At 72.5% G+C, this 54,882-nt stretch carries 55 protein-coding genes (2 of these 55 running past the window's edge); 23 read left to right on the plus strand and 32 right to left on the minus strand.

The genetic code is table 11. From position 1 onward, the window contains the following. A protein-coding gene (locus tag OOK31_RS19580; RefSeq protein WP_267088564.1) for a helix-turn-helix transcriptional regulator crosses the window boundary here: on the plus strand, nucleotides 1–800 show its 3' portion. Its footprint begins 763 nt before the window's first position; only the last 800 of its 1,563 coding nucleotides appear in the window; the start codon falls outside the window, past its left edge; the stop codon is at nucleotides 798–800. 903 nt (nucleotides 801–1,703) lie between these two features. On the opposite strand, the gene OOK31_RS19585 is transcribed toward OOK31_RS19580, so the two are convergent. Beyond that, nucleotides 1,704–2,063, minus strand: coding sequence for a hypothetical protein (locus OOK31_RS19585; RefSeq protein WP_267088565.1), 360 nt, complete (start codon nucleotides 2,061–2,063; stop codon nucleotides 1,704–1,706). Nucleotides 2,064–2,968: 905 nt separating this feature from the next. On the opposite strand from OOK31_RS19585, the gene OOK31_RS19590 reads away from it, so the two are divergent. After that, entirely contained in the window at nucleotides 2,969–3,310 is a 342-nt protein-coding gene (locus OOK31_RS19590) for a MerR family transcriptional regulator (protein ID WP_267088566.1), read from the plus strand. 146 nt (nucleotides 3,311–3,456) lie between these two features. On the opposite strand, the gene OOK31_RS19595 is transcribed toward OOK31_RS19590, so the two are convergent. From OOK31_RS19595 to OOK31_RS19620, 6 genes are all read right to left on the minus strand, one after another. Next, nucleotides 3,457–3,933 carry a cupin domain-containing protein gene (locus OOK31_RS19595; protein WP_267088567.1) on the minus strand — a complete coding sequence of 159 codons (477 nt, stop codon included), beginning with the start codon at nucleotides 3,931–3,933 and terminating at the stop codon, nucleotides 3,457–3,459. Between the two features lie 647 nt (nucleotides 3,934–4,580). Next, nucleotides 4,581–5,156, minus strand: coding sequence for a PIN domain-containing protein (locus OOK31_RS19600; protein ID WP_267088568.1), 576 nt, complete (start codon nucleotides 5,154–5,156; stop codon nucleotides 4,581–4,583). Between the two features lie 42 nt (nucleotides 5,157–5,198). After that, nucleotides 5,199–5,648 carry a helix-turn-helix domain-containing protein gene (locus OOK31_RS19605; RefSeq protein ID WP_267088569.1) on the minus strand — a complete coding sequence of 150 codons (450 nt, stop codon included), beginning with the start codon at nucleotides 5,646–5,648 and terminating at the stop codon, nucleotides 5,199–5,201. Between the two features lie 257 nt (nucleotides 5,649–5,905). After that, on the minus strand, nucleotides 5,906–7,111 hold the full coding sequence (locus OOK31_RS19610) for a cytochrome P450 (RefSeq protein ID WP_267088570.1): 1,206 nt from the start codon (nucleotides 7,109–7,111) through the stop codon (nucleotides 5,906–5,908). Beyond that, nucleotides 7,111–7,674: a cupin domain-containing protein gene (locus tag OOK31_RS19615; RefSeq protein WP_267088571.1), complete on the minus strand. Its 564-nt coding sequence runs from the start codon at nucleotides 7,672–7,674 to the stop codon at nucleotides 7,111–7,113. The genes OOK31_RS19610 and OOK31_RS19615 overlap by 1 nt, the downstream gene beginning before the upstream one ends. 427 nt (nucleotides 7,675–8,101) lie before the next feature. Next, nucleotides 8,102–8,953, minus strand: coding sequence for a helix-turn-helix transcriptional regulator (locus tag OOK31_RS19620; protein ID WP_267088572.1), 852 nt, complete (start codon nucleotides 8,951–8,953; stop codon nucleotides 8,102–8,104). 156 nt (nucleotides 8,954–9,109) lie between these two features. Here OOK31_RS19620 and OOK31_RS19625 point away from each other — a divergent pair, with 156 nt between their 5' ends. Both OOK31_RS19625 and OOK31_RS19630 read left to right on the plus strand, forming a co-directional pair. Then, on the plus strand, nucleotides 9,110–9,871 hold the full coding sequence (locus tag OOK31_RS19625) for an SDR family oxidoreductase (protein ID WP_267088573.1): 762 nt from the start codon (nucleotides 9,110–9,112) through the stop codon (nucleotides 9,869–9,871). Nucleotides 9,872–10,028: 157 nt separating this feature from the next. Next, nucleotides 10,029–10,568 (plus strand): hypothetical protein, encoded by a 540-nt coding sequence (locus tag OOK31_RS19630; RefSeq protein WP_267088574.1) that lies wholly within the window; start codon nucleotides 10,029–10,031, stop codon nucleotides 10,566–10,568. A 36-nt stretch (nucleotides 10,569–10,604) separates the two neighbouring features. On the opposite strand, the gene OOK31_RS19635 is transcribed toward OOK31_RS19630, so the two are convergent. After that, nucleotides 10,605–12,107, minus strand: a complete 1,503-nt coding sequence (locus tag OOK31_RS19635; RefSeq protein WP_267088575.1) for a BTAD domain-containing putative transcriptional regulator — start codon at nucleotides 12,105–12,107, stop codon at nucleotides 10,605–10,607. Nucleotides 12,108–12,301: 194 nt separating this feature from the next. Between OOK31_RS19635 and OOK31_RS19640 the strand changes: the two genes are divergently transcribed. From OOK31_RS19640 to OOK31_RS19655, 4 genes are all read left to right on the plus strand, one after another. Next, nucleotides 12,302–15,271, plus strand: a complete 2,970-nt coding sequence (locus OOK31_RS19640) for a BTAD domain-containing putative transcriptional regulator (RefSeq protein ID WP_267088576.1) — start codon at nucleotides 12,302–12,304, stop codon at nucleotides 15,269–15,271. A gap of 113 nt (nucleotides 15,272–15,384) precedes the next feature. Then, nucleotides 15,385–16,323, plus strand: a complete 939-nt coding sequence (locus tag OOK31_RS19645) for a CAP domain-containing protein (RefSeq protein ID WP_267088577.1) — start codon at nucleotides 15,385–15,387, stop codon at nucleotides 16,321–16,323. A gap of 69 nt (nucleotides 16,324–16,392) precedes the next feature. Beyond that, nucleotides 16,393–17,265 carry a peptidoglycan-binding protein gene (locus OOK31_RS19650; protein ID WP_267088578.1) on the plus strand — a complete coding sequence of 291 codons (873 nt, stop codon included), beginning with the start codon at nucleotides 16,393–16,395 and terminating at the stop codon, nucleotides 17,263–17,265. A gap of 694 nt (nucleotides 17,266–17,959) precedes the next feature. Continuing rightward, entirely contained in the window at nucleotides 17,960–19,747 is a 1,788-nt protein-coding gene (locus OOK31_RS19655) for an ice-binding family protein (RefSeq protein ID WP_267088579.1), read from the plus strand. Between the two features lie 234 nt (nucleotides 19,748–19,981). On the opposite strand, the gene OOK31_RS19660 is transcribed toward OOK31_RS19655, so the two are convergent. Further along, a complete protein-coding gene (locus OOK31_RS19660; RefSeq protein ID WP_267088580.1) occupies nucleotides 19,982–20,914 on the minus strand; it encodes a helix-turn-helix transcriptional regulator in 933 nt (310 codons plus the stop codon). 436 nt (nucleotides 20,915–21,350) lie between these two features. Between OOK31_RS19660 and OOK31_RS19665 the strand changes: the two genes are divergently transcribed. Beyond that, complete coding sequence (locus OOK31_RS19665; protein ID WP_267088581.1) at nucleotides 21,351–21,551, plus strand: hypothetical protein; 201 nt, start codon at nucleotides 21,351–21,353, stop codon at nucleotides 21,549–21,551. Nucleotides 21,552–21,600: 49 nt separating this feature from the next. Here OOK31_RS19665 and OOK31_RS19670 read toward each other — a convergent pair whose 3' ends face one another. Continuing rightward, nucleotides 21,601–22,110 carry a DUF5994 family protein gene (locus OOK31_RS19670; RefSeq protein ID WP_267088582.1) on the minus strand — a complete coding sequence of 170 codons (510 nt, stop codon included), beginning with the start codon at nucleotides 22,108–22,110 and terminating at the stop codon, nucleotides 21,601–21,603. Between the two features lie 281 nt (nucleotides 22,111–22,391). On the opposite strand from OOK31_RS19670, the gene OOK31_RS19675 reads away from it, so the two are divergent. The 3 genes from OOK31_RS19675 to OOK31_RS19685 all read left to right on the plus strand — a co-directional run bounded on the left by OOK31_RS19675 (nucleotide 22,392) and on the right by OOK31_RS19685 (nucleotide 23,615). After that, entirely contained in the window at nucleotides 22,392–22,967 is a 576-nt protein-coding gene (locus tag OOK31_RS19675; RefSeq protein ID WP_267088583.1) for a DUF5994 family protein, read from the plus strand. A gap of 5 nt (nucleotides 22,968–22,972) precedes the next feature. After that, on the plus strand, nucleotides 22,973–23,161 hold the full coding sequence (locus OOK31_RS19680) for a hypothetical protein (RefSeq protein ID WP_267088584.1): 189 nt from the start codon (nucleotides 22,973–22,975) through the stop codon (nucleotides 23,159–23,161). 181 nt (nucleotides 23,162–23,342) lie between these two features. Further along, nucleotides 23,343–23,615 (plus strand): hypothetical protein, encoded by a 273-nt coding sequence (locus tag OOK31_RS19685; protein WP_267088585.1) that lies wholly within the window; start codon nucleotides 23,343–23,345, stop codon nucleotides 23,613–23,615. Nucleotides 23,616–23,647: 32 nt separating this feature from the next. On the opposite strand, the gene OOK31_RS19690 is transcribed toward OOK31_RS19685, so the two are convergent. The 4 genes from OOK31_RS19690 to OOK31_RS19705 form a co-directional block, all read right to left on the minus strand. Continuing rightward, the gene (locus tag OOK31_RS19690) at nucleotides 23,648–24,322 is read right to left on the minus strand and encodes a response regulator transcription factor (protein WP_267088586.1); all 675 of its coding nucleotides are present in this window, start codon (nucleotides 24,320–24,322) and stop codon (nucleotides 23,648–23,650) included. Then, a complete protein-coding gene (locus OOK31_RS19695; RefSeq protein WP_267088587.1) occupies nucleotides 24,319–25,500 on the minus strand; it encodes a sensor histidine kinase in 1,182 nt (393 codons plus the stop codon). Before OOK31_RS19695 ends, OOK31_RS19690 begins: the two co-directional genes overlap by 4 nt. Nucleotides 25,501–25,516: 16 nt before the next feature. After that, nucleotides 25,517–27,673: an MMPL family transporter gene (locus OOK31_RS19700; protein WP_267088588.1), complete on the minus strand. Its 2,157-nt coding sequence runs from the start codon at nucleotides 27,671–27,673 to the stop codon at nucleotides 25,517–25,519. A 174-nt stretch (nucleotides 27,674–27,847) separates the two neighbouring features. Next, on the minus strand, nucleotides 27,848–29,224 hold the full coding sequence (locus OOK31_RS19705) for an NAD(P)-binding domain-containing protein (protein WP_267088589.1): 1,377 nt from the start codon (nucleotides 29,222–29,224) through the stop codon (nucleotides 27,848–27,850). Nucleotides 29,225–29,339: 115 nt separating this feature from the next. On the opposite strand from OOK31_RS19705, the gene OOK31_RS19710 reads away from it, so the two are divergent. After that, nucleotides 29,340–29,711, plus strand: coding sequence for a helix-turn-helix transcriptional regulator (locus tag OOK31_RS19710; RefSeq protein WP_267088590.1), 372 nt, complete (start codon nucleotides 29,340–29,342; stop codon nucleotides 29,709–29,711). Nucleotides 29,712–29,751: 40 nt separating this feature from the next. On the opposite strand, the gene OOK31_RS19715 is transcribed toward OOK31_RS19710, so the two are convergent. Further along, complete coding sequence (locus OOK31_RS19715) at nucleotides 29,752–30,501, minus strand: aquaporin (RefSeq protein ID WP_267088591.1); 750 nt, start codon at nucleotides 30,499–30,501, stop codon at nucleotides 29,752–29,754. A gap of 35 nt (nucleotides 30,502–30,536) precedes the next feature. Beyond that, entirely contained in the window at nucleotides 30,537–30,848 is a 312-nt protein-coding gene (locus tag OOK31_RS19720) for a helix-turn-helix transcriptional regulator (protein WP_267088592.1), read from the minus strand. Between the two features lie 103 nt (nucleotides 30,849–30,951). Here OOK31_RS19720 and OOK31_RS19725 point away from each other — a divergent pair, with 103 nt between their 5' ends. Continuing rightward, nucleotides 30,952–31,365, plus strand: a complete 414-nt coding sequence (locus OOK31_RS19725) for an arsenate reductase ArsC (RefSeq protein WP_267088593.1) — start codon at nucleotides 30,952–30,954, stop codon at nucleotides 31,363–31,365. A gap of 75 nt (nucleotides 31,366–31,440) precedes the next feature. On the opposite strand, the gene OOK31_RS19730 is transcribed toward OOK31_RS19725, so the two are convergent. Together OOK31_RS19730 and OOK31_RS19735 are read right to left on the minus strand one after the other, a co-directional pair. After that, nucleotides 31,441–32,811, minus strand: a complete 1,371-nt coding sequence (locus OOK31_RS19730) for an FAD-binding oxidoreductase (protein WP_267088594.1) — start codon at nucleotides 32,809–32,811, stop codon at nucleotides 31,441–31,443. A 152-nt stretch (nucleotides 32,812–32,963) separates the two neighbouring features. Beyond that, nucleotides 32,964–34,355, minus strand: a complete 1,392-nt coding sequence (locus OOK31_RS19735) for a PLP-dependent aminotransferase family protein (RefSeq protein WP_267088595.1) — start codon at nucleotides 34,353–34,355, stop codon at nucleotides 32,964–32,966. 61 nt (nucleotides 34,356–34,416) lie between these two features. On the opposite strand from OOK31_RS19735, the gene OOK31_RS19740 reads away from it, so the two are divergent. Beyond that, nucleotides 34,417–35,076: a YitT family protein gene (locus OOK31_RS19740; protein WP_267088596.1), complete on the plus strand. Its 660-nt coding sequence runs from the start codon at nucleotides 34,417–34,419 to the stop codon at nucleotides 35,074–35,076. 99 nt (nucleotides 35,077–35,175) lie between these two features. Here the strand turns inward: OOK31_RS19740 and OOK31_RS19745 are convergent, their stop codons facing one another. The 3 genes from OOK31_RS19745 to OOK31_RS19755 are packed head-to-tail and all read right to left on the minus strand — an operon-like array spanning nucleotide 35,176 to nucleotide 36,666. Continuing rightward, a complete protein-coding gene (locus OOK31_RS19745; protein WP_267088597.1) occupies nucleotides 35,176–35,805 on the minus strand; it encodes a glyoxalase in 630 nt (209 codons plus the stop codon). 5 nt (nucleotides 35,806–35,810) lie between these two features. Beyond that, the gene (locus tag OOK31_RS19750; RefSeq protein ID WP_267088598.1) at nucleotides 35,811–36,227 is read right to left on the minus strand and encodes a helix-turn-helix transcriptional regulator; all 417 of its coding nucleotides are present in this window, start codon (nucleotides 36,225–36,227) and stop codon (nucleotides 35,811–35,813) included. 28 nt (nucleotides 36,228–36,255) lie between these two features. Continuing rightward, nucleotides 36,256–36,666, minus strand: a complete 411-nt coding sequence (locus tag OOK31_RS19755; protein ID WP_267088599.1) for a VOC family protein — start codon at nucleotides 36,664–36,666, stop codon at nucleotides 36,256–36,258. Between the two features lie 294 nt (nucleotides 36,667–36,960). On the opposite strand from OOK31_RS19755, the gene OOK31_RS19760 reads away from it, so the two are divergent. Beyond that, nucleotides 36,961–38,151 (plus strand): hypothetical protein, encoded by a 1,191-nt coding sequence (locus OOK31_RS19760; protein WP_267088600.1) that lies wholly within the window; start codon nucleotides 36,961–36,963, stop codon nucleotides 38,149–38,151. Here the strand turns inward: OOK31_RS19760 and OOK31_RS19765 are convergent. Further along, complete coding sequence (locus OOK31_RS19765) at nucleotides 38,148–38,996, minus strand: YhjD/YihY/BrkB family envelope integrity protein (RefSeq protein WP_267088601.1); 849 nt, start codon at nucleotides 38,994–38,996, stop codon at nucleotides 38,148–38,150. The two genes, OOK31_RS19760 and OOK31_RS19765, sit on opposite strands and share 4 nt — an antisense overlap. A 162-nt stretch (nucleotides 38,997–39,158) precedes the next feature. Here OOK31_RS19765 and OOK31_RS19770 point away from each other — a divergent pair, with 162 nt between their 5' ends. Together OOK31_RS19770 and OOK31_RS19775 are read left to right on the plus strand one after the other, a co-directional pair. Further along, a complete protein-coding gene (locus OOK31_RS19770) occupies nucleotides 39,159–39,311 on the plus strand; it encodes a hypothetical protein (RefSeq protein WP_267088602.1) in 153 nt (50 codons plus the stop codon). 137 nt (nucleotides 39,312–39,448) lie between these two features. Next, nucleotides 39,449–40,360 carry a sigma-70 family RNA polymerase sigma factor gene (locus OOK31_RS19775; RefSeq protein ID WP_267088603.1) on the plus strand — a complete coding sequence of 304 codons (912 nt, stop codon included), beginning with the start codon at nucleotides 39,449–39,451 and terminating at the stop codon, nucleotides 40,358–40,360. Nucleotides 40,361–40,372: 12 nt separating this feature from the next. Here OOK31_RS19775 and OOK31_RS19780 read toward each other — a convergent pair whose 3' ends face one another. The 4 genes from OOK31_RS19780 to OOK31_RS19795 all read right to left on the minus strand — a co-directional run bounded on the left by OOK31_RS19780 (nucleotide 40,373) and on the right by OOK31_RS19795 (nucleotide 43,016). Further along, nucleotides 40,373–40,900, minus strand: a complete 528-nt coding sequence (locus OOK31_RS19780; RefSeq protein ID WP_267088604.1) for a hypothetical protein — start codon at nucleotides 40,898–40,900, stop codon at nucleotides 40,373–40,375. Continuing rightward, entirely contained in the window at nucleotides 40,897–41,451 is a 555-nt protein-coding gene (locus OOK31_RS19785) for an RNA polymerase sigma factor (protein WP_267088605.1), read from the minus strand. The genes OOK31_RS19780 and OOK31_RS19785 overlap by 4 nt, the downstream gene beginning before the upstream one ends. A 162-nt stretch (nucleotides 41,452–41,613) precedes the next feature. Beyond that, on the minus strand, nucleotides 41,614–42,006 hold the full coding sequence (locus tag OOK31_RS19790) for a molybdopterin-binding protein (RefSeq protein WP_267088606.1): 393 nt from the start codon (nucleotides 42,004–42,006) through the stop codon (nucleotides 41,614–41,616). 23 nt (nucleotides 42,007–42,029) lie between these two features. Continuing rightward, nucleotides 42,030–43,016, minus strand: a complete 987-nt coding sequence (locus tag OOK31_RS19795) for a helix-turn-helix transcriptional regulator (RefSeq protein ID WP_267088607.1) — start codon at nucleotides 43,014–43,016, stop codon at nucleotides 42,030–42,032. 103 nt (nucleotides 43,017–43,119) lie between these two features. Here OOK31_RS19795 and OOK31_RS19800 point away from each other — a divergent pair, with 103 nt between their 5' ends. Next, nucleotides 43,120–44,313, plus strand: a complete 1,194-nt coding sequence (locus OOK31_RS19800; RefSeq protein ID WP_267088608.1) for an MFS transporter — start codon at nucleotides 43,120–43,122, stop codon at nucleotides 44,311–44,313. Nucleotides 44,314–44,460: 147 nt separating this feature from the next. On the opposite strand, the gene kdpC is transcribed toward OOK31_RS19800, so the two are convergent. From kdpC to OOK31_RS19825, 5 genes are all read right to left on the minus strand, one after another. Then, nucleotides 44,461–45,096 (minus strand): potassium-transporting ATPase subunit KdpC, encoded by a 636-nt coding sequence (gene kdpC, locus OOK31_RS19805; protein ID WP_267088609.1) that lies wholly within the window; start codon nucleotides 45,094–45,096, stop codon nucleotides 44,461–44,463. 23 nt (nucleotides 45,097–45,119) lie between these two features. Beyond that, nucleotides 45,120–47,225: a potassium-transporting ATPase subunit KdpB gene (gene kdpB / locus OOK31_RS19810; RefSeq protein WP_267088610.1), complete on the minus strand. Its 2,106-nt coding sequence runs from the start codon at nucleotides 47,223–47,225 to the stop codon at nucleotides 45,120–45,122. Beyond that, nucleotides 47,222–48,886: a potassium-transporting ATPase subunit KdpA gene (kdpA, locus tag OOK31_RS19815; protein ID WP_267088611.1), complete on the minus strand. Its 1,665-nt coding sequence runs from the start codon at nucleotides 48,884–48,886 to the stop codon at nucleotides 47,222–47,224. The genes kdpB and kdpA overlap by 4 nt, the downstream gene beginning before the upstream one ends. A 6-nt stretch (nucleotides 48,887–48,892) precedes the next feature. Further along, nucleotides 48,893–48,982, minus strand: coding sequence for a K(+)-transporting ATPase subunit F (kdpF, locus tag OOK31_RS19820; protein ID WP_267088612.1), 90 nt, complete (start codon nucleotides 48,980–48,982; stop codon nucleotides 48,893–48,895). A 144-nt stretch (nucleotides 48,983–49,126) separates the two neighbouring features. Further along, nucleotides 49,127–50,230, minus strand: coding sequence for a S9 family peptidase (locus tag OOK31_RS19825; RefSeq protein ID WP_267088613.1), 1,104 nt, complete (start codon nucleotides 50,228–50,230; stop codon nucleotides 49,127–49,129). A gap of 78 nt (nucleotides 50,231–50,308) precedes the next feature. On the opposite strand from OOK31_RS19825, the gene OOK31_RS19830 reads away from it, so the two are divergent. Further along, nucleotides 50,309–50,917 carry a GNAT family N-acetyltransferase gene (locus OOK31_RS19830; RefSeq protein ID WP_267088614.1) on the plus strand — a complete coding sequence of 203 codons (609 nt, stop codon included), beginning with the start codon at nucleotides 50,309–50,311 and terminating at the stop codon, nucleotides 50,915–50,917. Further along, nucleotides 50,914–51,747: a PaaX family transcriptional regulator C-terminal domain-containing protein gene (locus tag OOK31_RS19835; protein ID WP_267088615.1), complete on the plus strand. Its 834-nt coding sequence runs from the start codon at nucleotides 50,914–50,916 to the stop codon at nucleotides 51,745–51,747. Before OOK31_RS19830 ends, OOK31_RS19835 begins: the two co-directional genes overlap by 4 nt. On the opposite strand, the gene OOK31_RS19840 is transcribed toward OOK31_RS19835, so the two are convergent. Next, nucleotides 51,737–52,135, minus strand: coding sequence for an ATP-binding protein (locus tag OOK31_RS19840; RefSeq protein ID WP_267088616.1), 399 nt, complete (start codon nucleotides 52,133–52,135; stop codon nucleotides 51,737–51,739). The genes OOK31_RS19835 and OOK31_RS19840 overlap by 11 nt on opposite strands. A 296-nt stretch (nucleotides 52,136–52,431) precedes the next feature. On the opposite strand from OOK31_RS19840, the gene OOK31_RS19845 reads away from it, so the two are divergent. Further along, entirely contained in the window at nucleotides 52,432–53,805 is a 1,374-nt protein-coding gene (locus OOK31_RS19845) for an aspartate aminotransferase family protein (protein WP_267088617.1), read from the plus strand. Nucleotides 53,806–54,068: 263 nt separating this feature from the next. Beyond that, nucleotides 54,069–54,882, plus strand: the 5' portion of a protein-coding gene (gene pucL, locus OOK31_RS19850; protein ID WP_267088618.1) for a factor-independent urate hydroxylase. 104 nt of this gene lie beyond the right edge of the window; 814 of the gene's 918 nt are visible here — the first part of the coding sequence; the start codon lies at nucleotides 54,069–54,071; the stop codon falls past the right edge of the window.

Here is a 54,882-nt window from a genome sequence, read left to right on the forward strand (position 1 = left end):
AGCGGACGGCGGCGGGCCCGGCCTTGCCGTCCGGCGGGTCGTCGTCACCCACGCCCACAGCCGATCCCGCACCCGCGTCCAGCCCCGGACCGTCGTCCACTTCGGTAACGTCCGCGTCCACCCCGGCAACGTCCGCGCCCACCTCGCAGGCCACCGCCAAGGAGGGGGCCTCCCCCACCGCCGCCCCGTTCACGGTCAACGTCCTGCCCGACAACTGGGACAGCCCCTGCGACCAATGGTTCGCCCTGGACAAGGCACCCGGCACGGTCCCCCCGCCCCCCGCCGGGCAGGCGACCGAAGGGTGGGCCCGGGCCCTGCAGGCCGTCCCGGCGGGGCACCTGCGCATGCAGCTGACCGTCCAGGGCACCGAGGGCAAGGCCGCGGTCCTGCACGCGCTGTACGTCCATGTCGTGAGCGGCCGCAAGGCTCCCGGCTGGAACGCTTACACCATGGGCGCCGGCTGCGGCGGCGCTCTGGTGCCGGCGTCCTTCGCCGTGGACCTGGACGACGCCTCCCCGAGGGCCAGGTCCGTACCCGGCAAGGAGGGCGAACGGCCGACGGCCTCGACCGACTTCCCGTACAAGGTCTCCGCCACCGACCCCCAGGTGCTGAACATCGACGCCGCCACACTCGGTCAGGACGTCAGCTGGTACCTGGAGCTGGCCTGGAGCAGTGGCGACCGCAAGGGCACCACCCGCATCGACGACCACGGCCGCCCGTTCCGCACGGTCGCCCTGAACGCCGGCCACAGCTACTGGTACAACGCGAACAACAACGCCTGGCTGCCGTACACGGAATGAAAGACGCAGTGCACCCGGTCCGAAAAGCGGCCGCAGTCCGGACTCCTTCTTGGCTTGGTGCGCCACCGTGAAGGGCGTGCCCCTAGGGAACGTCAACAGCGGTCACATGCGTGACCCGAGGGGCTCCCCCAGAGGACCCAGCAGCGCTTGTTTACACAGGTCAGGTCCGGTACGAAGGCCCAGGTCAGCGACCTGGGCCTTCGTCGTTGTCCAGACCTCCCGACCCTCGCCGCGCCCTCCGCATGCTCCAAGTCGCGGCAGTTGACGGACGATGTCCGCTCAGGCGGCATCTACCCGCGCGCACGCCGGGCGACCAAAGCACACCATGAGGGACGACGGCGGAGTGCTCGGCGGTCTCGACCGCTCCGATGCCTGCGTCGGCGAGGACGACGAGTGGGCCTCGGGTGCCGAGCCGGTCCGAGAACCGCCCGGCAGCAACCGCTCCCAGCAGTTTGCCGAACGGAGAGGCCGATGGCCCGTGGGACACCGAGCCAGGCCACCAGGCCGAGGGCGAGGAGCGGTCCGAAGAGGGCGCCGAGGTTGTCCCTCACGCGCTCGAAGCCATAGGCCCGTCCGTACGCCTTGGCGGGGCCTTGCCACTCATGCCAGCGCATCGGACATGCCCTCTATCGCGCCCAAGGCTGCGGCCGGCCGTCGGCGGGTCTCCACGGGGAAGAGGGACAGGGCGCCGGTGATCTACGCGCTCCTCTTCGGCCAGGCAGAACTGCGGCAGCCCCAGCCCGCCGCCTGATCCCGCCCCACCCCGTTCCAGGACTTCCGCAATGCCTGACCGCAGGGGCGGGCGCGGCTGTCGGCACACCCCGTACAGGAGTGAGGGCCCGACCGGCTCGTCCCGGTCGGGCCCTCACCTCTGTGAGGGCGGGTTCTGGTCGTAGTGGCGGGTCAGTGGTCGGAATAGCTGAAGTCACCCACGGTCCAGGCGCTGACATCCTCGATCGAGACGCGGTACATCCCGCCCGTCTCCGGGATACCCACGGTTCCCTGCAAGATCCGCGCCACATGAAAGTGCAGATGCGTGGGCGGCCCCTCCATACGCGGCATGGCGGTGAACACGGCGGAGAACTCGCCCAGACGGGCGGAATCCGTCAGCACCTCCGACACCCGCTGCCTCCACACGGCTTCGGGAGCCAGCCGACCGGTGATGACAGCACCGCCGGTGACCACGGTCAGGGACATCTGGTTGCTCTGCCCGGACTCCACCAGGGCGGCGACGTTCACGAGCAGCTCGTCAGGCTTCGGCATAGAAGCCGACTCTATTCTTCGCCCCACCCCCCTGGCGGCCCGGCGCCTGCGATCCGCGCACGCAGCCCGCCGAGGCGCTGCGACGGCTGGAGGCGGTAGCACCTGTTGGCTGCCCAGCACGCGGATACGGGGTTGTGTTCGACCCCGATTACCTCCTCATCGAACACGCGAAAATCTATGATGGCCACAGTAGACATTCGTTTGCGGTGTGGTTATGGTTTCTCTCGTAGCCGAGATCGAGCAAGGCCCGGAGAGACGAACTGCCGGGCATCAGTACACGCAGTGCGCAGGGCGGTGCGGTGGTGGAGTTCCGAAGCCAGGGTTGTTGCAGGACGGCGACGGGACTGACGACCGGACCGGGCGGCCCGCAGTGATCAGGGGCTGCCACGAGCAGTACCGCAGTTAACGCAGTGGCAGTTCAGTAAGTGCAGTTCGCAGTACCAGCAGTGCAGTCAGTGAGCGGTACCTCGGTAAAGGCGTCGGCTGCGGGCGCGCGTACCGGGAAGTTCGGCAGTGGGGTTCTAAGCCAGAGCAGACGCAGGATGGGCGACGGGGCTGGCTGCCGGAGAGTGGCGCTACCGCAGGCCACTGAGCAGTTCGCATCAACAGCAGTACGTAGTCCCCCGTTTGGCAAGTGTCGGTCCAGAGGGAAGAACGGAGGAGTTGACCGCCATCAGGATCGCCCGGGTCGAAGGCTGAGCCCGGGTACCGCAGGACATCGATAGTGAGGTGGTCTCCGGTCAAGCAACCGCGATCCCCGCGCCCCCGGCCGAGTGCAGGTCAGGCCCGCGGAAACAGCAGGCCGACGCAGTACTAGGGTCGGCAGATGGTGTAGCAGTTCCTTCGGGGCCCTGGTGCCGTACGGCACCAGGGCCCCTCCACGCGTTCCACAGAGAGAGGTGCAAATGACAGCACACGACTCGTTCGACGATCGTCTCGACGACGACGACTACCCCGCGTACACCATGGGCCGGGCCGCAGCCATGCTCGGCACCACCCAGAGCTTCCTCCGCGCCATCGGAGAAGCCCGCCTCATCACCCCGCTCCGCTCAGAGGGCGGACACCGCCGTTACTCCCGTTACCAGCTGCGCATCGCCGCCCGCGCGCGAGAGCTCGTCGACCAGGGCACCCCCATCGAGGCTGCTTGTCGCATCGTCATCCTCGAAGACCAGCTCGCGGAAGCCCAGCGCATCAACGCCGAATACCGCCGCACCACCGAAACACCCCATCCACCAACCGCAGTGTGACGACTGCGCCTGCGAGCCAAGGATGCCGTGGGCCGGGGCGTTTCATAGCGGGAGCGACCGAGGCCGTGTGCCGTACCTCGGCCGCCGGACCCGGCCGAACGGCACACGCAGCCAATCTCAGAGTCGGTGGGCGAGGGAGGCGCGCGTCAGGCGTGCTCGTCCGATGGCTGCTGGGCAGGCTGGACCGACCAGCTTGGCGGCTCGTCGTTGCCCGAGTCCTCGTCGCGCTCCGCGTCGGCGGCTGTCGCATGGATCTTGCCCGAGGCGTGGTGGACCGGCGCGTATACGGCGTAGAGCTGCAAGGTCTCGTCACCGATGTTGGTGACGTTGTGCCAAGTGCCGGCGGGCACGAAGATTGCCCAGCCATCCTCGACCTCCCGGTCGAAGTCGAGCCGATCCTTCGTGCGGCCCATCTGGACGCGGCCCCGGCCTGCGTCGAGTCGGAGGAACTGGTCGGTCTCCGGGTGCGCCTCCAAGCCGATGTCCCCACCCACCGGGATCGACATGAGGGTCAACTGAAGGTACTTCCCAGACCAGGCGACCGCGCGATAGTTCGTGTTCTCGAGCGTCGCCTTCTCAAGGTCGAAGCTTTGAGGTTCCGGCCCGATGTCCTTGATGGTCACACTTCTCTCCCGGTCAACGAAGGCGGTACGCGGTCCCTAGGCTCGTGCGGCTTGCCGGCCAGGCGCCGACGCGACACCTCCATGATCGAGTGCCCCGTCCGCGGCACTCCAGCACGATCCGCGACCGCTGAGCCAGAGCCTGGACCGTTGTACGACGACGTGCCCAGCCCTCCAGCACAGCCCGCTGGGCATCGGCTAACGACAATGGCGGAATCTTCGGACCAGGACGACCTCTACCGACCTAACGCCGAACCTCAGACTCAGGTCACCGGTAGGGCTTGGTTGGATTCCGCGGCTGTCGACGCGCTCGGGGCGGGCGGACGGTTGCCGCGAAGAGTTGCGGGGGTGTCGGCCGCCGATCTGGGCCACCATCGTGGGGGGGGCGTGCCCCATCCGTGCCCTTCGGGGCGGTGAACAGCGGTCAGAACCGGTGCCCGGAGGCAGTCCGGGTGGAGGTCGTCGGGACAGGAAACGCCAGGTCAGGAGCCGTATGGGTCACCGCGCGCCATAGATTCCCATGCTTATGGCGCGGGTTCGATTCCCGTCATCCGCTCTTACAAGAAGGCCCATGTCAACGACCTGGGCCTCCTTCGTTGTCTAGACCTTTCTCGGCGTCGCGCACCACCTGCGCACCATCTGCGTCCGCATCACCTCGTGAAATGTCCGAGGTGATGCGTCAGGAGGTCAGCGAAGCGCGGCAGGCCGGCTTTCGCGAGTCGGGCGACAGCATCAGCGATCGTGACGGGCGGGTTGCGTTTCTCTCCGGCGAGCCTGATCACCGTCTGCGCCACCTCGTGCGGCAACTCACCGTACAGCCCGCACAGATAGGAATCCGGGTCGATCACCCGCACTCCCTGCTCGGCCAAGTCACCGGCAGGGAAGTCGGCGAGGTTCCACGTGATCAGGGCGTCCGCCCGTGCGGCCACCGCTGCCGCCGCATGGTGCCGATCGTCGGGGTCATTGCCCGGCATTTCATCCACAAGGTGCCCATAGGCCGCCGCCGGGATCTCACAGTCGGCGAAGAAGCGTCGAACGGCCTGGGTAACCGCGGCAGCCGACTCCGCCGAACGCCTTCCCTCCCGGACGATGACCCGCTCCCACTCCGCGAGCAGTCGTTCGGACCACACAATTTCGTGGACGGAGTCCTCCGTGAGGGCCAGCATCACGTCCATCACCGAGAACGGAAACAAGACGTTGGTGTCCACAAAGACCCGCGCCGCCACGCTCCTCCTCTTCCTCCTTCACAGCTGCCGGTGACACCCACGTCAATACGGCAGGTCGGAGCCCTCCAAAGCGTCAGCGATCTGACGCCGCCCCTCCCTGCGGCGCTCACGCTGCTGCTGGAACGCCAGCACGTCCGCAAGGCGGACCACGCGGTGACTGCTGCCGGGAAGGTTCGTCGAGGGGATGTCACCGGCGTCCAGCAAGCGGGCGACGAACGGCCGAGACAGGCCCAGAAGCTCAGCTGCCTCAGTAGGCGACAACTGCACCTCAGACGCCAGGACCGTCACCGCATGCCCGCGCGCCAGCTCACCGGCCGAGGCCAGAAGGACGCGGACCAGCTCCCTCGGCAGTGTCAGTTCACCGCCGTCCGGGGTGCGCACCAAGAGCTCGACCGAGTCCGGCGCCATCCGAGCAGCAGCAGCGAGCGCGCCCTGGTGCGAGGGGTTCGGTTCAACCTTCCCAGCACGGGCAAGAACGCTGGAACGAGCCATGACCGCCTCCAATCACTGACCCGGCGAGAATGCATCTGAAATAACTGTAACCTGACCCTCCGGCGTGGGCAACCGGTGAGAAGATGCGCCTCAGCCGCGCCCGCCGGAACGATCCGCCCCCGCCTTCTCGGGTCTACCGGGCCGCCGGTCCGGCGAAGCCCTCGAAGCGGACACGTAAACGGCGGCACGCCAAGCCGGCACCGCACGACCGGACGGTCCCGGTGGCCGGGGCCGGTGCTGACCGGTGGGCTGGGTGTTCACCAGGTGACCGGGAGTGCTACCGGACCTCGGATGAGTACGTCTTTTTGCCATGGCATGTGGCGGGGGTCGGTGGCCAGGCGCAGGTTGGGCAGGCGCGTGAGGAGGGTGGTCAGCAGGAGTTCGGCTTCCATGCGGGCCAGCAGTGGGGCCAGGCAGTGGTGGGGGCCGTGGCCGAAGGCCAGGTGGGGCGGCCCCTGGCGGTCGATGTCGATCCGGTGTGGCGCAGGGTAGTGCTGCTCGTCCCAGTTCGCTGCGACGTAGGAGACGTAGACGGCTTCGCCCCGGCGGATGAGGACGCCTTCCACTTCGAGGTCCTCGGTGGCGATGCGGGCCTGCCCCACGCCGTGCTTGTGGGGGATGTAGCGCAGCAGTTCCTCCACGGCCGCCGGTACGGCATCCGGGTCGGATCGAAGCCTGCTCATGAGGCTGTCATCGGTGAGCACGCAGTAGACCATGTTGGAGGTGTGGTTGCGTACTGCGTGCCAGCCGTTGAGCGCCATCAGCGTGACCAGAGCGAGGAGTTCTTCCTCCTCGATCCTGCCGCTGTCGACAGCGGCCTGGAGTCCGCTGATGAGGTCGTCCTGCGGCTGAAGCCGCCGTTGGCGTGCCAGTTCGAGGAAGAAGGCGCGGGCGTCTTCTTTGGCCTGCCGCGCGCGTTCGACTTCAGCTTCGTCCCTCGCCCGGGTCAGGACGGCGTCCGCCCATGTGCGCAGGCGCGGCCGCTCGGCTGCCGGCACCCCCAGCAGAGCTCCGATGACATGCAGGGGGAAGGGGGAGGTCACGTGCTGGACGAGGTCGGCTGGTGGTCCGGCCGCGACCATGGAGTCGATGTGGTTGTCGAGTACGCCTTGGACGTGGGGACGCAGTGCTGCCATCCCGGAGCGGTTGAACGCCGAGGAGACCACGGAGCGGACTCGGGTGTGCTCCGGCGGGTCGACGAAGCTCACCGCGCGGTCCAGCGGGATGAGGTACCTGTTCATGCTGGGGATCGGCCGGCCGACGATGTCGCGGCTGAAGCGGGGATCAGAGGTGACGAAGCGGACGGCGTCATAACCTGTCGCCAGCCAGCACTCGCCGGGAGCTCCGTGCGCCAGCCGGACCCGAATGACGGGTTCGGCCTGCAATGCCGCCCGGAGAAAGGGGTCGAAGTCGAGCGCAGCCAGGTCCGACACCTCGTACAAGGGCGCGGTTGCATCGTGCATCACTGGCTCCTGGGCGGCTGGTCGTGGCGCAACGGTGTGAGCTGCTCGATGTCGTAACGGCGGCGCAGCGCGGCGATGGCATCGTGGTCGACGGGCCCGTCGGCGGACAGGATCGTCAGCAGTTCCTCGAAGTAGCGTTCGTGGTCCGGAGGCGGGGACGACTGGAAGAACATCCGGGCCGGGGCGTCGGTGGGGTTGGCGAAGGCGTGCGGGCAGCCGGCCGGGACCAGGATGAGCGTGCCGGGCGTGGCACGCACCACCCGTTCGCCCTTCGACGACTGCCATTCCCGCCAGCCGTCAGCGCTGCGCACCTGCGGCTCGAAGGCGAGAACATCGAGTTCGCCCTCAAGTACGTAGAACAGTTCTTCGCTGCGTGCGTGCACGTGTGCGCCGACGTCGAAGCCGGGCGGTACGAGCACCTCGAAGCTCGACGCGACGGATGACTGTGCGCCGGTCACCTTGAAGGTCACATGCTGGGCGGCGGCGCGCAGCGTACGGCCTTCGCCGGGGGGCACGACCAGCCCGCTGCCCCGGGCCGTCGTGGTCGGGGGACAGACGGTCATCGGGTCTCCGTAAGGGTCTCGTCCAGAATCCGCGGCCCGCCGGCATGCACGATGTGAAAGTCGAGGTCTGAGGCATCCCATCCGTGCCCGTCGGCCGGGCTCCGCAGCGCGCAACTCGCCGTCCTCCAGCGCGCGCCGCGCGACCAGCGGTACACGGGCCTTCGCCTCGCCGGCCGACACAAGGTGTCCATACAGCACCCCATATCCTCCCCGGCACGAGTGCCTCAGTACCCCGTTCGAATCCTTAACGACCGCCATATGGCCAGGTCACCCATTCGTACCCGGCGGTCGCTCAAGCGGCCGAGGACGACGGCCCGGTCTGCTTCCACCCTGCGCAGGATGGGGCGGCGCGGTCCGAGCCGCCGGTTCTGCGGCCCCGGAGGGACTGTTGGACGGCCTGTCTTCGTTGTCCGGACCGGTTCACGCGTCATGGCGCTTCAGCCCGCTGCGTCCCGGCTGCCGTCCAGCTGGCCAGCAGGGCGAGGCGCTCAGCGGTCGCCGAGCCGGGTACGACGGTGTAGGCGACGAGCAGCTGGTCCGGGTCGCCGGGGAGGGCGAGGGTCTCGTAGCCGAACTCCAGCTCCCCGGCGAGGTCGTGCACCATCCGCTTCACGCCGTAGGTCTTCTCCTTGACCAGGTGGTCGGCCCACAGTCGCCGGAAGTCCTGGCTCTTCACCGAGAGTTCGCCGACCAGGGCGGACAGTGCCGGGTCGTCCGGATGGCGGCCCGCGTCCAGCCGCAGGTACGCCACCGTTTCGGCGGCGACCGCGGCCCAGTCCGGGTAGCGGACGGGCGCGCTGGGGTCGAGGAACACCTGACGGGCCTGGTTGCGCTCCGAGGACGGGATTCCGGAGAAGCCCGCGATGGCGTCGGCCAGCGCGTTCCACCCCAGCACGTCCATACGTCGGCCCAGAACGAAGGCCGGTGTGCCGGCCATGCCGTCCAGGAGCAGTTGCAGCCCCGGACGGACGCTCTGCCGGCCGCGGGACACGGCCCGGCGGGCGGCCCGCGCCGGGCGGATCAGGTCCCGCAGATGCGCCTGCTCGGTGTCGTCCAGTCGCAGCACCCTGCCGATGGCCTCCAGGACCCCCTCTGACACGTTCTGCCCGCGGCCCTGCTCGAGGCGGATGTAGTAGTCGACGCTCACCCCTGCGAGCTGCGCGACCTCCTCACGGCGCAGTCCCGGCACCCGGCGCCGTCCGTGCGAGGGCAGGCCCACCTCCTCGGGCCGGATGCGGGCGCGCCGCGACTGCAGGAAACCACCGAGGCTGTTGTCCATGCCCTCGAGCCTAGGCGGTTGCGTGAGGCCGAACCTGGTACTGGCAGACCCAGGAAAACCACTGCCCTGGCTGGCCCGCCCGGGCTGCCACACAGTCGGTCATGTCAGCGAGGCGGCCGTCCGCCACCCCGCCCACCGTGATCAGGAGTACCGACAATGAGCTACGCCACCCTCTCCGGCCGTACCGCGATCGTCACCGGAGCCGCCAGCGGCATGGGCGAGGCCATCGCACGGCTGCTCGCCGCCAACGGTGCCCGCGTGGCACTGCTGGCCCGCCGCGCGGACCGGCTCGGCGACCTCGCCGCCAAGATCGCGGCCGACGGGGGCGAGGCGCTCGCCGTCCCCGTGGACGTCACCGACCAGGCGTCGGTGGACGTCGCGACCGGAACGGTCCACGAGGTGTACGGGCCCGCCGACCTCGTCGTCAACGCGGCCGGCGTGATGCTGCCGAACCCGGTGGAAGACGGCCGCCTCGACGAGTGGACCCGCATGATCGACACCAACGTCACGGGCGTCCTGCGGATCGTCCGCGCGTTCACATCGGATCTGACCGCTGCGGCGGCCGCGGGCCGCGCCGCCGACCTGGTCAACATCTCCTCCATCGGCGCGCACCTGACCTTCCCCAACTACGCCGTCTACGGCGCCACCAAGGCCGCCCTGACGCACCTGTCCACCATGCTCCGCTCCGAGTTCGGGCCTCGCGACGTCCGCGTCACCAACATCGAACCCGGCCTGACCGGGACCGAACTCGGCCGGCACATGGACAATCCCGTGCTGTCGCAGGAGCTCCAGGGCATGTTCGAGGCGATCGGCGGGCTGTCCGCCGACGAGATCGCCGACGTCGTCGGCTTCGTCACCAGCCGTCCCCCGCACGTCAACCTGCGGCAGGTGATCGTCCTGCCGACCCGCCAGGCATGACCCTGCCCGGTCGGAGCCGCGTCGGCCGTCCGCTCAGGGCGCCGCCCGTTCAGCGTTTGTCTACCGGTTCCCGCCATGGTCATCATGCGAGGCGTTCGCACACGTACGCGAGCGCCGGCCCAAGCGCGAGAAAGGCTCACGGGGGATGACAGCAGCGATGTCGGTTTCGAAGGCGAAGACGAAGACGATGGCAGGGGCGAAGGCGAGGGCGGCACGGCGGATGGCCGGCGCCCTGGCGGCGGGTGTGGTGGCGCTCACCGGGACCCTGACGGGCGCGGGCAGCGCGCAGGCCGCGTACGACCCGGTGACCCACACCATGTGGAACGACGAACCGCTCTACCGGGGCTGGCACATCGACAACGGCGACAACACGCGGCTGATCATGCAGGACGACGGCAACCTGGTCGTCTACCGGTGGTTCAACGACCCCTCCAGGAAGGAGGTCCGGTGGGCGTCCAACACCGTCGGCTGCGGCGACAAGGCCGTCATGCAGTCCGACGGGAACCTCGTCGTGTACGGCGGTGACGGGCGACGGGTCTGCTATGCCCGCAACGAGTTCAAGGGCTCGTACGCGAACGGCTGCCTCTCGGTGTGGAAGGGCGGCATCGGCATCTACTTCACCAATGAGCCGTGCCCGCAGGTCGCCGCCCGGCAGGGCGATTTCACGATCACGCTCCGCAAGTCGGACGCCTACTGACAGCCTGCTGACGGCCTGCCCGCAGCCCGTCGGCGGCTACCGGCGGCCCGTTCGCGCCACCAGCCCCGCCACCGACCACTGCGGGCGCGCCGCGAGCCGGGTCGCCGCCGCCCGCAGGTGCAGGGGCAGGTGCCCGCAGAGCGCCGCCAGTTCGGCCACCGGACCGGGCTCCTCACGGACCCGGTCCGCCCCCGCGACCCGTGCGAGCAGTTCGTGCGCGTCGTCCGCCTCCAAGGGGCCGATGCGGATGTGCGCCGCGCCCGCGGGCAGGGCGTCCGGGGCCGCCCCGGTCAGTACGGCCGCGCAGCCGGCGGTGGCCGGCAGCAGCGGCTCGGGGACGGCCACCCCGTCCAGCAGCACCAGCACGCGCCGCCCCGCGAGGGTGGCGCGGAAACGCCGGGACAGTTCGTCGGTGTCCGCGGCTTCGGGCGGCCGTTCGCCGAGCGCCCTGAGGAACGCGGCGAGTACGGCACGCGCCTCGGCCGGCCCGGCCTCCTCGAGCGCTCCGCCGTCCCGCGGACCGTCCGCGCTGGCGTACAACTGGCCGTCCGGGTATGCGTCCTGGACCGCGTGGGCCAGGTGCACGGCGAACGCCGAGGTGCCGCTGCCCCGGGGGCCCGACAGGGCCAGGACCGGGGAGGTGCCCGGCTGCCGCAGCAGTCCTTCGGCCTCCCGCAACTCGGCGCCCCGGCCCACCCAGTCCGGAATGTCCGGCGGCAGCTGGCAGGGGCGTGCCGGGCGGCGCCGCCGCGCCGGGACCGTGGGGGCGGTCAGGGCGGGGTCGCCGTGCCGGATGCGGGTGTGCAGCTCCATCATCGCGGGGGCCGGTTCCAGCCCCAGTTCCCGGTCGAGCCGCTCCCGTAGCGCGTCGAAGGCCGCGAGCGCTTCGGCCGTCCGCCCGCCGCGGTGCAGGGCCAGCACGTACAGGCGCTGCACCTCCTCGTCGTGCGGGTTCCGCGCGGCCAGGGCGCCGAGTTCGGGCAGCAGCTCCGCATGCCGCCCCAGGGTGAGTTCGATGTCGAGCAGCGTCTTCGTGACCGCGTGCCGGCCCGCCGCGAGCCGGTGGCGGGCGCGCTCGGCGAGTACGCCGGGCACCCCGTCGAGCGCCGGTCCGCGCCACCGCCCGAGGGCCTCGCGGAGCAGTGCGCGGGCCCGTACCGGATCGTCGTGGCGCAGCGCGGCCGACTCCAGCACCGCGGCGTCGTAGTGGAAGAGATCGACGGAGCGGCGATCCACGTTCAGCCGGTAGCCGCCCGATTCGGCGACCAGCACCGCACCGCCCGAGTCCCCGTGCGCGGCCATGGCCCGGCGCAGCCGGTGGGTGTGGGTGCTCAGCTGGCCCACGGGGTTCTTCGGCCACTGGGAGTCGTCCTCGCCCCAGAGGCCGTCGATCAGTTGCGCGAGGGGAACGAGTTGCCCGGGGGCGAGCAGGAGCGCGGCGAGCACGGCTCGCTGCTGCGGGCGCCCGAGGTCGATCTCGCGGCCGTCGCGCCAGGCGCACAGTGGACCGAGCACGCTGAATTCGAGCCCCATCCCCATGCCGTCCCCGCATCCATGAGCTCGGTGCACAATTTGCGACAGATGATAGGTGACGGGGAGGGAGCGCCGCCTTCTCCGCGCACTGCCGTACCGCCGTCCGCAGACGGCAGCGCCCACGGGACGGGGATCCCGCGGGCCCACGGGAGTACGCGGCGGGGACGGGGGCGCGGAGCACGAGGACTGGGGGAAGGACCATGGGGGAAACCACGCTGCGATTCAGCCTGCTCGGGCCGTTGCGGGCCTGGTACGGGGACGACGAGGTCGATCTGGGCCGGCCCCAGCAGCGGGCCGTGCTGGCCGCGCTGCTGACGGCCTCGGGGCGTACGGTCGCCACCGCGGTCCTCGCGGAAGGGGTGTGGGGCGGCGCCCCGCCCTCCGAGCCGCGCAAGGCCGTACAGCTGCACGTGTCGCGGCTGCGGGCCGCCTTCAAGGCATGTGCCGGGGCGGAGCGCGCGGGAGAGCTGCTGGTCCGCGTGGGCGACGGCTACGCGCTCGCGGCGCCGGACGCCGAGGTGGACGTCGTGGTCTGGGACGGGCTGCTCGCCGAGGCCGAGCGGCTGCGCGACCAGGGCGCTCCGGCGGACGGGATACGGAAGGTGCTGCTGCGGGCGCACCGGCTGTGGGACGGGGAGCCGCTGGCCGGCCTCGCCGGGCCGCACGCGGAATCGGTACGGGCCCGGCTGCTGGGGCAGTGGCTCTCCGCCAAGGAGCTCCAGCTGGAGATGGACGTCGAGCTGGGCGACCGTACGGACCTGACGGCGGAGGCCGCCTCGCTCGCGCTGGAGCACCCGGGGCGGTCCCGGCTCACCGCTGTCCTCATGCGGGCCCTGTACCAGGCGGGGCGCAAGGCCGAAGCCCTCGCGGTGTACGAGGAGGCCCGCCGGTCGCTGCCGCCGGATGCGCGCGAAGCCGATGGCCAGGCCGGGCCGGCGGGTGGCGCGCGGCGCGCCGACGGGCCCGCCGCGCTGCACCTGCGGATCCTGCGCGAGGACCCCGCCCTCCTGTCCCTCTCCGCCGCCCGCGCGGAACCCCCCGCCTGGCGGGCACCGCATCAGCTGCCCGCCGGTCTCGCCGACTTCACCGGCCGGGAGTCCGCCGTCGAGATGCTGGTGGACCGCCTCGTGGGCGGCGTCGGACGCGCGGTGGTCGTCTCCGCGCTGGACGGCATGGGCGGCGTCGGCAAGACGACGCTGGCGGTGCACGTGGCCCGCCGGGTCCACGAGCGGTTCCCGGACGGTCAGCTCTTCGCGGACCTGCGCGGAGCCGACCGGACTCCCCTGGACCCCGGCCCGGCGCTCGCCGGATTCCTGGGCGCGCTGGGGGTCGCCGCGGCCGAGATCCCGCTGGACCTGGGAGAACGTTCCGCCCTGTACCGCTCGGCGCTCGCGGGCCGCAAGGTGCTCGTCGTACTCGACAACGCCGCCGACCCGGACCAGGTGAAACCCCTGCTGCCGGGCTCCGCGGGCTGCGCCGTCCTCATCACCAGCCGCACCCGCCTCACCGGTCTCTCCGGGGCCCACCAGATGCGGCTGGAGACCCTCCCCCCGGACGAGGCGCTGGAACTGTTCACCCGGATCGCGGGAGCCGACCGGGTGGCCGCCGAGCCCGGCCTCGCCGAGGAGATCGTGGCGGCCTGCGGGCTGCTGCCGCTCGCCGTCAGGATCGTCGCCTCCCGGCTCGCCGCGGACCCCGCACTCACCCTGGCGGCACTCGCCGAGGCGCTGCGCGACCAGCGCCGGCTGACCGAACTGGACGACGGGAAGCGCACGGTGGAGGCGACCTTCGCCCTCTCCTACCACCGGCTCGGCCCGGACCTCGCCCGCGCCTTCCGGCTGATGGCCCTGCCCGACGCCCCTGACATCTCACTGCCCTGCGCCGCGGCGCTCCTCGGCCGGTCCGAGGCGGACGCCGACGAGCTGCTCGAGGCACTCGTCGACCTGAACCTGCTGCACTCCCCGCAGTTCGAGCGGTACGGCTTCCACGACCTGGTGCGCGACTACGCCCGCGACCGGCTGGCCGCCGAGGAACCCGCCGCGCAGCGCACGGCGGCCGCCGACCGGCTGGTCGACTTCTGCCTGGCCACCGCGCGCAACGCCGATCTCGCCGCCCGCTCCGTCGACCCGGTCGAGCAGAGTCTCCTCGACGCACCGGTCGCGTCCCCGGGCCGCCCCGTGGCCGATTCGGCCCAGGCGGTGAGCTGGATGCGCGAACAGGCCGGCGTGCACGCCGCGGCCATCCACCTGAGCTGCGCCGATCCGGCGCTGCCGCTGGACCGCGCCGCCGAACTCGCCGACAAGATGGGGTCGGTGCTGTTCGAGCGGGCACAGACGGCGACCATCGCCGACCTGGCCGAGCACATCGCCCACCAGGCGGCGGCCCGGGGCGACAACGGCCCCGAGGCCCTCGCCCGCCACGTACGCGGCATCATGCTCTGGCACGTCAACCGGTACGAGGAGTCCGAGCGGGAGATCGGCCGGGCGGTCGCCCTGTGCGAGGGCGTCGACGACGGCCCGGTCGTACGCGTACGGGCCAAGGCGCTGCTCGCCCTGGGCAGCAACCTCCGCATCCGCGGCCGGTACGCCGAGGCCGCCGCGTACGCGGGCAGCGCGGCCGAGCTCTTCCGCCGGGTGGGAGCGGAGCGTGCGGAGGGCAGCGCCCTGGGGGAGTTCGCGTTCTGCTGCGCCCAGACAGGACGTGTGGAGGAGGGCAGGGCCGCGGCCGAGCGCGGCGCCCGCCTGATGGACGGGTCGGGCCCGGTGTCGGCCGCGACCGGACGCTACTACCTGGCCCGGGTGCTGCGGCTGTGCGGCGACCCGGAGGCGGCCCTGGCCCACGCGGTCCGCGCCCGGGAGGAGTTCGCGGGCCTTCAGGTGACGGTGTTCGAGGCGGCGGCGGGAGATCTGGTGGCCCGTATCCACGCCGAGGCGGGCCGCTGGCTGTCCGCCGCCGAAGCCGCCGAGGCGGTGCTGCCGCTCGCCGGACGCACCAGCGCGGCACTGGAGGCCGCGCTGCTGCGCACGCTCGGGACGGTGCACACCGGTCTCGGCAGGCCGCGACAGGCGCGCGCCTGCCTCGAGGACGCGCTGGCCGTCTACGAGCGGCTGGGTCTCGGGGACGACGCCGGGCAGACGCGGGCACTGCTGGACGCCCTTCCCCGGCCGTGACCACGGCCCCGGCCTCGGCCTCCACGGGCCTGCGCTACGCGCGTTGACCACCTGTCTACCGCGGTCCATGACCGTCGTTCCTGTCAGTCACCCAGACGAGAGGAACGATCCACATGCCTACGCTTCCGCAGAACGGTCAGGTATGGACGCTGCAGACCCCGCTCGACGCACCGGGGGGAAAGATCGTCGCTGACCTCCAGGGCAGCAACAGCGGGCGGGGGACCCGCATCCAGTCGTACCGCGACAACGGCACCAGGGCTCAGGGCTGGGTCTTCTGGGCCAAGGAGAACGGCAGCTGGCTGCTGGAGACCCAGATCACGCAGGGCACGCACGGCCCCGGCCGGGCGATGGTCATGGACTACAACTACTCCACCGGCCAGACCTGGCTGTACAACGAGCACGGCCAGCCCAACCAGCGCTGGTGCCTGGAAGTCGTCGACAACGACTGGCTGCGGATCAAGAGCGTCCGCACCGACGAAGGGGACGTCTACCTGACGGCGTCCCAGCAGGAGGCCGGTGCGCTCACGCTGTCCAGGCACGACGGCTCCAACCCGGGTCAGCTGTGGCGGCTGGTGCCGGCACGCGGGCTGGGCGGCGGCACCGCGGGCGGCGGACAGCAGCAGCCCCAGCCGCAGCCGCAGCCCCAGCAGGGCGGCGGGGCCGAGGACCGCGTCCTCCAGCTCACCAACGAGTACCGGCAGCGCAACGGCCGCAGCACCCTCGCCCTGCACCCGGCCCTGAACGCCGTCGCCCGGGGCAGCGCCGCCGAGCAGGCCCGGCGCAACACGCAGGGCCACTTCACGGTGGGCCAGTGGTTCGGCCAGGCCGCCGCGGGCGGCTACCGGGGCGCGGGCGGGATGTGGGAGAACGCGGGCGGCGCCCGGGTCGGCGGGAACGACTACTGGCCGACCCCCGAACGCATCGTCCAGGCATGGATCGACGAGCCCGGCCACCGGGACAACATGCTCCAGCCGGGCGCCACGCACCTGGGCGTGGGACGCGCCAACAGCGGCGACGGAACCACCTTCTGGTCCCAGATCCTCGCCAGCTGACGGCTCCCGCCCGCCCCCCACCTCATCACCCATGCCCGCACGCACGCACGTACGCAGGAGAACTCCTTCATGACCGGAACCGCAGCAGACCTGATCCGCGCCGCCCGGGGCGAGATCGGATACCAGGAAGGCAACGACGACGGCGACTGGAACAACATCCAGAAGTTTTCACCCGCCGTACCCGACCTGGAATGGTCCCAGGGCCAGGCGTGGTGCGCCACGTTCGTGGCCTGGTGCGCCCGGGAATCGGGCAACGAATCCCTGTTCCCGGTCTCCGCGTCCTGCGCCGAGGGCGTGTCCTGGTTCGCGGAGCGCGACCGGTTCACCGAGTACCCGGTGATCGGCGGCCAGGTCTTCTTCGGCTCCGGCGGCGGCAGCCACACCGGCATCTGCATCGCCTACACCGGCTCCACGATCACCACCATCGAGGGCAACACCAACGACGACGGGAGCGCGGAGGGCGACGGCGTCTACCTCAAGACCCGCGACCGCACGTCGAACCGCGTCTACGGCTACGGCATCCCCGACTTCCCCGAGGGCGTCGTCCTGGCCGACCCCGCGTGGAAGGGACGCCCCGGGGCGGTGTACTTCGCCGAGGAGGCCTCGGAGTCGGACCTGTCCGCCGGCCCGACCACGCCCTCGTCCCCGCACGAGAGCGCCCGCGACGACAGCGGTGACGGCGGTGATGACGGCGGCTACGAGCCCTTCCCCGGCGCCGAGTTCTTCCACCCGGGCCAGGACAGCCCCGTCGTCACCCGCATGGGAGAGCGCCTGGTCGCGGAGGGCTGCTCCGCCTACGCCGAGGGCCCCGGCCCCCAGTGGAGCGACGCGGACCGCGAATCGTTCCGCAACTGGCAGCACAAGCTCGGCGACACCGGCGCCGACGCGGACGGCATACCGGGCCCCAAGCAGTGGTCGGCCCTGAAGGTCCCCCGCGCCTGACCACTGCCGAAGACCCCGGCAACGTGCTGCGCGCAGGGCACGGAGAATCTGCTGGAGGCCGAGGGGCGGCTCTTCGCCGCCCCTCACGTGGCGGGGACCACACTGCAAGGGTTGGTGTGCGGGGCCGGTGGGAGCCGAACTGCCGGTACCGGCAGAGGTGGTGCGCCGCACAGTAGGTGCGCTGGTCCCGTTTCCCGAGCTCGTGGCGCAGGTTCGATTCCCGTCATCCGCTCTTCCAAGAAGGCCCAGGTCGCCGACCTGGGCCTTCTTCGTCGACGGCAGGCACCACCGAGCGAATTCGCATGCGCGTGCGAGATGTTTCTATCTTTCTGACCTTTTATCACCCATGCAGACTCATTTTTCTGATATCCGGCCTATTGCTCTGAAATATGCGTGAGTACTGCCGGGTAACGGCGTATCACTACCTCTGGCAGGGAGTCGCTCGGCGGCGCCGCCCAGGGTGAGCCTGCGCGAGGGATCGCAGGCACGGGCGACTCCGGCACTCCTTCAGGAGGACTCGGGCTCGAAGCAACAGAAAGGTCTTGCTATGGCATTGGATGCCATTCGGTCGGATCCACCGGACAGAACGCCTCAACGCACACTGCTCAAACGGGGAGCCGTCTTCCTGCTGCCCACCGCGCTCTTCGCGGCAGCCACGCTGATCCCGTACTCCGCTCACGCCGCGGAAGCCCCCGTGGGGCTGGGGACCGCCACCAACTACGCGGTTCTGGCCGGTTCGACGGTCACCAACACGAACACCCCCACCATCATCAACGGCGACCTGGGGCTCTATCCGGGCACATCGGTGACCGGCTTTCCGCCCGGCATCGTCAACGGAGTGCAGCGCATTGCCCCCGACGCCGCCGCCCTCCAGGCGAAGAACGACCTCGTCACCGCCTACAACGACGCGGCCGGCCGGGGACCGGGGACCGTGCTCGCTTCGGCCGAGATCGGCGGACTCACGCTGGCGCCCGGCGTCTACACGGCCCCGTCGACAGTGGGAATCACCGGGACGGTCACTCTCGACGGCCAGAACGACCCCGCATCCGTCTTCATCTTCCGGATCCCCTCGACCCTGATCACGGCTCCGGCGAGTGTCGTGGCCTTCATCAACGGCGCAAATGCCTGCAACGTGTTCTGGCAGGTGGGCAGCTCCGCCACCATCGACACGACCTCCCAGTTCAAGGGCAACATCCTGGCCTTGGAGTCCATCTCGGTGAACACCGGCGCCGTGATCGAGGGCCGCGCCCTGGCGCGGAACGGCGCGGTCACGCTGGACGACAACACCATTACGAGGGCAGCTTGCGCCGTTGGCCCGCCCGGACCTCCCGGACCTCCCGGACCGACGGGTTCGCCCGGCCCGACCGGCTCGCCTGGTCCGACCGGCTCGCCTGGTCCGACCGGCCCGACCGGCGCTCCTGGCCCTGACGGCAGCCCCGGCCCTGACGGCAGTCCCGGTCCGGTCGGCAGCCCCGGCCCGGTCGGCTCACCCGGCCCCGTCGGCAGTCCCGGCCCTGACGGCTCACCCGGACCCGTCGGCAGCCCCGGCCCTGACGGCAGCCCCGGTCCGGTCGGCAGCCCCGGCCCGGTCGGCTCACCCGGCCCCGTCGGCAGTCCCGGCCCTGACGGCTCACCCGGACCCGTCGGCAGCCCTGGCCCTGACGGCAGCCCCGGTCCGGTCGGCAGCCCTGGCCCGGTCGGCAGCCCCGGCCCTGACGGCAGCCCCGGTCCGGTCGGCAGCCCCGGTCCGGTCGGCAGCCCCGGCCCTGACGGCAGCCCCGGCCCTGACGGCAGCCCCGGCCCTGACGGCAGCCCTGGCCCGGTCGGCAGCCCCGGCCCCGTCGGCAGCCCCGGCCCCGTCGGCTCGCCCGGCGCCCCTGGCCCTGACGGCAGTCCCGGCCCGGCCGGCAGCCCCGGACCCGTCGGCTCACCCGGACCCGCAGGGCCCGCAGGACCGGCCGGACCCGCCGGACCCGCCGGACCGGCAGGACCCGCAGGACCCGCAGGACCCAAGGGGCCGCGCGGGGACAAGGGTGACCACGACGAGCACGGCCACGGTCACGACGACCACGACGAGGGCGGACCCGGCCACGGTCACGACGACGAGGACGACGGTGAGCACGGCCACGACGGGCCGGACGACGGCGGACCCGGACACGGCCACGACGGGCCGGACGACGGCGGACCCGGACACGGCCACGACGACCACGGCAAGCCTCCGTGGGCCGACTTCCTGCCCGGCAGCCTCAGCGATGCCCTGGGACCCCTGGGTGCCGGCCACACGGCCAAGAGCGTCAATTTCGCCCCCGTGAGCGCCGCCACCCGCCAGCAGCCGCAGGGAGTGTCGCCCGCACTCGCCTCGGACCACGCGAGCAGCGGGCCCGGCATCATGGCCGCCTCCGCAGCCGCGCTCGCATTCGTCGGAGGCTCGGTCCTCTTCACTTTGAAGAGAGTCCGGCGTACGGCGACTCGACAGGACTAGCCCATCGCGGCCGTGACCGCCCCACACCCCTGAGCCGGGGGGCGCCGGGGGCGGACTCGGTCAAGCACGAGGAACGCCCTACCGGCCGTTCGGCGGCCGAGCCCCTGGACGCGTCATTCCAGGGGCTCGGTGAGGGTCGGGGAACCTAGAGCCGGAGCCCGGAACAGCCCACAGGGGAAGGGGAGTTGGTGCTGCGGAATCGGGGGGCGGCCGGATTCTCCGACGGACTCGCCGTCAGGACATCGAGGGGCAGCGCGCCCGCACGCACTGAACCGCCTGCCCTGGCCGGCGGAGGCCGGGCCGGAATTCCGTACGGCCGTACGCCTTGACGGCTTCGCCGATGAAATGCCGCGCATGGTCCGGGCTCAGCGCCTGGGCCTGCAAGTGCGCATACATATTCCTGTAGAGCAGAACGTCGGAAGCTTTCTCCAGATAGAGGTCGCTGGTGAACCTTTCCAGATACACCACGCTCACATCGTTGGCATCGGCAAATTCGAGCAGCGCGAACTGTCCCGAGACACCCGGATGCGCACCCACATCGTGAGGGAGGACCTGCAGGGTGATGTGCGGCTGGGCGCCGAGGTGGATCAGATGGTCCAGCTGTTCGCGCATGACCTCGCGGCTGCCGACGACGCGCCACAGCGCCGATTCGTCCAGTACGGCCCATAAGCGCAGCGGATTGCGCGGGGCAGCCAGCCGGCTCTGGCGCCGCAGCCGCACCTGGAGGCGCGTGGCGGCTTGTTCGGCAGTGGCGTGAGGGATCGTTCCTGCGATAACCGCCCGGGCGTAGGCGGGAGTCTGCAGCAGGCCGGGGATCACCATGGACTCGTAGGAACGGATCGCGACCGCCTCGGCCTCCAGGCCGATGTAGGCGCCGTACGGGATGTCGCCGTAGGAGTTCCACCATCCCTGCTGACCCGATTCCCTGGCCAGCTGCATCAGGTGGTCGACGCGCCGCTGGTCCTGGACTCCGTACAGCCCGCAGAGATCTCGTACGTCGCGCGCCTTGACGAGGCGGCGGCCGTTCTCCAGCAGACTGATCTTGGGCTGGGAGATCAGCAGGCGTTCCGCCACCTGCTGCGTCGTCATTCCGCTGATCTCCCGGAGCCGGCGCAGCTCCGACCCCAGTCGGCGTCGGCTGACGGTGGGATTCACATTGACGCCCACGGGTCGCTTACCTCCACTCAAAAAGAACCTTGCACTGGCGAACAGATTGCCACGGCAGGGGGTGCCCGATCCGCCTTGACTCCGTGTCGTGCACGGCGATTCACGCCGGGCGGAGAAGGGTCGGGATTCACATCACCTTCACCCGCCTGACCATATTTTCCGGTTCAAATTAACAAGAATCCGAATACCGTCTCGAGGCGATCCGGATAATCGAAAATTACCCCGAATTGACCGCATTCCGGTGCAGATTTCTGCGTAATATGCCGGGTATCGGCCGGGTCGGGCGCACGGTCCACGCTGGACCAGACCCTTCCGGCTCCGGCACCGCCCCACGCCCTGAACCTCGCGGTCGACATGATGCAGAACGGCGCTGTGCGTGTCAGCGTGATTCGAGAGGAATCCCCACCCACCCCACGCATCAAGAGGAGTCTCCGTCATGGACGGTACGCGGGACAGGCGTCAGGAGCCGGGCAAGGGCCGCGAGGCGCAGGAACACCACCGCCCCGGAGACCCCGCACAGCCCCAGCCGGGCAAGCAGTCCCGTGAGAAGGGACAGCAGCCCGGCCGGAAGGAGCCCTCGCGCCGCCTCGAGGACGACCTGCTGCGCGAAGAGGACCTGCACGACGAGGGGCTCTGACCGGCGCACCAGCCGGCCACCCGGCCGCGCCGCAGCTGAGGATCCGGGGTCAGCCCGACGCGTCGGCGCCGCCGTCCTCGGGTTCGTGTGTGGTGGCGACGAGGATCTGGGCGGCCTGCGTGATGTTGTCGGCGCGGACGGCGCGGGCCATCGCTTCACGGGCGGCGTCGGCGGTGGTGTCCGGGGGAACCACCAGCAGCGCGAAGTGGTCGCTGTCGCCACGGGTGATGAGGACGGTGTCGTCGCCGACCGGGTCGGAGTCGAGGTGCACGACCCGGTCGTCGATGACCAGGCGGGGCGGGAGGTCGTTCCAGGCGGACGCGTCCACACCCACGCGGGTGATCGGGCCGAGATGCCCGGCCAGCACGCTGATCAGCGCGGGCAGCTCGGCCGCGATGTCGCGGGTGCGCGGCCACCACGCACCGTCCAGGAGCCCCTCCCGGGACCGCGTGGTCTCCAGCCGCAGCAGGGCCGTCCCGGGCCGGATCGCCTGGTGGATCTCACTCGGCAGGAGAAGTGGGGGCGTCCGGGGGGTGCGGGGGATGCCGGAGTCAGCCATGTGGGTTCGCCCGTCTACGGGGTGCGGCCGTGCTGCGTCGCAGGTCGGCACCGGTGCGTGCCGGTCGGGCGACGGGCTGGGCCTGTCGCCCTTTCACGGTACTCCCGCCGCCCGCTCCGCCGCCGTGGGGAAATACCTGGTCACACCGGTCAGAGACCGCCGAACAGGCGTACAGTGAAAGGACCGGAAGTACTTCGCACACCGGCTTTCACGCGGGTGTCGTTTCCGGCGATCGCCTAAAAACCGGGCTGCCGACGGGCAGTCCGGGGGCAGGTCCTCTCATGACCACGACCCTCGAACGGACCGCGCCCCGCGACCTCGCCGCAGAGCTTCCGGCACGCTTGTCCCTCACCCCGAAGACCACGCTCGCCGGCCAGCTGGACGGGGCCTGGTGGCCCTACTCCCGCGACCTCGAAGCCGAGCTCCCACCGCTGGCCGCCGCCCTTGAGGAACCCTGGGGCCGCGTCACCCGCGTCACCGTGAACCCCACCCGCTGGCCCGTCGTCCCGCACACGGTGCCCATGGGCGGGCGCCTGCTGCACGTGGGCTGGTTCACCGAACAGGACCCCGACAAGCTGATCCTGCTCTCCTACACCGTCGGCCGCTGGGACCTGCTGGTCATCCCGCCCGAGACCGACGCCGCGAGCGCGGCCCGGCTGATGGCCGCCGCCGCGATCCCGGGCAGCTCCCTCACCGCAGGCGTCCTCATGGCCAACGAAACCGTCATCGGGCGCGGCATGCGCGACGCCCGCCGCCGGGAAGCCACCTGGGAGAGCGAAGGCGGGGCCTGCATGTCCCCCTTCGGGAACCGGATGGACCGAAGCACCCTGCCGCTGCCCGGCGACGGCTGGAGGTGAGCTCCGTGGAGACCTTCATCCTCATCGCGGTGACCATCCTCGCGATCGGCATCGGAATGCGCCTGATCCACCTGCTGAACGCGCAGCACGACGCGCGCATCGAGGCCTACCACTTCAGCGACCCCCTGCCGAGACCTCCTGGCCTGCCGGACGACACCGGTCGTCGAGCCCACCACACGGATGCCGGCCGGTGAGGAACGGAACTTCCTCCGACCGGGGGCAGCGGTCGGGGCGCCACGGCGCCCCGGTCCGCCGGCTTCGCCCGGTCCTGGCCGGCCACCAGCAGGACCCCCGTAGACGCCGGCGCCCACTCCGACGAGATCTGAGAAGCCCCGACGGGCCCGGAGACCACCACTCACCCGAAAGGCCGCGGTCATGGCCACACTGCGCGAACGCAAGACCTACCGCGACCAGGTGCTCCGGGTCCTGTACGAAGCCGTCGAAGGCAACCGCCTCCTCGGCATCACCGGAGCGCAGCTGCGGCGCGACCTCCACGTGCCGGAACAGGACCTGGCCGCCGCCTGCACCTACCTGGCGGGCGAAGGCCTGATCACCGTCGACTGGGAACCGGGCAACACCCCCTCGATGGTCACCCTCACCCACGAGGGAATCCGCCGCATGGAGGCCGAGGAGGAACAGCACGGCTGAATCCCCCTGCGCACGTGAGGCGGGTCCGGCGTTCAGGCTCCGGGGACGACGAGGCCTGACTCGTACGCCAGGATCACGAGCTGCGCGCGGTCGCGTATCCCCAACTTGCCCATGATCCGGCTCACATGGGTCTTCGCCGTGAGGGGGCTCAGGGCCAGTGCGTCGGCGATCTCGGTGTTGTTGAGGCCCCGGGCCACGAGGGTGAGCACTTCCCGTTCCCGTGCGGAGAGCGGGTCGAGGGCGGCGGGGGCCGGGGTGGAGGTGGGGGTGCGCAGGACGCGGGCGATCAGTCGGGCCGTCGGGCCCGGGGAGAGGAGCGACTCGCCGCCGGCCACCGTACGGATGGCGGCCAGGAGTTCGGCCGGTCTGGTGTCCTTCACGAGGAAGCCGGAGGCCCCGGAGCGCAGCGCTTCGACGATGTTCTCGTCGGTGTCGTACGTCGTCAGGACCAGGACCTTCACCCCGGCCAGGTCTTCGGTGGAGGCGATGAGGCGGGTCGCCTCGATGCCGTCGGTGCCCGGCATCCGGATGTCCATGACGACCACGTCGGCCCGCTCGGAGTGGGCGAGTTCCACGGCTGCCCGCCCGTTGCCCGCCTGTCCGACGACTTCCATGTCCGGGGCCGAGTCGATGAGCATCGCGAAGGCCGCCCGGACGAGTGTCTGGTCGTCTGCGAGGAGGACGCGGATCAGGGGTGGTGTGGTCACGCGGATGCCTCCGGGGGGCGGGGTGGGAGCGGAAGGTTTGCCGCGACCTCGAAGCCGCCGCCCGAGCGGGGGCCCGTCCGCACGGTGCCGCCTACGCTGCGGGCCCGCTCGCCCATGCCGACGATGCCGAATCCCGCAGTGGTGGAGTCCGCGACAGGGCCTCGGCCGTCGTCGCTGACGGTGACCCGGAGGGTTCCGTCGGCCTCCGCCACCCGGACCCGGACGGTGGTGCCGGGGCCCGCGTGGCGGACCGCGTTGGTCAGCGACTCCTGGACGATCCGATAGGCGGCGGCCCCCACGGCCGCCGGGACGTGGACCCCGTCGGTGTCCAGGGTCAGTTCCGCTTCGGCCGCACGGACCAGATCGGGCAGCCCGGCGAGGTCCGGCAGCGGCCCGCGCTCGTCGGCGCGGAGCACGGTCAAGGTGGTACGGAGCTCCGCGCGCGCCTCGCGGCAGGTGTCGGCGATGGAGTCCAGCGCCTCGGCGACCGCCGCCCGGTCGAGCCGGTCCGGGTCGACGGCGAGGACGTGGGCGGCGACCGAGGTGCGGACACCGATCAGCGTGATGCTGTGGGCCAGCAGGTCGTGCAGGTCGCGGGCGATGCGCAGACGCTCCTCCGCGATCTTCCGGTCGGCGTCCTGTCCGGCCCGGGCGCGCTCCTCGGCCAGGTACCTGCGGTAGTTGCGGACGGCGACGCCGAGCACGAGGGCCGCCACCAGCCAGCCGGAGGTGCGCAGGACGTCCAGGACACGGTGGACGCCGTTGGACGACATGGCGGTCACCGCGAAGCCCACGACGCACACGCCGACCGTCACCGTCCGGCGGACGGTGCCGGTGACGGCCACGGTGTACAGGGCGATCAGTCCGGCCGGCAGGGGGGCGGCGTGGGCGTTGCCGAGCAGTTGGTACGGGGCGATGCAGGCGACGACCGCCATCAGCACCCCGACCGGGTGGCGCCGCCGCGCTGCCAGGAGCAGGGCGCAGCAGACGAGCAGCGTCCAGCCCAGCGCGTCCGGCCGCAGCGCGGTGTCGGCGTACGCCACCGCCGCGGAGAGCGCTGCGACACCGGCCGCGAGCACCGCGTCGTTGCGCGTCGGGTGCGCGGCCGCCAGGGGGTCCTGGTGCAGTGCGCGCAGTACGCGCTCGGCCCCGCTCCGCGGTTCGGTCACCTCTGCCACCCGGACATCGTCGCTCTCATCGCCGGTCGCCGACCAGTGCCAACTCCGGACCGGCGACGGGCGTCGGGGTGCCGGAAGGCCTGCCCGGCCACCACACCCTGCGGCCGAGCAGCACACTGGCGCTGGTCACCAGGTACGTGCGGACGAGGAAGGTGTCCAGGATCACCCCGACCGCGACGACCGTGCCCATCTCCACGAACATCACCAGCGGCAGCGAGGCGAGCACCGCGAAGGTCGCCGCCAGGACGATCCCGGCCGAGGCGATCACTGCGCCGGTGGTGCGGAGCGCGGTCAGCGCGGCTTGTGCCGGCTCGGCGCCGCCGCGGGTCTCCTCGCGGGTGCGGTGCATCAGGAAGATGCCGTAGTCGACGCCGAGGGCGACCAGGAAGACGAAGGTCAGCAGCGGCAGCCCCGGGTCGACGCCGCTGAAGCCGAACACCGGGCCGAAGACCAGGCCGCCGATGCCCAGCGCCGCGCCCCACACCAGCACGACGGCGGCGACCAGGAGCAGCGGGGCGACCAGGCTGCGCAGCAACAGGACGAGGACGAGCAGCACCGCGGCGAGGACGAGGGGGATGACGATCAGGCGGTCGTGGGAGTTGGTGGCGGCCAGGTCGAGTTGCCGGGCGCTCGCGCCGCCCACGTGCGCGCCGTCGAGTTCGGCCCGCAGCCGTCCGATGGCGGCGGTCTCCGCCGCGGACTCCGGGGCGGACTCGGCGGTGACGGCGATCTCGGTCCAGCCGCCGCCGCTGCGGCCCCGTTCGGCGCTCGCGACGCCTTCGACGGACCTGGCTGCGGCGAGGATCCGGTCGGCGGCCCCGGTGGGCGCCATGACCTCGATGGGCCGGCTGCTGCGGTCCGGGAAGGCCGTGGCCAGGGTTCCCATGGCGGCGATCGACTCGGGCTTGCTGGTGAAGCTGTCCTCCCGCTTGAGCGCCCCGGGCAGGTTGAGCACGCCGAGCGCCAGCGCGCCCAGCAGCACGACTCCTGTCACGAGGACGGCGACCGGCCGCCTGCCCGCCGAACTCCCCATCGCGGCGAAGACGTTCGGTCCGCGGCGCCGCTTGGGTTCGCTGCCGTACGCGGGGATCAGCGGCCAGAACACCCGCCGTCCGAGCAGCACCAGGACCGCCGGCAGCAGCGTCATCATCGCGATCAGCGCGCACAGCACGCCCACCGCTGCGACCGGGCCGAGGCCGCGGATGTTGTTGAGGTCGGCGGCGAGCAGACAGGCCAGCCCGGCCACGACGGTCCCGCAGGAGGCCAGCACGGCCGGCCCGCAACCGCGCAGCGCGGTGCGCATCGCGTCGTACGGATGCGGGGTGCGGCGCAGTTCGTCGCGGTAGCGGGCGACGAGCAGCAGTGCGTAGTCGGTGCCGGCGCCGAACACCAGGACCGTCATGATCCCGGCGCTCTGGCTGGTCACGGTGATGCCGAAGCCGGAGGCGAGACCGTACACGGCGGCCCGCGCGCAGACGGCCGCCGCCCCGACCACCAGCAGCGGCACCAGCCAGAGCACCGGGCTGCGGTAGGTGAGGATCAGGAGCAGGGCCACCACCAGCCCGGTCGCCAGCATCAGCGTCCCGTCGATGGAGCCGAACACCTCCTTGGCATCGGCTTCGACGGCGCCGTCGCCGCCGACCTGCACGGTCAGCCCGTCGGCGCCGCGCGCGTGGGCCCGTACGTCCTTCACGAAGGCCTTCTTCGCGGTGTCGTCCGTGCCGGGCGCGGCCGTGGACACCGCGTACATGAGGGTGGTGCCGTCCGCGGACGGAACGCCGGGTCCTCGGAGGGTCGCGCCGAAGTCCCGGGGATCCTTCGACGCGGCCAGCAGGGCGGGGGACTTGGCGGGCCCGGTGTCCGTGGTGCCCGCCGGGACCGTGACCGCCGCGATCTGCCGTCCGGCGGTGTCCCGGTCGGCGGCGGTCAGCCCGCCGTCGCGGTGGTAGACGAGCAGCACGCTGGTCACCTCACCGCCGGGCAGCTGCTCCTGGAGCCCGGCCACCTGCGTCGAGCCGGCGCCCGACGGCAGGTAGTCGGCCGTCCGGTCCCGCTGTACGTCCGCGAGCCCGCCCGCGAACGACCCGGCGACGGCGATCACGATCGCCCACAGTGCCAGTACGCCCCACGGAACCACCTTGCGGTGTCTGCCTGTTCGCGCTGTCTGCCCCATCTCGGGCCCCTCCGCATGGACTCGGCCCGGTGGCCCTGATGGCCTGCCCGGTCGCATCCAGCGTCCCGTCTCCTACGCACCGTTCCCTCGGGCCGGCGCAGGAGATCGCCCCTACTCCCCCGGGAGTCCCGGACCTGCCCGTACTCCCCCGGGAGTAACGCGGCGGGCCGGCGGTCAGCAGCCGCCCGACGGAGCGGGAGCACCGACGCCGATCCGCAGGGTGGCCGGTGCGGGGGTGGCGCAGCAGCCACCGGCCCCCTCCTCGGCGGCCTCGGGCTGGTCGAAGAGGCCGGCGCCGCCGCAGACGCCGGTTTCGGGGAGGACGAGTTCGACGCGTCCGGCGGCTTCGTGGTCGCCTGCCAGGGCGGCGGCGACGGAGCGGACCTGCTCGTAGCCGGTGAGGGCGAGGAAGGTGGGGGCGCGGCCGTAGGACTTCATGCCGACGAGGTAGACGTCCTGTTCGGGGTGGGAGAGTTCCTTCACGCCGTGGGGATAGACGGTGCCGCAGGAGTGGACGTTCGGGTCGATGAGCGGGGCGAGGGCGGCCGGGGCCTGGAGGCGCTCGTCGAGCGCGAGGCGCAGCTCGGAGACGAAGGAGAGGTCCGGGCGGAAGCCGGTGAGGACGATGACCTCGTCGACCGGGTCGAGGCGGCGGCCGTCGTCCGCGACGAGGACCAGGCGGTCGCCGTCACGTTCGACGGCGGTGGTGCGGAAGCCGGTGGCGGCGGTGGCGCGGCCGGCCTCGACGGCGGCCTTGGCGCGCAGGCCCAGGGCGCCGCGGGCGGGGAGCTGGTCGGCGGCGCCGCCGCCGAAGGTGTCGCCGCCGATCCCGCGCCGCAGGATCCACACGGCGTGGGTGGCGGGGGCCTCCTCGGCGAGGTCGGCGAGGAGGGCCAGGGCCGTGAAGGCGGAGGCTCCGGCGCCGACGACGGCGGTGCGCCTGCCCGCGTACCGGGCCCGTACGGCCGGGTCGGTGAGGTCGGGGACGCGGTAGGAGATCCGGTCCGCGGCGGTGCGCTCGCCGAGGGCGGGGAGGCCGTCGCCGCCGAGGGGGTTCGGTGTGGTCCAGGTGCCGGAGGCGTCGATCACGGCGCGGGCCGGGATCCGCTCCTCGCGTCCGTCCGTGCACAGGATGTGGACGGTGAAGGGCTGGGCCTCGCGGTCGGCGTCGACGACCCGGTCACGGCCGGTCCGGGAGACGCCGGTGACGCGGGCCCCGTAGCGGACGCGGTCGCCGAGGGCGTCGGCGAGCGGCTGGAGGTAGCGGTCGGCCCAGTCGCCGCCGGTGGGGTAGGTCGTGCCGTCGGGGCGGGCCCAGCCGGTGGGGGCGAGGAGCTTCTCGGCGGCGGGGTCCACGACCTCCGACCAGGTCGAGAAGAGCCGTACGTGGGACCACTCGCGCACCGCCGTCGCGGCGGCCGGTCCGGCTTCCAGGACGAGGGGCTCGATGTCCCGGCCGAGGAGCTGGGCGGCTGCCGCGAGGCCGATGGGGCCGGCGCCGATGACGACGACGGGCAGGGCGGCTCTGGTGGATGCGTGGGACGGGTTCACGACGGACTCCCCTGTTGATTCGACAGATGTCGATGTCCTGGTGGCTTCAGAATCCTCCTCGTATCGACGTTCGTCAACATAGACATCTGTCGAATTACCGGGGATGATGGACGGCATGTCGACCACGAAGGCGTTGCCCCTGCTGGAGCCGGACGCCGTCGCGCCCTGCTGCCCGCCGCTGTCGGAGCGCCCGCTGACGGCCGGGGAGGCCGAGCGGACGGCCGTCATGTTCAAGGCACTGGGCGATCCGGTGCGCCTGCGGCTCTTCTCCCTGGTGGCCTCGCACGAGGGCGGGGAAGCCTGCGTGTGCGACATCTCGGACGTGGGCGTCTCGCAGCCGACCGTCTCGCACCACCTGAAGAAGCTGAAGGACGCCGGCCTGCTCTCCTCCGAGCGGCGCGGGACCTGGGTGTACTACCGGGTGGAGCCCGCCGTGCTCGCCGCCATGGGCGCCCTCCTGACCCGGGCCGGCTCGGCCGGGGCCTGAGCCCCCGCGGTGAGCCTCCACGGCGGGCCGCCCGGGCGGCTCAGGCGGACGCGGGTGCCTCGGTGCGCGTGAAGACGACCGCCACCAGGGCCAGGCCCACGACCGCGCCGAGGGCCTGCACGGCGACGAAGCCCGGCACCGAGCCGGGCGCTATGCCGGCGAAGGTGTCGGTGAAGGCACGGCCGATCGTCACGGCCGGGTTGGCGAACGAGGTGGACGAGGTGAACCAGTAGGCGGCGCCGATGTACGAGGCGACCGCGACGGGCGCGAACCGGAGCCGGTCGGTGCGGGCCAGGCCGAAGATCAGCAGGACCAGTCCGGCGGTCGCGACCACCTCGCCGAGCAGCAGGTTCCCCGCCGAGCGGTCGTGCGTGGACCACTTGACCAGCGGTTCGCCGAACATCGCGTCGGCCAGGACCGCGCCCCCGATCGCCCCGGCCGTCTGCGCGGACACGTACGCCGCCACGTCACGCGCCGTGGGCCCGGACCCGGACCGGCGGGAGGTCCACCACTCGGCCGCCGTCACCACGGGGTTGAAGTGCGCTCCCGAGACGGGGCCGAGGAGCACGATCAGCACGCCGAGACCGAGGACGGTGGCGGTGGAGTTGGCCAGCAGCTGGAGCGCCACGTCCTGGGTGAGGGCGGTGGCCTGGATGCCGGAGCCGACCACGACCGCCACCAGTGCGGCCGTGCCCACGCATTCGGCCGCGGCGCGGGCCGCCAGCGGTGAGCGGGCGGGGACGGGGACGGGGGTGGGGACGGCGGTGGCCGCGGGGACGGTCGGGGACACGGAGGAGCTCCTGGAGGAGAGGGGCGGCGCGGGGGTCAGCAGGAACGCCTGCGGCCCGTCTCGGAGGTCTCGCGGGCGGCCTCGGCCAGGTCGGCGAACCGGCCGGCGAGGGATGCCATGACCTCCGGGCGCAGGCGGTAGTACGTGAACCGGCCGCACGGCTCGGTGTCCACGATCCCGGCCTCCCGCAGCACCTTGAGGTGGTTGGAGAGGTTGGTCTGCCGGGCCCCCGTCTCCGCCACGAGATGGGTGGTGCAGAGCGTCTCGTGGGCGAGCAGGTTCACGATCCGGAGCCTGAGCGGGTCCGACAGCACGTGGATCAGATCAGTGCCGGCTGACGTCATCATGGGCTGATACTTTCACATCAGCGGAGGCTGATACGACAGTCCAGCCGACGCCGCATCGCCCCGCTCCGCCCCGCCCCGCCCCTGCCGCGAGAAGAGACCCGCCGTGACCGACAAGCCGTCCGTCCTGTTCGTCTGCGTCCACAACGCCGGCCGCTCGCAGATGGCCGCCGCCTGGCTGACCCACCTCGCCGGCGACCGCGTCGAGGTCCGCTCCGCCGGCTCGGCCCCGGCCGGGTCGGTGAACCCGGCCGCGGTCGAGGCCATGCGCGAGGTCGGCATCGACATGTCCGCCGCGACCCCCCGCATCCTCACCGTCGACGCGGTGCGGGCCTCCGACGTGTGCATCACCATGGGCTGCGGCGACGCCTGCCCGGTCTTCCCGGGCAAGCGCTACCTCGACTGGAAGCTCGAGGACCCGGCCGGGCAGGGCGTCGAGGCCGTCCGCCCCATCCGTGACGAGATCAAGCGGCTCGTCGAGGGCTTGATCGCGGACATCGCGCCCGCGCCCTCCGCATAGGGCACACAACCGATCGTCCGGGCCGGGAGCGCCCGTGAGCCGGCCTGGCCCTCCTGGCCCTCCCGGCCCGGTCCGTCAGGGCTTGATGTTCTGGTTCAGGTGGAACAGGTTGCCCGGGTCGTACGCGCGCTTGATCTCGACGAGGCGGTCGTAGTTGGTCTTGTAGTTGGCCCTGATCCGGCTCTGGTCGTCGTCGGCCATGAAGTTGATGTACCCGCCCTCCTCCGAGTGCGGGGCGGTCGCCGCGTAGTAGTCGCGGACCCATGCGGTGTTGGCCTCGTTGGCGGCGGGGTCGGGCCACATTCCGGCGATGACGGTGGCGAACGAGGCGTCCCGGTAGGCGAAGGCCGTGGCGTCCGGTGCGACCCGGTGGCAGGCGCCGTTGATGGGGTAGATGTGCATCGTCGAGTTCACGGCCGGCAGCCGCGGCCCGTACTCCCGGTGCGCCGCGATCGCCGCGTCACTGAGCTCGGTCACGAAGTTGGCCTTCCAGTAGTGCTGGAGACCGGGCGGTACGAGTGCGTCGAAGGCGCTGTTCAGCGCGGGATAGGGCATGGGCCCGACGTGTTCGGCCACGACGGGCGCGAAGTCGCGGAACGCCTGGACGGCGCCCGGTCCCTCCTCCAGCGGCCCCGCCCAGCACGCCACGATCAGGACGAACGGGTCGCCGTGCCGGTCCTCCGGGATGAACGGCAGCGGCGGGGCCAGCTGGAAGGCCGGGAACCCGCCGAGTTGCTCCGGCGCGTCGGCGATGTACTCGCTGAAGGAGCGCAGGACGGTGGCGGCGTCGTCCAGTTCGAAGAGCATCGGCCCGCCGTAGATGTCCTTGACGGGGGCGAGCTTGAACTCGAAGGAGGTCACCGCGCCGAAGTTGCCGCCGCCGCCGCGCAGGGCCCAGAAGAGGTCGGCGTTCTCCTCCTCGCTCGCGACGAGCAGGCGGCCGTCCGCGGTCACCACATCGGCGGAGATCAGGTTGTCGCAGCTCAGGCCCAGTCCGCGGGCCAGATAGCCGATGCCGCCGCCGAGGGTGAGCCCGCCGACACCGGTGGTCGAGATGATGCCCCCGGTCGTGGCGAGACCGAAGGCGTGCGTGGCCGCGTTGAAGTCGCCCCAGGTCGCGCCGCCTTCGGCGCGGGCCGTCCGGCGCGCGGCGTCGACGCGCACGCCGCGCATCCCGGACAGGTCGGCGACGACGCCGCCGTCGCAGGTGCCGAAGCCGGGCACGCTGTGCCCGCCGCCCCGCACCGCCAGGTCGAGCCCGTTCTCGCGCGCGAAGCCGACCGCGGCCATGACGTCGCCCGCGTTCGCGCAGCGCACGACGGCGGCCGGCCGCCTGTCGATCATGGCGTTGTTGACCTTGCGTGCCTCGTCGTAGGCCTCGTCGTCCGGTGTGACGACCGCACCGCGGACACCTTCGCGCAACTGGTCGATCGAGAGCTTGCCCATGGTCATCGCTCCTCGGGCCCGCGCCCCACCGCGCGCCCTGCCGCTGAGCCCCCGCCCCTTTCACGCTACGCCGATGGCGCGAAGCCTCAACCGGAGACCGTCCGGGGGTCCGCCGGCGGTCTCCGGCGCGCACGGCGTCGACCGGCCGCCCCTCAGGCGACGGGCGCCGGGGTGTGGGTGCCGGTGGCGCCCCGGGTGAGGGCCCGGTGGGCCCGGGCGAGGCGGCGGACCGCCTCGGCCAGCCGGTCCGGCGGGAGGGTGTACGGGAGCCGGACGTGGCGTTCGAACGCGCCGCCGATCCCGAAGCGCGGTCCGGCCGCGATCGTCAGCCCGTGGTCCGGTGCGATCGCCGCGAGCCGTGAGCCGACGGGATCCGGGAAGCCCGCCCAGAGCGTGACGCCGCCGGCCGGGCAGGGTGCGTGGACCTCGGGCAGGTGCTCGGCGAGGGCGTCGCGCAAGGCCGCGCGCTGGACGCGCAGTTGCTCCAGGGCGTCGGGGTGTCCGGTGCGGTGCTCGTTCAGGAGGGCGGCCGTGGCCAGCTGTTCCACGACGGGCGTACCGAGGTCCGTGGCGGGGCGGGCCTGCGCGAGGCGGGCCAGCAGGGCGGGTTCGGCGCGGATCCAGCCGATGCGCAGGCCGCCCCAGATGCTCTTGGACACCGAGCCGACGCTGATGGCGGCCGGGACGTACGCGGCGAAGGGTTCGGGCCGCTCCCCGTCCAGGGCCAGGTCGGCCAGGGTCTCGTCGACGATCGTGGGGCAGGGCAGCCTGAGCCCGCGGCGGACCTCCGCGGGCATGAACATGCCGGTCGGGTTGTGGAAGTCCGGGATCAGGTACGCCAGTCGGGCCGTACGGGCCGCCGTCAGGAGCTGCTCCGCGTCCCAGCCGGACGGGCCCAGGGCGACGGGCAGGAGCCGGGCGCGGGCTTCGGTGAACACCCTGATCGCGTGCGGATAGGTGGGGTGGTCGATCAGCACCCGGTCGCGCGGCGACAGCAGCGTGCGCGCGAGGAGGCCGAGGGCGTGCTGCGCACCGCTGGTGATCATGATGTGGTCGGGGGCGGTGGGCAGTCCCCGGCGCCGGTACCAGCCGGCGACCGCTTCGCGCAGCTCGGCGGTCCCGTACCGGTCGTACCCGTGCCGCTCGAAGTGCCGGGGCAGCTGTTCGAGGGCGGTCGCGAAGGCGGCGTGGAGGATCTCGGAGGGTGCGGGGGGCGCGGCGAACGACAGGTCGATGTCCGCCGGGTCCTGGCCGGCCCCGCGCTCGGACGGCGTGTCGTGCGGGAGCCGTACGGTCGCCCTGGCGCGCGCCCTCGTGGCGAGGTAGCCGTGCTCGACGAGGGTGCGGTACGCGGCGCCGACCGTGGTCCGGCTGGTGCCGAGCGCGGTCGCCAGGTCGCGTTCGCCCGGCAGCTCCGCCCCGAGGCACAGGCGTCCGTCCAGGACCAGCAGCCGCAGCCGGTCGGAGAGCCGCCGGTGCCCGGGCCCGGGGCCCTCCTGCCAGTCCCCCACCATGCGGGCCACCGCGTGCGCGCTGATCTTCATCCGGCCAGGCTAGGCGATCTGGCTATGGAATCGGATGCCAGACGGCACCGAGGCTGGGGTCATGCCCCCTTCCGCTCCTGCCCCTGCTCCCGCCCCCGTCGCGCCGCCCCGTATGAACGCCGTCGCCCAGCTGCGGGCGGGCCGCACCACGCGTCGCCTCCTCCAGCTCCTCGTCGGCCTGGTGGGGTACGGCGCCGCCGTCATGACGCTCGTCGAGTCCGGTCTCGGTACGGCCAGTTGGAGCGTGCTCACGGACGGCACGGCCCGGTCCCTCGGCCTCTCCTTCGGCTGGGCCACCAACCTGATCTCGCTGCTGGTGCTCCTCGCCTGGATCCCCCTGCGCGAGCTGCCGGGGCTCGGCACGCTCCTCAACGTCGCGCTCGTGGGCTTCGCCGCGGACGCCACCGCCGCCCTGCTCCCCCGCCCCGAGGGGACGGTGGCCGCGGTCGGGTACCTCCTCGTCGGCCTCGTCGCGCTGGCCTTCTTCGACGCGCTCTACCTCGGCGCGCGGTTCGGGTCGGGGCCGCGCGACGGCATCATGACCGGGCTCGTCCGCCTCACGCGCCTGCCGGTCGCGGTGGTGCGTACGGGCATCGACGTGGCCGTCGCCGGGGCCGGCTGGCTGCTGGGCGGAACCCTCGGTGTGGGGACGGTGCTCGTCGCGCTGTGCACGGGGCCGCTCGTCGGCTGGTTCCTGCCGCGCCTGACGGTCCGAGTATGAGCAGCACCGGACCGAGGGCGGCCACCGTCACCCGGCCGCCGCGGCGACGGGTTCCGCGATGCGGGCCTCGACGGCCGGTCGGGCGTGGCTGTGCGGGGGTCAGAGCGCGGGTGCGGCGCTCTCCCAGGTGAAGCCGTCCGGGTCGGTGAAGGGGCCCGCGGGGCCCGTGAAGGCGATGCGGTGGGAGCCGGTGCCTTCGACGGGGAGGCCGACGTCCTTGGCGAGGGCGCGGCGCGGGTACAGCGCGAGCGTGACGGCGTCCGGCCCGGTGGCGAACTCGACGTACTTGCCGCCGAAGCTCTTCGCCACGGCGAGGCCCTGGCCGACGTAGAACTTCTTGCTGGCGGACACCTCGTCGGCGCCCAGCAGCAGCACCAGGTGGCCGATGGCGCGGGTGGCCGGGCCGGTGTCCTTCTTCGCCGACGTGGCGACCTTGAGGACCGTCCCGTCGGGGGCCTGGACGACGCCGCTGTAGCCCCAGAAGGACTTCTTGCCGGGCTTGAGCTCGGTGGCGCCGGCGGCGAGGGCGGCGTCGAGGAAGGCGTTGACGTCGGCCGGCTGGGCCACCGTGAGCGACAGCGCGAAACCGCGGAAGCCGGCCGTCGGCTCCTGCGAGGCCCGCAGCCGCACCCGGCCGCCCAGACCGAAGGCGGTGTAGAAGGATTCGGCGGCCTCGGTGTCGGCCACTTCGAGGGTCACGGAGGCGAGGGAAGCGAGGGAGGAGGTCATGTCCTTCACGCTAGTTCCGGGTCGGCCCCGGGTGCTTCTCGATTCCTGACCGTTCCCGCGAGCCGCCGGTAGTCGGCCGGCTCCATGCCGACGAGCGCGGTGAAACGGGCCCCGAAGATGCCCGGCGACGGGCAGCCGACGGCCCGGCGGACCTCGCCGACACCGAGGTCACCGGCCCGCAGCAGGGCCGTCGCGCGCTCGACGCGGCGGGCCGTCAGGTAGGCGTACGGCGAGGCGCCGTACGCGAGCCGGAACTCCCGGCTGAGCAGACCGGGCGCCATGCCCGCGTCCCGGGCGAGCGCCTCGACGTCCAGCGGCCGCGCGTGCTCGCGGTCGATGCGGTCCCGGACGCGGCGCAGCCGGGCGAGGTCCTTCAGGTGTTGCGCCGCCAGCAGTGCGCGCCTCCACGCGGGATGGCACATGGCAGGTCCCCCTTCGTGATCGGACGGTTCAGCGGAGTTCCTGGATGCGGACCAGGTTGCCGGCGGGGTCGCGGAAGGCGCAGTCACGGACGCCGTACGGCTGCTCGGTGGGCTCCTGGACCACCTCGGCGTCGGTGGCCTGCACCTTCTCGAAGGTGGCGTCGAGGTCCTTCGTGGCGAGCAGGATCCAGCCGTAGGTGCCCTTGGCCATCATCTCGGCGATGGTGCGGCGCTCGGCGTCGCTGATGCCCGGGTCGGCGGCCGGCGGCGCCAGCAGGATCGACGTGCCCGGCTGCCCGGCGGGGCCGACGGTGATCCAGCGCATCTTTCCCTGCCCGACGTCGCTGCGCACCTCGAAGCCGAGGGCGTCGCGGTAGAAGGCCAGGGAGGCCTCCGGGTCGTCGTGCGGGAGGGCGCTCGTGTGAATGGTGAGGTCCATGCCCGTCACGGTAACTCCGGTACCGCGTACGGCGCTTCTCCGATCCTGATCCGTCCGGACACCGCGCGCACCACCGCCCGGCGCGCCCCCGCGGCCGGGGCTCCGCGTCACACGGAAGGCGCAGCCGGACGGGCGGGGACGGGGACGGGCGGGTGGAATGGGGGAGCGGCCCTTCGCCTCGTTCGCCGCCGGGAGCAGCTCATGAGTGTGCCGTCCGGGCCGTCGCCCGAGCCGTCCGGTCCGTCGGGTTCTTCCGCGCGGGTCGCCCGGATCGCGCGCGGGAGCGTGTCGGCCGTGCTGATCACGCTCGCGTGCCTGCTCGTCCCCGTGTCGCTGCTCACCGTGTGGGTGCACGACATCGTGCTGGACACCCGCCGCTACGTGGCCACGGTGGCCCCGCTCGCCTCCGACCCGGCCGTCCAGGCGGCCGCCGTCGGGCGGATCGCGCAGGCCGCCGACGTACGGGTCGACGGGCCGCAGATCACCGCGGACCTCGCGAAGTGGCTGGAGGCCCAGGGGCTGCCGCCCCGGGTCGGTACGGCCGTCAAGGCGCTCGGGCCGCAGCTGGACGAGGCCGCCGACACGGCGGTGTCGAAGGTGGCGGCCCGCTTCGTCGAGGGCGAGCGCTTCGAGACGGTCTGGACCGGCGCCAACCGCGTGGCCCACGCCTCCGTGGTGCGGGCGCTCACCGGACACGGCCGGGGGCCGATCGAGGTGGAGGGCGGCACGGTCACCCTCGACATCGGCGCCGCCGTGGAGACGGTCAAGGAGGACCTCGTGAAGGCCGGGCTGGCCCCGGCCGAGAAGATCCCCGAGGTCAACAAGCAGATGGTGCTGTTCCACTCCGACGAGCTGGGGAAGATCCGGGGCGCGGTGCACCTCCTGGACGTCGCCGGGAACTGGCTGCCGGTGTTCACGGTGCTGCTCGCGGCGGCCGGGGTGCTGCTCGCCCGGCGGCGCCGCCGGGCCCTGGTGACGACGGCGCTCTGCGCGGCCGGCGCCTGTCTGCTCGTCGCGCTCGGGCTGGTGGTCGCCCGCCACTACTACCTCGACCACCTCCCCGCCCAGGTGCAGTCCCCGGCGGCCGCCGCGGCCGTCTTCGACACCCTGGTGCACTTCCTGCGGGTCAGCCTCCGTACCGCGCTGGTCCTCGGGGTGGTCGTCGCCCTCGGCGCGTACCTCTCGGGCGCCGGACGGCTGCCGCTCGCGCTGCGCGGGAAGGCCGAGAGCGGGGCCGACGCGGCCGCCCGCTGGGGCGCGGGCCACGGGGTGCACGCCGGGGGCACCGGCCGGTGGGTGGAGGAGCACCGGCGGTGGCTGACGACCGGTGCGCTGCTGCTCGTCGCGCTGGTGTTCGCGCTGTGGAACCACCCGACGGTGCTCACGGTGCTGCTGCTCGTCCTCATCCTGCTGGCGGTGCTCGCCGTACTGGCGCTGCTCGCGGCGGGCGGCCGGGCCGACCCGGGCGCCGACCGGCGTCCTTAGCCCTGCGGGTCGGGCGGGGTGCGCAGGTGGCGGGCCGGCCAGGGCTCGTGGGCCAGTACGTAGCCGACGCACACGGCCAGGGTGATGACGACGAACAGCATGATCAGCCAGGACAGGAAGACGAAGACGGAGCCGAGGCCGCCGAACTGCTGCAGGCTCCGGTTCAGGGCGATCGGCATGTAGATCCGCGACCCCAGCGACATCAGCTCCTGCCCCACCCCGGCCATGACCGCGCCGGGCAGCAGCGGCAGCCAGGGGATCCGTGCGCCGAGCAGCAGGTGCTGCGTCCACCACCACATCAGGGTGCCGCTGACCACGGAGAGCAGGATCCCGCCGACGGGGCCCGCGCCGAAGGCGTCCTGCACCGGCCCCTGGAAGAGCAGCGCGGCCAGCCACACGCCCAGCCAGGCGACCCACCGCCACGCCGCCAGCCGGGCCTTGGCCTTGGGCAGGTGCCAGGAGCGCTCGCACATCGTCTGGAGGGCGCGGCTGCACGCGGTCGCCGAGAGCAGGGTGACCACGACGCCCACCCACCCGGTGCCCGTCTTCACCTCGCTGTCGGTGGCGGCGTACACCGCGGTGACCTGCTCCAGCGCCGCGTCCTGCAGGCCCAGGGCGGTACGCAGGGAGGAGGCGAGCTGCTCCTGGAGCCAGTCGGGGGCCAGGGCGCCGACCACGAACAGCACGGGCACCGCCCCGAGGAAGGCCTGCGCGGCCAGCCGGGTCGCGCAGTCGAGGACCCGGACGGTCCGGAGCTGGTCCAGGACCCGCCCGAGCAGCGGGGTGTGCCGCCGCATCCAGCCGGGGACGGCGAACCGGAAGGGACCGGTCTCCGGTTCAGCCACGTCGGAACTCCTCGGGGGCGCGGTCGCCGGCGGCTGCCGCCGCCCTTCCACGAGAACAATGACGGAGTCGGGCAATGTCTGGCATTTCGCCACTCGGCCGGGGGCCTCCCGTGATTCCATCGCGGCGGGGAGCCGTCACCCGCAGGACCTGGAGGAGGCCCCGTGCCCAGACCGGCCGACGTTGCGCACAGCGCGGCCTTCCACCGGGACCTGGACATCGGCCGCTTCGCCGACGACACGGGCGCGGTACGGGTCGTCGTACCGGTGCCGGGGTGGGAGCGGTACGTCCGCACCGCCGGCGACGGCCAGGACTGACCGGGCGGCGGCGGCGTGTGCGGTGTGTGCGGCGGGTCGGCGGAACTTCCCCGCGGGCGGCGTTCGTTGACCGAGTGGCCGCGACCGCCTCCGCGCGGGGCGCGCCGGCGGATCACGACACACGGGGGATGTGCACGGTGGACGAGAAGGAACTGCTCGCGCTGAGGTTCGACGAGCACCGGCCCCATCTGCGGGCGGTGGGCTACCGGATGCTGGGCTCGCTCAGCGACGCGGAGGACGCCGTCCAGGAGGCCTGGCTCAAGCTGAACCGCTCCGACGTCACCGGCGTCGAGAACCTGGGCGGCTGGCTGACCACGGTCGTCGGGCGGGTCTGCCTGGACATGCTGCGCTCACGCACCACGCGGCGCGAGGAGCCCCTGGAGCCCGAGGTCCCGGGGCAGGACGGAGCGCCGGTACGGCTGCCCGACCCGCTGGTCAGCGGCCCCGACCGGATCGATCCCGAGCAGGAGGTGCTGCTGGCGGACTCGGTCGGGATCGCGCTGATGGTGGTGATGGAGTCCCTGTCGCCCGCCGAGCGGCTCTCCTTCGTCCTGCACGACCTGTTCGCCGTGCCCTTCGAGGCCATCGCCCCGCTCGTGGACAAGACCCCGGCCGCCACCAGACAGCTCGCCAGCCGGGCCCGGCGGCGGGTCCAGGGCGGGGCGCCCGCCCCCGACACGGACCTCGCCGGTCTGCGCCGGGTGGTCGACGCCTTCCTCGCCGCCTCGCGCGGCGGGGACTTCGAGGCCCTCGTCCGCGTCCTGGACCCCGCGGTCGTGGCCCGCTCCGACGGCGGCACCCTGCTGCCCGGGGTGCTGCGGCGCGGTGCGGCGGAGGTCGCCTCCCAGGCGATCACCTTCGCCCGGTTCGCGCAGGACGCCCGCCCGGTGCTGGTCAACGGCCTGCCCGGGGTGGTCGCGCTGGCCGGGGGCAGGCCGGTGTCGGTGATGGCGTTCACCGTCCGGGGCGGTGTGATCACCTCCCTGGACATCCTCACCGACCCCGAGCGGCTCGCGGCGCTGGACCTGGGCGGCGCCCTGGGCGGGTGAGGCGGGTCGGCGTCAGGGCCGCAGCTGGTCGGTGAACCGCTTGAGAGCCTTCGCGCCCAGGGGGTCGACCAGCGGGTGCAGGGCCCGGTCCAGGAGGCGCAGGCCGGGCAGCCGCAGCGCCCCGAAGAAGGCGAACCGGGTGCCGTCCCCCTCCGGGACGGCGGCCAGTCCGCCCAGCACGAACCGGCTCTGCATCAGGCACCAGCCCGGCCGCAGGGTGATGTCGAAGCGTGCCCGCATGCCCAGGGGGCTGCGGGCGCGCGCTTCGAGGCGCTCCCCATCGGCGGACGCGGAGGTCACCGTGAAGGCGCTGATGTCGCTGATGAGCAGCGGCATCTGCCGTTCCAGGTCCGAGGCCAGCTCCCAGACCCGCTCGAAGGGGTCGGGCAGCAGGTGTTCGGCGAAGCTCGAGCCCGGGGTGCTGCGGGCGACGACCCGCAGCTTGCGGACGGGGTCGAGCCCGGTCACGGCGGGCCAGGCGGCGGGCCCGGCGGGCCCGGCGGGCCCGGCGGGCCGGGGGGACGTATCGCGGTCGGTCATCGCTCCCACGCCTTTCGGAAGCTGCGGCGGGCCCGGAACAGGCGGGTCCGGACGGTGGGTTCGGGTACGCCGAGGAGGGCGCTGACGGAGTGCTCGTCCAGCCCTTCTAGGTCCCGCAGGACGAGCACGGCCCGGTGCGCCGGGGTGAGGCGTTCCAGTACGTCGCGCACGTCGGCGGCCAGCTGCGGGTCGCCGCGTCCGGGGACCTCGTCGAGCGGGTCCGCCACCGTGCGCGCCGCCGCGCGGGCGATCCGTACCGCCTCGCGTACGGCGATCACCCGCGCCCAGCCGAACAGGGCGGCTGGCTCCCGCAGTTGGCCGATGCTGCGGAAGATGACGATCAGCGCCTCCTGGGTGGCGTCCGGCCCGTCCTGGAGCGCGATGGGGCCGCACAGCCGCCCGACGTACGGGGTGAGGAGGTCCAGGAGTTCCTGGACGGCCATCCGGTCCCCGCGCTGGGCGGAGCGTACGAGCACGGCCAGGTCGGGGGCGGCGGTGCGGCCGGGGGCCGCCGTGGCCGTCACCACCGGCCCGTTCAACGGGGGTTCCATCATGTCCTCCTCGGCGCTCCGGGGCGGTGGCGGCGTCCCGGAGGGAAGGAGGGGGCGGACGGGCCGGACATTCCCGTGACCCGCGTCACATCACGCGCAGGGCGGGGTCCGCGCCAACATCTGTTGAACCGGGGCGAATTGAGGCTGGAGGGGCCAGAGCGACTACGTCCGGTCGACGAACACGCTGGTGGACTTGACTCGGGCGGTGGCCCGCATGCCGACCGCCAGGCCCAGTTCCTCCACGGCCTCCCGGGTCAGCAGGGACACCACCCGGTGCGGTCCGGCCTGGATCTCCACCTGGGCGCCGACACTGCCCAGCTTGATGGCGGTCACGATGCCCGGGAAGGCGTTGCGGGCCGAGGTGTACGGCGCGTCCTCGTCCTCGCCGCCCTCCTGCGCCACCTGGACGCAGAACGCCGCCAGGTCCGGCCCGTCGACGATCCTGCGGGTCCCCTCGCGGCGCGTCGGGAAGCGGCCGGCGTCAGCCCAGCGGCGGGCGGTGTCACTGCTGACGCCGAGCAGCCGGGCTGCCTGGCCGATCGTGTACGTCTCCATGCGGCGCAGCCTACGGCCCGTGCTCAGCCGGCCAGGAGCAGGGCGTCCGCCACGGCCGTACGGGCGTAGAGGACGGAGCGGCCGCTGCGGTGGGCGCTGACCAGGCCCGCGTTGCGCAGGGCCGTCAGGTGCTGGGAGACCCCGGCCGCCGAGAGGCCGCAGTGGCGGGCGAGCTGGGTGGTGGACGCGGGGGTGTCGAGCTCGGCCAGCAGCAGGGCGCGGGAGCGGCCCAGTACGGCGGCGACGGCCTCGGACGTCGAGGTCGTACGGGGTTCCCACAGGGTGCCGGTGCCGCGCGCCGGGTAGGCCAGCTGGGGCGGTTCGGGGACCACCGCGCGGGTCAGGACCTTGCGCCAGGCGAAGGCCGAGGGCACCAGCAGCAGCCCGGCGCCCGACTTGTCGCGGGTCGGCGTGCAGTGCTTGCGGACCAGGCGCAGGGTGCCGGCGTCCCACCGTACGGATTCGTGCAGCTCGTTGAGGACGTACGCGGAACCGTGCTCGGCCACCAGCCGGGCCCGGTGGAAGACGTCCGCCTCCAGCAGCTGGCGGATCCGGGCCCAGTAGGGTGCCAGCGCGATCTCCCAGTACGTCTCGATCTCCGCCGTGACCTTCTCCAGCGCCTCCTCGGGCTCCTCGTGGAGCAGCCGCAGCCGTGCGGAGCCGGAGCCGGCGCCCAGCTCGGCGATGTCCCTGCGGAGCTGTTCGGGGCGGGAGGCGCGGATGGCCGCCAGCTCGGCGGGGAGTTCGGGGAAGGGCCCGGCCGGGGTCGGGTTGAGGAAGTCCGCGAGGTAGCCGCGCGCCGGGATCAGCTCGTGCAGCCAGCCCCGGTGCAGGCCCGCGCGCAGCAGCCGGGGGCGGACCTGCCCGGCCCAACGGCGGTACGGGGAGGGCTCGGCGGGGTCCTTCAGCAGCCGGTAGCTGGTGACGACCTCCCACATCGGGGAGACCGCGAACCGGGTCTGCGCCAGGTCCGTCGCGGAGAAGATGAGCCCCGACTCGGGCTCCGGCATCGGCTGTTCCATCTCTGTGCCCCCGAGTCGCTCCGTGCTCCGTTGGATTCGGTCTGAGCTTAATCAGTTCGGGGCGGTGGGGGCAGGGGCGCAGTCTCCTCTCATGTTCTCCACCTTCCGCGGACTCCCGCACACCGTCTGGACCCTGTTCGCCGGAACGGTCGTCAACCGGCTCGGCCACCTGGTCACCCCGTTCCTGGTGTTCCTGCTGGCCGACCGGGGGATCAGCGCCGCCGAGACCCCGTACGTCCTCGGCGCGCTCGGCGCGGGCAACCTGATCGGTCCGGCCCTGGGCGGGGTGCTCGCCGACCGGATCGGGCGCCGGCCGACGATGCTGATCGGGCTGACCGGTGCGGCGGCGGCGCAGGGCGCGCTGTTCCTGGCGCCGGGGGCTCTGGCCATGGGGGCGGCGGCGCTGCTGCTGAGCGCCGCTTCGGCGACGGTCTCCCCGGCCGCGTTCGCGCTGATGGCCGACGCGGTCGAGGGCGAGCGCAGGCAGCGGGCGTACGCCCTGTTCCAGTGGGGCGTCAACATCGGCACGGCCGTCGCCGGGGTGCTCGGCGGCTTCCTCGCCGCGAACGGGTACTGGCTGCTCTTCGCGGTCGACGCCGGGTCCCTGCTGGCCTACGCCGCCGTGGTCGCGGTCCGGCTGCGCGAACCGGCCCGGGCCCCGCGCTCCGGGGCCGGGGCGAAGGGCGGCATCGGCTACGGGGTGGTGCTGCGGGACCGGCTGATGATGGCGCTGCTGCCGCTGTTCGGCATCCAGCTGTTCGTGTACTCGCTGACCGAGGTGGCCCTGCCGCTGTCCATGCGCGACAGCGGGCTCTCCCCCGCCGCGTACGGCGCGATGGCCGCCGTCAACGCGGTGCTGGTGGTGGCCCTCCAGCCGCTGCTGACGGCCCGTGTCGCGAAGCTGCCGCAGCTGCCGGTGCAGGCGGGCGGCAGCGCGCTGATCGCCGTCGGGGTGGCGGCGACCGGACTCGCCGACGGGCTGGTGGGCTACACGGTGTCGGTGGTGCTCTGGTCGCTCGGCGAGGTCGTCTGCGCGGGGATCTCGGCCTCGGTGGTCGCGAACCTCGCCCCGGCCGAGGCCCGGGGCCGCTACCAGGGCGCCTTCAGCTGGACCTGGGGCGTCGCCCGCTTCGTCGCCCTCACCCTGGGCGTGAGCCTCTACTCGGGCGTCGGCCCGGCGGCGCTGTGGTGGACGGCCCTGCTGGCCGGACTGCTCTGCTCGGCGGGCATCGTCACCCTGCGCCGGCGCGTCACCGCCCGCGTGGACCACGCCCTGGCGGCGTAAGCCGTCTAGCCCGCCCCACGAACCGCGGGCCGTAGGACGGGGAGCCACAGGGGAGCCCCCCGCCCCACGGCCCGTGCCCCCACTCTCCGGGGCCCCTGCCCGGAGGGCACGGGCCCCGGCGGCGTGGTCGTCGCCGGGGCCCTGTCGTCAGCGCCGCGTGAGGTCGCGCAGGGCCGTGTTGAGTTCGAGGACGTTGACGCGGGGTTCGCCCATGAAGCCCAGGGTGCGGCCCTCGGTGTGCGCGGCGATCAGGCGCTCCACCTCCGCCACGGTGAGGCCGTTGCGGGCGGCGACGCGGTGGGCCTGGAGGGCGGCGTACTCCGGGGAGATCGCCGGGTCCAGGCCGGAGCCGGAGGAGGTGACGGCGTCGGCGGGGACCTGCGCGGGCTGCGGGGTCCAGCCGGGGACGGTGTTGTCGGCCAGGACCTTGGCCTTGGCCTCCTCGACCGCCTTGACCAGGTCGGGGTTGTCGGCGGCCTTGTTGCTCGCGCCGGACAGCAGCAGCTCGTACTGCGTGTTGACGCTGTTCTTCCCGAGTCCGGCGGACGGCCGGGGCTGGAAGAAGCGCGGATCGTCCCCGTAGCTCTGGCCGATGAGCGCCGAGCCGACGACCTGTCCGCTGCCGTCCTTGACCTCGGAGCCGTTGGCCTGGGAGGGGAAGGCGGCCTGGGCGACGCCGGTGACGGCGAGCGGGTAGAGCACCCCGCACAGGACGGTCAGGACGAGCAGGGCCCGCAGGCCGGCCGCGAGCAGTCGCGCTGTGTTGCCTACAGAGTTGTTCATTGTCGTCTCAGCACGTTCCTAGTTCAGGCGAGCCCGGGGATGAGGGAGATGAGCAGGTCGATGAGTTTGATGCCGATGAACGGGGCGACGAGACCGCCGAGTCCGTACACGGCGAGGTTGCGGCGCAGCATCCTGTCGGCGCTGCTGGGCCGGTAGCGGACGCCCTTCAGGGCGAGCGGCACGAGCGCGATGATGACCAGCGCGTTGAAGATGACGGCGGAGAGGATGGCCGACTCCGGGGACGCCAGGCCCATGATGTTGAGCTTGTCGAGGCCCGGGTAGACCACCGCGAACATGGCCGGGATGATCGCGAAGTACTTCGCGACGTCGTTGGCGATGGAGAAGGTGGTCAGGGCTCCCCGGGTGATGAGGAGCTGCTTGCCGATCTCGACGATCTCGATGAGCTTCGTGGGGTTGGAGTCGAGGTCCACCATGTTCCCGGCCTCCTTGGCGGCCGAGGTTCCGGTGTTCATCGCGACGCCCACGTCGGCCTGGGCGAGGGCCGGGGCGTCGTTGGTGCCGTCGCCGGTCATGGCGACGAGCTTGCCGCCCGCCTGCTCCCGCTTGATGAGGGCCATCTTGTCCTCGGGGGTGGCCTCGGCGAGGAAGTCGTCGACGCCCGCCTCCTCGGCGATGGCCCTGGCCGTCAGCGGGTTGTCGCCCGTGATCATGACGGTCTTGATGCCCATGCGGCGCAGTTCGTCGAACCGCTCGCGCATGCCCTCCTTGACGACGTCCTTGAGGTGGATGACCCCGAGGAGGCGGGCGCCTTCGGCGTCCTCGACCGCGACGAGGAGCGGTGTACCGCCCGCCGAGGAGATCGCGTCGACCTTCGCGGCGGCGTCGGGGGCGAGGGCGCCGCCCTGCTCGCCGACCCATGCGGTGATCGCGGCCGCGGCGCCCTTGCGGACCTTGCGGCCGTCGGTGTCCACCCCGGACATGCGGGTCTGGGCGGTGAACGGGATCCAGTCGGCGCCCGTCAGCTCGCCCTGGTGGCGTTCGCGCAGCCCGTACTTCTCCTTCGCCAGGACGACGATCGACCGGCCCTCGGGGGTCTCGTCCGCGAGGGAGGACAGCTGGGCCGCGTCCGCGACCTCCGCCGCGAGGGCGCCGCCGACGGGAACGAACTCCGAGGCCTGGCGGTTGCCGAGGGTGATGGTGCCGGTCTTGTCGAGCAGCAGGGTGGAGACGTCACCGGCCGCTTCCACGGCGCGCCCGCTCATCGCGAGGACGTTGCGCTGGACGAGGCGGTCCATGCCGGCGATGCCGATCGCGGAGAGCAGGGCGCCGATGGTGGTGGGGATCAGGCAGACCAGCAGGGCGGTGAGGACGATCATCGACTGGCCGGCGCCGGCGTAGATCGCGAAGGGCTGGAGGGTGACGACCGCGAGCAGGAAGACGATGGTCAGCGAGGCGAGCAGGATGTTGAGCGCGATCTCGTTGGGCGTCTTCTGCCGGGCCGCGCCCTCGACCAGGCTGATCATGCGGTCGATGAAGGTCTCGCCGGGCTTCGTGGTGATCTTGATGACGATCCGGTCGGACAGCACCTTCGTACCGCCGGTGACGGCCGAGCGGTCGCCGCCGGACTCGCGGATGACCGGGGCGGATTCGCCCGTGATGGCGGACTCGTCCACGGACGCGACGCCTTCGACGACGTCACCGTCGCCCGGGATGATGTCGCCGGCCTCGCAGACGACCAGGTCGCCGATGCGCAGCAGCGTTCCCGGGACCCGCTCCTCCACGGAGCCGTCGAGGCGGCGGGCGACGGTGTCGGTCTTGGCCTTGCGCAGGGTGTCGGCCTGCGCCTTGCCCCGGCCCTCGGCGACGGCCTCCGCGAGGTTGGCGAAGATCGTGGTCAGCCACAGCCAGGCGGTGATCGCCCACCCGAACCAGTTGCCGGGCTCCGACAGCGCCAGCACCGTGGTCAGTACGGAGCCGGCCTCCACCACGAACATGACCGGGGACTTGACCATCACCCGGGGGTCGAGCTTGCGCACGGCGTCCGGGAAGGACTTCAGGAGCTGCTTGGGGTCGAAGAGCCCTCCGCCGACGCGGCCTCGGCCGCCCGGCTCCTGGTGGCCGGCCGGGGCGTCCTGGTGCGGTGCGCGGGTGGGGGTGACGGTGCTCATGAGGCGAGCCCTTCGGCGAGCGGTCCCAGCGCGAGGGCGGGGAAGTAGGTGAGGCCGGTGACGATGAGGATGGTGCCGACGAGCAGGCCCGTGTAGAGGGGCTTGTCGGTGCGCAGGGTGCCCGCCGTCTCGGGTACGGGCGTCTGTTCGGCGAGGGAGCCGGCCAGGGCGAGGACGAAGACCATGGGCAGGAAGCGGCCGAGCAGCATGGCGATGCCGATGGTGCTGTTGAACCACTGGGTGTCGGCGTTCAGGCCCGCGAAGGCGGAGCCGTTGTTGTTGGCGCCGGAGGTGTAGGCGTAGAGGATCTCGGAGAAGCCGTGCGCGCCGCCGTTGGCCATGGAGGTGACGGGGGTGGGCAGGGCCATCGCCGCCGCCGTGAACCCGAGGACCAGGGCGGGGGTGACGAGGATGTAGCAGGCCGCGAACTTGATCTCGCGGGTGCCGATCTTCTTGCCGAGGTATTCGGGGGTGCGGCCGACCATCAGGCCGGCCAGGAACACCGCGATGATCGCCATGACGAGCATGCCGTAGAGGCCGGAGCCGACGCCGCCGGGTGCGATCTCGCCGAGCTGCATGCCCAGCAGCTGGATGCCGCCGCCCAGACCCGTGTAGGAGGAGTGGAAGGAGTTGACGGCGCCGGTCGAGGTGAGGGTGGTGGCGACGGAGAAGATCGCGGAGGCGCCGATGCCGAAGCGGGTCTCCTTGCCCTCCATCGCGCCGCCGGCGGCCTGGAGGGCCGGGCCGTGGTGGGTGAACTCGGTCCACATCATCAGCGCGGTGAAGCCGAGCCAGATCGTGGCCATCGTCGCGAGGATCGCGTAGCCCTGCTTGACCGAGCCGACCATCCGGCCGAAGGTGCGGGTCAGCGAGAACGGGATGACCAGGATCAGGAAGATCTCGAAGAGGTTCGAGAAGGGCGTCGGGTTCTCGAAGGGGTGCGCGGAGTTGGCGTTGAAGTAGCCGCCGCCGTTGGTGCCGAGCTCCTTGATGACCTCCTGCGAGGCCACCGCCCCGCCGTTCCACTGCTGCGAGCCGCCGATGAACTGTCCGACCTCGTGGATCCCGGAGAAGTTCTGGATCGCGCCGCAGGCGACGAGGACGAGCGCGCCGATCACCGACAGCGGCAGCAGGATCCGGACGGTGCCGCGCACCATGTCGGCCCAGAAGTTGCCGAGTTCACCGGTGCGCGAGCGCGCGAAGCCCCGTACGAGGGCCACCGCGACGGCCATGCCGACCGCCGCCGAGAGGAAGTTCTGCACCGCGAGGCCGCCGGTCTGCACGACGTGGCCCATGGCCTGCTCGCCCGCGTACGACTGCCAGTTGGTGTTCGCGACGAACGACGCGGCCGTGTTGAAGGCCTGGTCCGGGTCGATCGCGGCGAAGCCGAGCGAGCCCGGCAGGATCCCCTGCGCCCGCTGCAGGGCGTACAGGAAGAGGACGCCCACCGCCGAGAAGGCGAGGACGGCCCGCAGGTAGGCGGGCCAGCGCATCTCGGCGGCCGGGTCCGCGCCGATCGCCTTGTAGATCCACCTCTCCGGCCGGTAGTGCCGTTCGGAGGAGTAGACGCGGGCCATGTACTCGCCCAGCGGGCGGTGGACGAGGGCCAGTGCCACGACGAGCGCGAGCAGCTGGAGCACCCCGGCGAGAACGGGAGTCATCGCGGCTCAGAACCTCTCCGGGTACACGAGGGCGACCACGAGATAGCCCAGCAGAGCGACGGCGACCAGCAGACCGACGATGTTCTCGACGCTCACAGCTTGGTCACCCCCTTGGCGACGAGGGCCACCAGCGCAAAGAGCGCGAGGGTGGTGGCGACGAAGGCCAGATCGGCCATCGTGAGCTCCTGGAGTTTCGGAGGCGTGATTCGGACACTTCCGAGTGGAACCCCTCCGCACTGGTCACACAGGTGTTCTTGACGGCCCCCATACGCCGCCCCGTACGCCTTTGACGGCTCCCTGACGCGGCGCCGTGGCCGGTCCTCGCTCCCGCTGCTGTTCCAGGAAGATCCGCTGGTCGGCGAGGAGGCCCGGTGGGAAGAGGGCGCGCGGGGCGAACAGCGCGGTGAGCGGCAGCCGCCAGGACGAGCGCTCGACCGGGGTGCGGACCAGGGAGTGGGTGGCGCCCGGGTAGCGGCGGACGGTGAGGGTGCCGGGCGCGAGCAGCCGGCGGTAGACGGCCTCGGTCTCGGCGCCGTCCACGTTGAGGTCGTCGGCCCCGCGGAGCAGCAGTACCGGGACCGGGGGCATCGCCCGCAGGTCGGCGCTCGCGTCGGCCGTGTGGTTGCGGCTGATGAACGTCCAGCGCGCGGCGTCGAGTTCCGGATCGGCGCCGGGGCTCGCGCGGTACTCCTCGTACGTCGCCCCGCGCCGCAGCAGCGCCAGGGTGGACTCCCGGGCGCGCAGGGCGGCCGCCGTGCGCTCGGGCCCGGCGCCCTCGGCGCGGAGCCCGGCGCGGAGGTTGTACTCGCCCTGGCGGTGCCAGTTGACGGCGGTGCCGACGGCGATGACGAAGCGCACCCCGGGCACCGTCGCGGCCACCTTGGGGAGCACCCAGCCGGCCTGGCTGGCGCCCCAGAGCCCGGTCCGGCCGCCGTCGACCTCGGGGCGGGTCCGGGCCCAGGCGAGGGCGTCGGCGGTCTCGCGGGCGCGGTCGTCCATGGTCTGGCCGAGCCAGTCGGCGGGTTTGTCGAGGGACAGGGAGGCGTAGCCGGCGCGGGCGAAAGCCTCCCAGTAGGGGCGGTAGAAGCCGTCGTGGGTGGCGTCGACGGGGCCGTCGCCGTGGACGAGGACGACGAGCGGGAAGGGCCCGGAGCCGGTGGCGGGGGTGGCCAGCACCCCGGGCAGCCGGTGTCCGGCGGCGGGCACGGTGACCCGCTGCTCGCGCAGGTCGTAGCTGTTCTGCCGGAGCACCACCCCGGTGAGGGCGGCGGCGAGGAGGACGGTGGCGGCGAGGAGCGGGAGCAGGACGGTACGGATTCGGTTCTTGCGCGGTGGTGCGGACACGGGCGGCTCCTCCGAAGGCGGCGAATCGCTCAACTTGGAAACGATCGTAACGTCAATGAACGTATTATGCTTGCACGTATGACGACGGAGAGCGGAAGCACCGAAGTACGGCGCGGGATCCCCGACGGCGCCGGGGAACGGGTCGCCGAGCTGTACTGGGAGGCCTTCGGCGCGAAACTCGGCGCCGCCCTCGGCCCCGCCGAGGCCGGGCGCCGGTTCATCGCCGCGCACCTGCACCCGGACCGGGCCCTGACCGCCGTGTCCGACGACGGCCGGCTCCTGGGCGTGGCCGGGTACCAGCTCGCCGGACGCGGCCTCGTCGGCGGCGACGCGGCCGCCGTCAGGGCGGCGTACGGGCAGGTCAAAGGCCTGTACCGGGTGTTCCTGCTGGCCCTGCTGGAGCGCACCCCGGCCCGGGGCGAGCTGGTCATGGACGGCATCGCGGTGGACCCGGCCGCGCGCGGCCGGGGCATCGGCGGGCTGCTCCTCGACGGGATCGAGGAACTCGCCGCCGAGCAGGGCTGCCGGCGGATCCGGCTGGACGTGATCGCCGAGAACCCGCGCGCCCGCGCCCTGTACGAACGCCACGGCTTCCGGGCGGTCCGGGTCCAGCGCACGCCCTGGCTGCGGGACGTGCTCGGCTTCGGGGCCGTGACGACCATGCACAAGGAGGTGGCGGCCCGATGAGCACGCACCCGACGGACCCGGCCCCGGTGAGCGGGGTTCCGACGCGGCTGGTGGTGCACGCGCTGGTCCGGGAGGACGGCACCGTCGACGGCGGCGAGCTGTACGAGGTCGCGGGCGCGCTCGGCATGAGCGACCAGCAGGTCCGGCTGTGCGTGAAGCGGCTGGTGGCCGAGGGCCGCTTCACGCAGGAGGGCCGGGGCCGGCGGGCGGTGCTGCGGCTCACGGCGCCGGGCGCGCCGCCGCTGCCGGAGGTGGAGTTCGTCCGGCACGCCTACCGGCAGGACCGGGGGCTGGAGCCGTGGGACGGGGTCTGGCACCTGTTCGCCTTCGCCGTCCCCGAGTCCGCGCGGGCCGCCCGCGACGCCCTGCGCGACACCCTGACCGCGCTGGGGGCCGCCCCGGTGCAGGGCGGGCTGTACGCCACCCCGAACGCGATCGGCCCGTACGTCCGGGCCCGCGCGGCCGAGCTGGGGGTGACGACCGGGCTGACCTGCCTGACCAGCCGGGACCTGGCCGTCGGGGGCGCCGACGGCCCGGCCAGGCTGGCCGCCCGGCTGTGGCCGCTGGAGGAGATCGCGGGGCGGTACGAGGCCCTGCGCGCCCTCGCCGAGGGCCCGGGGGCGGGGCTCGCGCACGCGGTGTCCCTGGCGGCGGCGTTCAGCGAAGCCATGCGGCCGGATCCGCTGCTGCCGCCGGAACTCCTGCCGCAGCCCTGGCCGGGCACGACGGCCCGTACCGCCGCCACCACCGCCTGGACCCGCCTGCGCGCGGCCGCCCCGCCGGACGCCCCGAAGATCTTCCGCCTGTACGCGGAGGCGCTCACCCCGTAGCGGGCGGCGCGGCGGTGACCTCCAGCCAGACCGTCTTGCCGGGGCGGTCGCCTTCGGCGGGGGTGGAACCCCAGCCGGCCGCGAGCCGGTCCAGCAGCGCCAGCCCCCGTCCCGCCGGGCCGGGGGCCGGGGGCTGCGGGTTGTCGTCGGTGACTTCGACGCGGAGCCGGCCCGGGGTGTGGCGGAGCAGCAGTTCGCGGGGGCCGTCCGCGTGCAGGCAGGCGTTGGTGACCAGCTCCGAGACCAGCAGGACGACGTCCTCCGCGGGCCCCTCCCCCGGCGGCCACCGCCACTCGGCGAGGGCCGCGCGCGTGAAGTCCCGGCAGCGGGCGACGACCCCGCTCGTGGCACCGGCGAGGACCAGCCTCCGCGTCTGCTCGGCCGCCACAGGCACTCCCGTCTCCGACGCCGTCCCCCCGGCGCCGCACCTACCCCCGTCGGCGGCGGACAAATCCCACGCTTTCGCCGCGACAGCAGGGGCCCCGCGCCTCCCGTACCGGCCGGCGAAGGGCCCCCACCACGGCTTTCCGGCTGTTCTCCCCCGTGGAGCGGCCGGTGCCGACGACGCTAGGCCGCACCTGGACGGCCGTCGAGGAGGGCCCCGCCGGTCCGTCAAGTCCCCCGTCGGCCGCGCCGCACCGGAGGCACCCCTGAGTCCACATCCTGGACAACTACGCTCAGGACATGAACGCAGAAGCCGACGCCCTCGCCGCCGTGAACGACGCCGCGAAAGCGGCCGTGAAAGACGCCGACCGCAAACACGTCTTCCATTCCTGGTCGGCGCAGGAGCTCATCGACCCGCTCCCCGTCGCCGGGGCCGAGGGCTCGTACTTCTGGGACTACGACGGGAACCGCTTCCTCGACTTCTCCAGCGCGCTCGTCTACACCAACATCGGCTACCAGCACCCCAAGGTGGCGGCCGCCATCGCGGAGCAGGCCGCCAAGCTGTGCACCGTCGCCCCCGGCTTCGCCGTCGACGCCCGCTCGGAGGCGGCCCGCCTCATCGCCGAGCGCACCCCCGGCGACCTCGACAAGATCTTCTTCACGAACGCGGGCGCCGAGGCCGTGGAGAACGCCGTCAGGATGGCCCGGCTGCACACCGGCCGCCCCAAGGTGATGGCCGCGTACCGCTCGTACCACGGGGCCACCTCCACCGCGATCAACCTCACCGGTGACGCCCGCCGCTTCGGCAACGACACCGCCACCGCCGGCGTCGTGCACTTCTGGGGCCCCTTCCTCTACCGCTCGCCCTTCCACGCGACGACCGAGGCCGAGGAGTGCGAGCGCGCCCTGCGCCACCTGGAGGACACGATCGTCTTCGAGGGCCCGCAGTCCATCGCCGCGATCATCCTGGAGACCGTCGGCGGCGCCCCCGGCGTGCTCGTACCGCCGGCCGGCTACCTCGCGGGCGTGCGCGCCCTCTGCGACCGCTACGGGATCGTCTTCATCCTCGACGAGGTCATGGTCGGCTTCGGCCGCACCGGCACCTGGTTCGCCGCCGACCACTGGGACGTGCGCCCCGACCTGCTCTGCTTCGCCAAGGGCATCACCAGCGGCTACGTCCCCCTCGGCGGTGTCGCCATCTCCGCCGCCATCGCCGAGACCTTCGCCCGGCGCCCCTACCCGGGCGGGCTGACGTACTCCGGGCACGTCCTGGCCTGCGCCGCAGCCGTCGCGACGATCCACACCATGGAGGAGGAGGGCATCGTCGAGCAGTCGGCCCGTACGGGCGCCGAGCTGCTGGGCCCGGGGCTGCGCGCCATCGCCGAGCGGCACCCGTCGGTCGGCGAGGTCCGGGGCCTCGGCACCTTCTGGGCCCTGGAACTCGTACGGGACCCGCGGACCCGCGAGCCGCTCGTCCCGTACAACGCCTCGGGCGCCGACAACGCGCCGATGGCGGCCTTCGGCGCGGCCCTGAAGAAGGGCGGCCTGTGGCCGCTCCTCGCCGGGAACCGGATGCACGTCGCACCGCCCTGCAACATCTCCGCCGAGGACGTGGCCAAGGGCCTGGCGATCCTCGACGAGGCCCTGTCCGTCGCGGACGCGCACATGGCCTGACCTGCGAGGTTGTGGGGTCGCCCAAATCCTGGGTGCAGGTGTTCGGATGATCCGTGCGGTGGTTCACCCGCCGTACACATGGTGCAATCCGTGCAGTACTACTCAGCACCTACGGACCGGGATGCACGTCAGTCCCGGGGCGGCCCCCGAGGGGTCGAACGGCGGGGAGCGGCACGTCTTCAGTCGGGACGGGCGCTGGACGCCGGGCGTACGGGATCCAGACAACCGGACTCCGTGTTCCCGAGTACCCGAAGGAAGACACCATGAGCAAGCACGTCCTGGCGCAGAACCAGTACGGCAAGGCCGAGAACCGCATCGTCAAGGTGACCCGCAAGGGCAACGACGGTTCCTGGCACGAGATCCGCGACCTCAACGTCTCGGTCGCGCTCCGCGGCGAGTTCCGCGACGTCCACCTGACGGGCGACAACGCCAACTGCCTGCCGACCGACACCACCAAGAACACGGTGTACGCCTTCGGCAAGGAGCACGGCATCGCCTCCCCCGAGGCCTTCGGCATCCTCCTCGCCAAGCACTTCGTCTCCTCCCAGCAGCCGATCCGCGAGGCGCAGATCCGCATCGAGGAGTACGCCTGGGAGCGGATCCCGGTCCCGACGCGCAAGGAGCAGCACTCCTTCGTCCTCAAGGGCCAGGAGGTGCGCACCGCGCAGATCACCTACAGCGAGACCACCGGGCTCCAGGTCATCTCGGGCATGAAGGACCTGACGGTCATGAACTCGACCAACTCCGAGTTCCACGGCTACATCAAGGACAAGTACACGACCCTCCAGGAGGCGTACGACCGCATCCTGGCGACGAAGGTCACCTCCCGCTGGGCGCACTCGGCGCTGGCCGCCGACGACCCGCAGTACGACTGGGACCAGTCGTACAAGAAGGTCCGCAAGAACATGCTGGAAGCCTTCGCGGAAACCTACTCGTACTCCTTGCAGCAGACCCTGAACCAGATGGCCGAGCGGGTGCTCGACAACTGCCCCAGGGTCAACGAGGTGCGCCTCAACCTCCCCAACAAGCACCACTTCCTCGTCGACCTGGAGCCCTTCGGCCTCAAGAACGACAACG

The sequence above is a fragment of the Streptomyces sp. NBC_00249 genome, assembly GCF_026342355.1.
Lineage (GTDB): Bacteria > Actinomycetota > Actinomycetes > Streptomycetales > Streptomycetaceae > Streptomyces.

Excerpts from the sequence above, each read along its gene's own strand:
- OOK31_RS19630 (WP_267088574.1), top strand. The coding sequence starts at position 10,029 with ATGTCGGTTTCGAAGGCGAAGACGAAGACGATGGCAGGGGCGAAGGCG.
- OOK31_RS19795 (WP_267088607.1), bottom strand. The coding sequence starts at position 43,016 with ATGCCGGAGCCCGAGTCGGGGCTCATCTTCTCCGCGACGGACCTGGCG.
- OOK31_RS19620 (WP_267088572.1), bottom strand. The coding sequence starts at position 8,953 with ATGGACAACAGCCTCGGTGGTTTCCTGCAGTCGCGGCGCGCCCGCATC.
- OOK31_RS19720 (WP_267088592.1), bottom strand. The coding sequence starts at position 30,848 with ATGATGACGTCAGCCGGCACTGATCTGATCCACGTGCTGTCGGACCCG.
- OOK31_RS19615 (WP_267088571.1), bottom strand. The coding sequence starts at position 7,674 with ATGACCGTCTGTCCCCCGACCACGACGGCCCGGGGCAGCGGGCTGGTC.
- OOK31_RS19605 (WP_267088569.1), bottom strand. The coding sequence starts at position 5,648 with ATGGCTCGTTCCAGCGTTCTTGCCCGTGCTGGGAAGGTTGAACCGAAC.
- OOK31_RS19625 (WP_267088573.1), top strand. The coding sequence starts at position 9,110 with ATGAGCTACGCCACCCTCTCCGGCCGTACCGCGATCGTCACCGGAGCC.
- OOK31_RS19640 (WP_267088576.1), top strand. The coding sequence starts at position 12,302 with ATGGGGGAAACCACGCTGCGATTCAGCCTGCTCGGGCCGTTGCGGGCC.
- OOK31_RS19700 (WP_267088588.1), bottom strand. The coding sequence starts at position 27,673 with ATGGGGCAGACAGCGCGAACAGGCAGACACCGCAAGGTGGTTCCGTGG.
- OOK31_RS19735 (WP_267088595.1), bottom strand. The coding sequence starts at position 34,355 with ATGAAGATCAGCGCGCACGCGGTGGCCCGCATGGTGGGGGACTGGCAG.
- OOK31_RS19800 (WP_267088608.1), top strand. The coding sequence starts at position 43,120 with ATGTTCTCCACCTTCCGCGGACTCCCGCACACCGTCTGGACCCTGTTC.
- OOK31_RS19685 (WP_267088585.1), top strand. The coding sequence starts at position 23,343 with ATGGCCACACTGCGCGAACGCAAGACCTACCGCGACCAGGTGCTCCGG.
- OOK31_RS19740 (WP_267088596.1), top strand. The coding sequence starts at position 34,417 with ATGCCCCCTTCCGCTCCTGCCCCTGCTCCCGCCCCCGTCGCGCCGCCC.
- OOK31_RS19645 (WP_267088577.1), top strand. The coding sequence starts at position 15,385 with ATGCCTACGCTTCCGCAGAACGGTCAGGTATGGACGCTGCAGACCCCG.
- OOK31_RS19780 (WP_267088604.1), bottom strand. The coding sequence starts at position 40,900 with ATGACCGACCGCGATACGTCCCCCCGGCCCGCCGGGCCCGCCGGGCCC.
- OOK31_RS19585 (WP_267088565.1), bottom strand. The coding sequence starts at position 2,063 with ATGCCGAAGCCTGACGAGCTGCTCGTGAACGTCGCCGCCCTGGTGGAG.
- kdpB (WP_267088610.1), bottom strand. The coding sequence starts at position 47,225 with ATGAGCACCGTCACCCCCACCCGCGCACCGCACCAGGACGCCCCGGCC.
- OOK31_RS19845 (WP_267088617.1), top strand. The coding sequence starts at position 52,432 with ATGAACGCAGAAGCCGACGCCCTCGCCGCCGTGAACGACGCCGCGAAA.
- OOK31_RS19675 (WP_267088583.1), top strand. The coding sequence starts at position 22,392 with ATGACCACGACCCTCGAACGGACCGCGCCCCGCGACCTCGCCGCAGAG.
- kdpA (WP_267088611.1), bottom strand. The coding sequence starts at position 48,886 with ATGACTCCCGTTCTCGCCGGGGTGCTCCAGCTGCTCGCGCTCGTCGTG.
- OOK31_RS19745 (WP_267088597.1), bottom strand. The coding sequence starts at position 35,805 with ATGACCTCCTCCCTCGCTTCCCTCGCCTCCGTGACCCTCGAAGTGGCC.
- OOK31_RS19590 (WP_267088566.1), top strand. The coding sequence starts at position 2,969 with ATGACAGCACACGACTCGTTCGACGATCGTCTCGACGACGACGACTAC.
- OOK31_RS19790 (WP_267088606.1), bottom strand. The coding sequence starts at position 42,006 with ATGGAGACGTACACGATCGGCCAGGCAGCCCGGCTGCTCGGCGTCAGC.
- OOK31_RS19635 (WP_267088575.1), bottom strand. The coding sequence starts at position 12,107 with ATGGGGATGGGGCTCGAATTCAGCGTGCTCGGTCCACTGTGCGCCTGG.
- OOK31_RS19755 (WP_267088599.1), bottom strand. The coding sequence starts at position 36,666 with ATGGACCTCACCATTCACACGAGCGCCCTCCCGCACGACGACCCGGAG.
- OOK31_RS19835 (WP_267088615.1), top strand. The coding sequence starts at position 50,914 with ATGAGCACGCACCCGACGGACCCGGCCCCGGTGAGCGGGGTTCCGACG.
- OOK31_RS19710 (WP_267088590.1), top strand. The coding sequence starts at position 29,340 with ATGTCGACCACGAAGGCGTTGCCCCTGCTGGAGCCGGACGCCGTCGCG.
- OOK31_RS19830 (WP_267088614.1), top strand. The coding sequence starts at position 50,309 with ATGACGACGGAGAGCGGAAGCACCGAAGTACGGCGCGGGATCCCCGAC.
- OOK31_RS19730 (WP_267088594.1), bottom strand. The coding sequence starts at position 32,811 with ATGGGCAAGCTCTCGATCGACCAGTTGCGCGAAGGTGTCCGCGGTGCG.
- kdpC (WP_267088609.1), bottom strand. The coding sequence starts at position 45,096 with ATGAACAACTCTGTAGGCAACACAGCGCGACTGCTCGCGGCCGGCCTG.
- OOK31_RS19650 (WP_267088578.1), top strand. The coding sequence starts at position 16,393 with ATGACCGGAACCGCAGCAGACCTGATCCGCGCCGCCCGGGGCGAGATC.
- OOK31_RS19610 (WP_267088570.1), bottom strand. The coding sequence starts at position 7,111 with ATGCACGATGCAACCGCGCCCTTGTACGAGGTGTCGGACCTGGCTGCG.
- OOK31_RS19665 (WP_267088581.1), top strand. The coding sequence starts at position 21,351 with ATGGACGGTACGCGGGACAGGCGTCAGGAGCCGGGCAAGGGCCGCGAG.
- OOK31_RS19750 (WP_267088598.1), bottom strand. The coding sequence starts at position 36,227 with ATGTGCCATCCCGCGTGGAGGCGCGCACTGCTGGCGGCGCAACACCTG.
- OOK31_RS19670 (WP_267088582.1), bottom strand. The coding sequence starts at position 22,110 with ATGGCTGACTCCGGCATCCCCCGCACCCCCCGGACGCCCCCACTTCTC.
- OOK31_RS19785 (WP_267088605.1), bottom strand. The coding sequence starts at position 41,451 with ATGGAACCCCCGTTGAACGGGCCGGTGGTGACGGCCACGGCGGCCCCC.